This is a genomic window from Paraburkholderia sp. J11-2 (assembly GCF_905220185.1).
GTDB lineage: Bacteria > Pseudomonadota > Gammaproteobacteria > Burkholderiales > Burkholderiaceae > Paraburkholderia.
The window spans coordinates 1-56737 of record NZ_CAJMYY010000023.1 but is presented as its reverse complement, the minus strand read 5'-3'; the positions used below and the strand labels follow the sequence as shown (position 1 = coordinate 56737).

Annotated in this window: 53 protein-coding genes and 1 pseudogene (1 of these 54 cut by a window edge); 15 read left to right on the top strand and 39 right to left on the bottom strand. The window is 64.8% G+C overall.

The window, feature by feature from the left end; genetic code table 11:
* Positions 1-1025 carry the 5' portion of an MFS transporter gene (locus U5A57_RS28560; protein WP_321914992.1) on the bottom strand. The gene continues 331 nt to the left of window position 1, outside the view, so the window shows 1025 of its 1356 coding nt (coding positions 1-1025); it begins with the start codon at positions 1023-1025; its stop codon lies off the left edge, out of view.
* Positions 1026-1448: 423 nt separating this feature from the next.
* Between U5A57_RS28560 and U5A57_RS28555 the strand changes: the two genes are divergently transcribed.
* Together U5A57_RS28555 and U5A57_RS28550 are read left to right on the top strand one after the other, a co-directional pair.
* A complete protein-coding gene (locus U5A57_RS28555) occupies positions 1449-3008 on the top strand; it encodes a methyl-accepting chemotaxis protein (protein ID WP_321914991.1) in 1560 nt (519 codons plus the stop codon).
* Positions 3009-3061: 53 nt separating this feature from the next.
* Complete coding sequence (locus U5A57_RS28550; RefSeq protein WP_321914989.1) at positions 3062-4159, top strand: lactonase family protein; 1098 nt, start codon at positions 3062-3064, stop codon at positions 4157-4159.
* Between the two features lie 25 nt (positions 4160-4184).
* Here the strand turns inward: U5A57_RS28550 and U5A57_RS28545 are convergent, their stop codons facing one another.
* From U5A57_RS28545 to U5A57_RS28530, 4 genes are all read right to left on the bottom strand, one after another.
* Complete coding sequence (locus U5A57_RS28545; RefSeq protein ID WP_321914988.1) at positions 4185-5480, bottom strand: MFS transporter; 1296 nt, start codon at positions 5478-5480, stop codon at positions 4185-4187.
* A 125-nt stretch (positions 5481-5605) separates the two neighbouring features.
* Positions 5606-6820, bottom strand: coding sequence for an MFS transporter (locus tag U5A57_RS28540; RefSeq protein ID WP_321914987.1), 1215 nt, complete (start codon positions 6818-6820; stop codon positions 5606-5608).
* Positions 6817-7608 (bottom strand): DeoR/GlpR family DNA-binding transcription regulator, encoded by a 792-nt coding sequence (locus U5A57_RS28535; RefSeq protein ID WP_321914986.1) that lies wholly within the window; start codon positions 7606-7608, stop codon positions 6817-6819. The genes U5A57_RS28540 and U5A57_RS28535 overlap by 4 nt, the downstream gene beginning before the upstream one ends.
* 129 nt (positions 7609-7737) lie before the next feature.
* Positions 7738-8769: a LacI family DNA-binding transcriptional regulator gene (locus tag U5A57_RS28530; RefSeq protein WP_321914985.1), complete on the bottom strand. Its 1032-nt coding sequence runs from the start codon at positions 8767-8769 to the stop codon at positions 7738-7740.
* Between the two features lie 250 nt (positions 8770-9019).
* Here U5A57_RS28530 and U5A57_RS28525 point away from each other — a divergent pair, with 250 nt between their 5' ends.
* Genes U5A57_RS28525 through U5A57_RS28510 form a run of 4 tightly spaced genes read left to right on the top strand, consistent with a single transcriptional unit; the run spans position 9020 to position 12802 of the window.
* Positions 9020-10078: a fatty acid desaturase gene (locus U5A57_RS28525; RefSeq protein WP_321914984.1), complete on the top strand. Its 1059-nt coding sequence runs from the start codon at positions 9020-9022 to the stop codon at positions 10076-10078.
* 36 nt (positions 10079-10114) lie between these two features.
* Positions 10115-10438 carry a non-heme iron oxygenase ferredoxin subunit gene (locus U5A57_RS28520; RefSeq protein ID WP_321914982.1) on the top strand — a complete coding sequence of 108 codons (324 nt, stop codon included), beginning with the start codon at positions 10115-10117 and terminating at the stop codon, positions 10436-10438.
* A 55-nt stretch (positions 10439-10493) separates the two neighbouring features.
* Positions 10494-11528 (top strand): sugar ABC transporter substrate-binding protein, encoded by a 1035-nt coding sequence (locus tag U5A57_RS28515; protein ID WP_415774671.1) that lies wholly within the window; start codon positions 10494-10496, stop codon positions 11526-11528.
* A 17-nt stretch (positions 11529-11545) separates the two neighbouring features.
* Complete coding sequence (locus U5A57_RS28510) at positions 11546-12802, top strand: NAD(P)/FAD-dependent oxidoreductase (RefSeq protein ID WP_321914980.1); 1257 nt, start codon at positions 11546-11548, stop codon at positions 12800-12802.
* A gap of 91 nt (positions 12803-12893) precedes the next feature.
* On the opposite strand, the gene U5A57_RS28505 is transcribed toward U5A57_RS28510, so the two are convergent.
* From U5A57_RS28505 to U5A57_RS28465, 9 genes are all read right to left on the bottom strand, one after another.
* Entirely contained in the window at positions 12894-14021 is a 1128-nt protein-coding gene (locus U5A57_RS28505; RefSeq protein ID WP_321914979.1) for a patatin-like phospholipase family protein, read from the bottom strand.
* Between the two features lie 163 nt (positions 14022-14184).
* Positions 14185-14925 carry a GGDEF domain-containing protein gene (locus U5A57_RS28500; RefSeq protein WP_321914978.1) on the bottom strand — a complete coding sequence of 247 codons (741 nt, stop codon included), beginning with the start codon at positions 14923-14925 and terminating at the stop codon, positions 14185-14187.
* 22 nt (positions 14926-14947) lie between these two features.
* Positions 14948-15334 (bottom strand): DUF1987 domain-containing protein, encoded by a 387-nt coding sequence (locus U5A57_RS28495; RefSeq protein ID WP_321914977.1) that lies wholly within the window; start codon positions 15332-15334, stop codon positions 14948-14950.
* Positions 15335-15352: 18 nt separating this feature from the next.
* Positions 15353-15916 carry a SiaB family protein kinase gene (locus tag U5A57_RS28490; RefSeq protein WP_321914976.1) on the bottom strand — a complete coding sequence of 188 codons (564 nt, stop codon included), beginning with the start codon at positions 15914-15916 and terminating at the stop codon, positions 15353-15355.
* A 14-nt stretch (positions 15917-15930) separates the two neighbouring features.
* Positions 15931-17046, bottom strand: a complete 1116-nt coding sequence (locus U5A57_RS28485; RefSeq protein ID WP_415774674.1) for a SpoIIE family protein phosphatase — start codon at positions 17044-17046, stop codon at positions 15931-15933.
* 296 nt (positions 17047-17342) lie between these two features.
* Positions 17343-17651 (bottom strand): non-heme iron oxygenase ferredoxin subunit, encoded by a 309-nt coding sequence (locus tag U5A57_RS28480; protein ID WP_321914973.1) that lies wholly within the window; start codon positions 17649-17651, stop codon positions 17343-17345.
* 45 nt (positions 17652-17696) lie between these two features.
* On the bottom strand, positions 17697-18767 hold the full coding sequence (locus tag U5A57_RS28475; RefSeq protein WP_321914972.1) for a fatty acid desaturase family protein: 1071 nt from the start codon (positions 18765-18767) through the stop codon (positions 17697-17699).
* A 143-nt stretch (positions 18768-18910) separates the two neighbouring features.
* A complete protein-coding gene (gene alr / locus U5A57_RS28470; protein ID WP_321914971.1) occupies positions 18911-20032 on the bottom strand; it encodes an alanine racemase in 1122 nt (373 codons plus the stop codon).
* 111 nt (positions 20033-20143) lie between these two features.
* Complete coding sequence (locus U5A57_RS28465; RefSeq protein WP_321914970.1) at positions 20144-21034, bottom strand: LysR family transcriptional regulator; 891 nt, start codon at positions 21032-21034, stop codon at positions 20144-20146.
* 102 nt (positions 21035-21136) lie between these two features.
* On the opposite strand from U5A57_RS28465, the gene U5A57_RS28460 reads away from it, so the two are divergent.
* Positions 21137-21562 carry a VOC family protein gene (locus U5A57_RS28460; RefSeq protein ID WP_233888430.1) on the top strand — a complete coding sequence of 142 codons (426 nt, stop codon included), beginning with the start codon at positions 21137-21139 and terminating at the stop codon, positions 21560-21562.
* A 21-nt stretch (positions 21563-21583) separates the two neighbouring features.
* Here the strand turns inward: U5A57_RS28460 and U5A57_RS28455 are convergent, their stop codons facing one another.
* Both U5A57_RS28455 and U5A57_RS28450 read right to left on the bottom strand, forming a co-directional pair.
* On the bottom strand, positions 21584-22699 hold the full coding sequence (locus U5A57_RS28455; protein ID WP_321914969.1) for a linear amide C-N hydrolase: 1116 nt from the start codon (positions 22697-22699) through the stop codon (positions 21584-21586).
* A gap of 209 nt (positions 22700-22908) precedes the next feature.
* Positions 22909-23214, bottom strand: a complete 306-nt coding sequence (locus U5A57_RS28450; RefSeq protein WP_321914968.1) for a hypothetical protein — start codon at positions 23212-23214, stop codon at positions 22909-22911.
* Between the two features lie 342 nt (positions 23215-23556).
* Between U5A57_RS28450 and U5A57_RS28445 the strand changes: the two genes are divergently transcribed.
* On the top strand, positions 23557-25749 hold the full coding sequence (locus U5A57_RS28445) for a TonB-dependent receptor (protein ID WP_321914967.1): 2193 nt from the start codon (positions 23557-23559) through the stop codon (positions 25747-25749).
* 67 nt (positions 25750-25816) lie between these two features.
* On the opposite strand, the gene U5A57_RS28440 is transcribed toward U5A57_RS28445, so the two are convergent.
* The 10 genes from U5A57_RS28440 to U5A57_RS28395 all read right to left on the bottom strand — a co-directional run bounded on the left by U5A57_RS28440 (position 25817) and on the right by U5A57_RS28395 (position 35003).
* The gene (locus U5A57_RS28440) at positions 25817-26482 is read right to left on the bottom strand and encodes a DUF2278 family protein (RefSeq protein WP_321914966.1); all 666 of its coding nucleotides are present in this window, start codon (positions 26480-26482) and stop codon (positions 25817-25819) included.
* Positions 26483-26638: 156 nt separating this feature from the next.
* Positions 26639-26992: a RidA family protein gene (locus tag U5A57_RS28435; RefSeq protein WP_321914965.1), complete on the bottom strand. Its 354-nt coding sequence runs from the start codon at positions 26990-26992 to the stop codon at positions 26639-26641.
* Between the two features lie 46 nt (positions 26993-27038).
* Positions 27039-28220: an FAD-binding oxidoreductase gene (locus U5A57_RS28430; RefSeq protein ID WP_321914964.1), complete on the bottom strand. Its 1182-nt coding sequence runs from the start codon at positions 28218-28220 to the stop codon at positions 27039-27041.
* Positions 28213-29643: an NAD(P)/FAD-dependent oxidoreductase gene (locus U5A57_RS28425; RefSeq protein WP_321914963.1), complete on the bottom strand. Its 1431-nt coding sequence runs from the start codon at positions 29641-29643 to the stop codon at positions 28213-28215. Before U5A57_RS28425 ends, U5A57_RS28430 begins: the two co-directional genes overlap by 8 nt.
* Positions 29633-30007 (bottom strand): (2Fe-2S)-binding protein, encoded by a 375-nt coding sequence (locus tag U5A57_RS28420; RefSeq protein ID WP_321914962.1) that lies wholly within the window; start codon positions 30005-30007, stop codon positions 29633-29635. The genes U5A57_RS28425 and U5A57_RS28420 overlap by 11 nt, the downstream gene beginning before the upstream one ends.
* Before the next feature lie 7 nt (positions 30008-30014).
* A complete protein-coding gene (locus U5A57_RS28415) occupies positions 30015-31157 on the bottom strand; it encodes an FAD-dependent oxidoreductase (RefSeq protein WP_321914961.1) in 1143 nt (380 codons plus the stop codon).
* Positions 31154-31951 (bottom strand): ABC transporter permease, encoded by a 798-nt coding sequence (locus U5A57_RS28410; RefSeq protein ID WP_321914960.1) that lies wholly within the window; start codon positions 31949-31951, stop codon positions 31154-31156. Before U5A57_RS28410 ends, U5A57_RS28415 begins: the two co-directional genes overlap by 4 nt.
* A gap of 11 nt (positions 31952-31962) precedes the next feature.
* Positions 31963-32835, bottom strand: a complete 873-nt coding sequence (locus U5A57_RS28405; RefSeq protein WP_321914959.1) for an ABC transporter permease — start codon at positions 32833-32835, stop codon at positions 31963-31965.
* Positions 32822-33892 carry an ABC transporter ATP-binding protein gene (locus U5A57_RS28400; protein ID WP_321914957.1) on the bottom strand — a complete coding sequence of 357 codons (1071 nt, stop codon included), beginning with the start codon at positions 33890-33892 and terminating at the stop codon, positions 32822-32824. Before U5A57_RS28400 ends, U5A57_RS28405 begins: the two co-directional genes overlap by 14 nt.
* Before the next feature lie 55 nt (positions 33893-33947).
* Positions 33948-35003: an ABC transporter substrate-binding protein gene (locus tag U5A57_RS28395; RefSeq protein WP_321914956.1), complete on the bottom strand. Its 1056-nt coding sequence runs from the start codon at positions 35001-35003 to the stop codon at positions 33948-33950.
* Between the two features lie 179 nt (positions 35004-35182).
* Here U5A57_RS28395 and U5A57_RS28390 point away from each other — a divergent pair, with 179 nt between their 5' ends.
* Complete coding sequence (locus U5A57_RS28390) at positions 35183-36130, top strand: LysR substrate-binding domain-containing protein (RefSeq protein WP_321914954.1); 948 nt, start codon at positions 35183-35185, stop codon at positions 36128-36130.
* Positions 36131-36139: 9 nt separating this feature from the next.
* Here the strand turns inward: U5A57_RS28390 and U5A57_RS28385 are convergent, their stop codons facing one another.
* On the bottom strand, positions 36140-37069 hold the full coding sequence (locus U5A57_RS28385) for a LysR family transcriptional regulator (protein WP_321914953.1): 930 nt from the start codon (positions 37067-37069) through the stop codon (positions 36140-36142).
* Positions 37070-37196: 127 nt separating this feature from the next.
* Between U5A57_RS28385 and U5A57_RS28380 the strand changes: the two genes are divergently transcribed.
* Genes U5A57_RS28380 through U5A57_RS28370 form a run of 3 tightly spaced genes read left to right on the top strand, consistent with a single transcriptional unit; the run spans position 37197 to position 40803 of the window.
* The gene (locus tag U5A57_RS28380) at positions 37197-38135 is read left to right on the top strand and encodes a hydroxymethylglutaryl-CoA lyase (protein WP_321914952.1); all 939 of its coding nucleotides are present in this window, start codon (positions 37197-37199) and stop codon (positions 38133-38135) included.
* A 16-nt stretch (positions 38136-38151) separates the two neighbouring features.
* A complete protein-coding gene (locus tag U5A57_RS28375; protein ID WP_321914950.1) occupies positions 38152-39303 on the top strand; it encodes a CaiB/BaiF CoA-transferase family protein in 1152 nt (383 codons plus the stop codon).
* Positions 39304-39363: 60 nt separating this feature from the next.
* Positions 39364-40803, top strand: a complete 1440-nt coding sequence (locus tag U5A57_RS28370) for an MFS transporter (protein WP_321914948.1) — start codon at positions 39364-39366, stop codon at positions 40801-40803.
* A gap of 49 nt (positions 40804-40852) precedes the next feature.
* On the opposite strand, the gene U5A57_RS28365 is transcribed toward U5A57_RS28370, so the two are convergent.
* The 9 genes from U5A57_RS28365 to U5A57_RS28325 all read right to left on the bottom strand — a co-directional run bounded on the left by U5A57_RS28365 (position 40853) and on the right by U5A57_RS28325 (position 50663).
* Entirely contained in the window at positions 40853-41191 is a 339-nt protein-coding gene (locus tag U5A57_RS28365; RefSeq protein ID WP_321915090.1) for a DUF2322 family protein, read from the bottom strand.
* Between the two features lie 73 nt (positions 41192-41264).
* On the bottom strand, positions 41265-42647 hold the full coding sequence (locus tag U5A57_RS28360) for an amidase (RefSeq protein ID WP_321914947.1): 1383 nt from the start codon (positions 42645-42647) through the stop codon (positions 41265-41267).
* Between the two features lie 62 nt (positions 42648-42709).
* Entirely contained in the window at positions 42710-43411 is a 702-nt protein-coding gene (locus tag U5A57_RS28355; RefSeq protein ID WP_321914946.1) for a DUF2848 domain-containing protein, read from the bottom strand.
* A 69-nt stretch (positions 43412-43480) separates the two neighbouring features.
* Positions 43481-44788, bottom strand: a complete 1308-nt coding sequence (locus U5A57_RS28350) for an MFS transporter (RefSeq protein WP_415774113.1) — start codon at positions 44786-44788, stop codon at positions 43481-43483.
* A gap of 49 nt (positions 44789-44837) precedes the next feature.
* Entirely contained in the window at positions 44838-45494 is a 657-nt protein-coding gene (locus U5A57_RS28345; RefSeq protein WP_321914944.1) for a DUF4286 family protein, read from the bottom strand.
* A gap of 100 nt (positions 45495-45594) precedes the next feature.
* The gene (locus U5A57_RS28340) at positions 45595-46644 is read right to left on the bottom strand and encodes a LysR family transcriptional regulator (RefSeq protein WP_321914943.1); all 1050 of its coding nucleotides are present in this window, start codon (positions 46642-46644) and stop codon (positions 45595-45597) included.
* Positions 46645-46730: 86 nt separating this feature from the next.
* Positions 46731-48197 carry an MFS transporter gene (locus tag U5A57_RS28335; RefSeq protein ID WP_321915089.1) on the bottom strand — a complete coding sequence of 489 codons (1467 nt, stop codon included), beginning with the start codon at positions 48195-48197 and terminating at the stop codon, positions 46731-46733.
* Positions 48198-48361: 164 nt separating this feature from the next.
* Positions 48362-48898 (bottom strand): hypothetical protein, encoded by a 537-nt coding sequence (locus U5A57_RS28330; RefSeq protein WP_321914942.1) that lies wholly within the window; start codon positions 48896-48898, stop codon positions 48362-48364.
* Between the two features lie 337 nt (positions 48899-49235).
* On the bottom strand, positions 49236-50663 hold the full coding sequence (locus tag U5A57_RS28325; RefSeq protein WP_321914941.1) for a PLP-dependent aminotransferase family protein: 1428 nt from the start codon (positions 50661-50663) through the stop codon (positions 49236-49238).
* Between the two features lie 366 nt (positions 50664-51029).
* On the opposite strand from U5A57_RS28325, the gene U5A57_RS28320 reads away from it, so the two are divergent.
* The 3 genes from U5A57_RS28320 (at position 51030) to U5A57_RS28310 (ending at position 54819) form a co-directional block, all read left to right on the top strand.
* Positions 51030-52361 carry an amino acid permease gene (locus tag U5A57_RS28320; protein ID WP_321915087.1) on the top strand — a complete coding sequence of 444 codons (1332 nt, stop codon included), beginning with the start codon at positions 51030-51032 and terminating at the stop codon, positions 52359-52361.
* Positions 52361-53593 (top strand): FAD-binding oxidoreductase, encoded by a 1233-nt coding sequence (locus U5A57_RS28315; protein ID WP_321914940.1) that lies wholly within the window; start codon positions 52361-52363, stop codon positions 53591-53593. The genes U5A57_RS28320 and U5A57_RS28315 overlap by 1 nt, the downstream gene beginning before the upstream one ends.
* Before the next feature lie 74 nt (positions 53594-53667).
* Positions 53668-54819, top strand: a complete 1152-nt coding sequence (locus U5A57_RS28310) for a branched-chain amino acid ABC transporter substrate-binding protein (RefSeq protein WP_321914939.1) — start codon at positions 53668-53670, stop codon at positions 54817-54819.
* A gap of 378 nt (positions 54820-55197) precedes the next feature.
* On the opposite strand, the gene U5A57_RS28305 is transcribed toward U5A57_RS28310, so the two are convergent.
* The 3 genes and pseudogenes from U5A57_RS28305 to U5A57_RS28295 form a co-directional block, all read right to left on the bottom strand.
* Entirely contained in the window at positions 55198-55647 is a 450-nt protein-coding gene (locus U5A57_RS28305) for a hypothetical protein (protein WP_321914938.1), read from the bottom strand.
* A gap of 101 nt (positions 55648-55748) precedes the next feature.
* Positions 55749-56129, bottom strand: a complete 381-nt coding sequence (locus tag U5A57_RS28300; RefSeq protein ID WP_321914937.1) for a hypothetical protein — start codon at positions 56127-56129, stop codon at positions 55749-55751.
* An 8-nt stretch (positions 56130-56137) separates the two neighbouring features.
* Positions 56138-56737 (bottom strand): annotated as a pseudogene (locus U5A57_RS28295) (hypothetical protein); the annotation flags it as partial.

Genomic DNA, 56737 nt, shown 5'->3' with positions numbered 1-56737 from the left:
CACGAGAGCATCATGCCGCCGACGATCGGCGCCTTGCGCGCCACAGTGAGCGAGCGGCCCGAGCGAATCAAAGCGTCCGACGCCACACCGCCCAGCACGCCGCCGAGGAACCCGCAGATGGCGGGCAGCGAAGCAACGAGCCCCGCCTTCAGGATGGTCATGTGGCGCGCCTGCACGAGGTAGATCGGGAACCACGTGAGGAAAAAGTACGTGAGCACGTTGATGCAGTACTGCGCGAGGTAGATGCCGAGCAGCATGCGATTGCCGAGCAGCTGGCGGATGACCGCCCAGTTCGCGCCCTTGCGTGCCTTGCGTTCCGCGCGCGCCGTGCGTTGATGCCCGTTCACGATGCCGCCGCCCGCCTCGATGTATTCGAGTTCCTGCTGGTTCACGCCCGGATGATCGGCGGGGTTCTTCATGAACCTGATCCACGCAAAGGCCAGCACGAGGCCGCCCACGCCCATCACGATATACACGTGATGCCAGCCGTACGCGTGCGTGAGCCACGCCATGAGCGGCGTGAACACCACGGCCGCGAAATACTGCGCCGAATTGAAGATGGCCGAGGCCGTGCCGCGCTCCTTCGCCGGGAACCAGCTCGCCACCACTTTCGCGTTGGCGGGGAAGGCGGGCGCTTCGGCCGCGCCCATCGCGAAGCGCAGGGCGAAGAGGCCTGCGATGGCGGCGCTCGCGCTGCCGAGCAGGCCAATCGAGCTTTGCAGCAGCGTGAAGAGCGACCACAGGAAGATGCTGCCCGCGTACACGCGGCGCGCGCCGAAGCGGTCGAGCACCCAGCCCGCGGGCACCTGCGCGAGCACATACGCCCAGCTGAACGCCGAGAAGATGTAGCCCATGTGGATGGCGTCGAGACCGAACTCGGCGCGCATGGCCGAACCCGTGACCGAGAGCGTGGCGCGGTCAGCGTAGTTGAGCGTGGTGATGATGAAGATCAGCGAGAGGATCAGGTAGCGCACCCTGGTGCGCCTGGCGACATAGGACTGCGTGGCGGTGCGGCTCAACGACATGTGGATCGACCTCTATCGTGCGCGAGACCCGGGCCGCGCAACGTGAGCGAGGCGGCGGCCTGAATCTGCTGTCTCCTGACGGCGCGCCTCATGCGCGCCGCATCTACTTATGCAGGAACGCGCTGAACTTACGTCAAGCGCGTTCCGGGTGCGGACCTGCTCCGCGGCCTGTTCAGCCAGTTGTCAGCAAGTTGTTTGACATCGTGGCTGGTTGTCAGAGCCAATCGTACATTGCCCAGGAAGCCGAGGCAACCGAACTGTGTGCCTCTTCAGTGGGTCTCAGGGTAAACTCGAATTTCAGGATAAGCGCGTGATGATGGGATGATATGCCCAAGTTGTTGGACAACATGGCGGGCACACCCTCAAGACTCCGGCGTTTGAGCCGTAAAGAAGAACACCATGGAAACCGGGGATTGAAGCAACATGCGCAACACGACGGTACGAGCCAGCCTCCTTGCAGTGCTGGTGATCTTTGGCGTGATGATCCTGATCGGCGGCTTCGCGGGCGTGTTTTCGCTGCGGGAGTCGAACGCCAGCGCCCAGCGCCTGCACGAAATCGCGCGCCAGACCATTCTGGTCAACGACGCCTACAAAGACACCACGCGCACGCGCTCGGCGCTCGTGCGCGGCTATAGCGCGCTCAAGGAACGCAACGACACGGCCACGCGCGACTCCGCGCTGACCAGCGCTGCCAAAAGCTTCGAGCTTTCGGTGAGCGAAACGCAGGCCTTCGCCAACGCCCCGGCGTTCGACGGCATGGACGCGGACCTCAAACGTCAGTTGCTCGACTCCGCCGCACAGCTTTCCAACACGCTCACGCGCGCGACCGACGCGCTGCGCAACGGCGACACAGCGGCCTATGTGGCGGTCAACGACACCGACATCACCGCAGCGGGCGCGGCCTATTCCGTGAACGTGGAGAAGTTCCAGAAGCTCGCCAACGCGCTCGCCGAGGCAACGCTCGAAGACGGCAACGCGCGCTACGCGTGGATCGTGAGTCTCGTGGGCGTCGGTGTGGCGATCGCGCTGGCGCTCGTCGTCGTGACGCATTTCGCGTTGCAGCGCATCGTGTCGCGCCCGCTCGCCGAAGCGGCGGCGGTGCTCGACCGCATCGCGTCGAACGATCTCACGGTGCGCGTGCCCGAAGCGGGCCGCAACGAAATTGGCCTGCTGTTCGCGGCAATGCGCCGGATGCAGGCAGGGCTTTCGCGCACCGTGGCCGGCGTGCGCGACAGTTGCGATGCAATCCACACGGCCGCGCGCGAAATCGCGGCGGGCAACCTCGATCTGTCGAGCCGCACGGAAGAGCAATCCGCCTCGCTCGAAGAAACGGCCGCGAGCATGGAGGAACTCACCTCCACCGTGAAGCAGAACTCCTCGAACGCCTCCGAGGCCAGCACGCTCGCAACGGGCGCGGCCGATCTTGCGCAGCGCGGCGGCGACGTGGTGGGGCGCGCCGTGCAGACCATGCAGGACATCAGCGCCAGCTCGCAGAAGATCGCCGAGATCACCGGCTTGATCGACAGCATCGCGTTCCAGACCAATATTCTCGCGCTCAACGCCGCCGTGGAATCGGCGCGCGCGGGCGAGCAGGGGCGCGGCTTCGCCGTGGTCGCGGGCGAGGTGCGCACGCTCGCGCAACGCAGCGCGGGCGCCGCCCGCGAGATCAAGGAACTGATCGGCGCCTCGATGGAAGACGTGCGCAATGGCAACGCGCTCGTCGCGCAGGCAGGCGAGACGATGAACGAGATCGTGAACTCGGTGCGCAACGTCGCCACCATCATGGCCGAGATCACGACGGCCACCGCCGAGCAGAGCACGGGTATCCAGCAGGTCGGCATGGCGGTGAGCCAGATGGATCAGGTCACGCAGCAAAACGCCGCGCTCGTGGAGCAGGCGGCCGCCGCGGCGAGCGCGCTGGAGCACCAGGCGCAATCGATGAAGGAAGCGGTTTCGGTGTTTCGCGTTGGCGCGCTTGCGTGAAGGCAGGCGAGTGCGAAGCTGATTAATAGAACTAACAAACGGAAAAAGAGTTGATGAAGAAGAACGCAATCTTGCGCGGCGTGGTGGGTGCTGTTTTCGGGCTCGCGGCATCGGTGGCCGTGCACGCGGCTAACTACGTGTACGTGTCGAACGCCGATAGCCAGGACATTTCGGTGTTCCGGCTCGACGCGCAAAGCGGCGCGCTGGCCTCGGTCGAAACCGTGCCGGTGGGCGGCACGGTCATGCCGATGGCGTTCTCGCCCGATCATCATCGCCTGTATGCGGCGCTGCGCTCGAAGCCGTATCGCGTGGTGAGCTTCGCGGTGAATCCGCTCGATGGCCGCCTCGTCGAACTCGGGCGCGCGCCGCTCGCGGAGAGCATGGCCTATGTGTCCACCGACGGCACGGGCCGTTATCTGCTTTCCGCTTCGTACGGCGGCAATCTGCTGGCGGTGAACCGCATCGCCGAAAACGGCGTGGCGGGCGACGTGCTGCAAACCGTGAAGACGGGCCCGATGGCGCACATCATTCGCACCTCGCCGGACAACCGTTATGCGTTCGCCTCGGTGCTCGGCGCAGACGCATGGCTGCGCCTGAAGTTCGACGCCGCGACGGGCGCGCTCACCGAAGACGCGCAGCCCGCCTACTCGCTGCCCAAGGATTCCGGCCCGCGCCACTTCCAGTTTTCGCCGGACCAGCGTTTCGTCTATCTGATCGATGAGCTCGACGGCAAACTGCACGTGCTCGCGTTCAACGCGGCGAACAATACGGTCAAGCCGATCCAGACGATCTCGATCCTGCCCGCTGACTTCTCCGGCGACAAGCCGTGGGGCGCCGACGTGCACCTCACGCCCGACGGCCGCCACCTGTATATCTCGGAGCGCACGTCGAGCACGCTGGGCGCGTATCGCGTGAACAAGGAAACGGGCAAGCTCACGCGCATTGGCACGTATGCCACGGAAAAGCAGCCGCGCGGCTTCAATATCGATCCTTCGGGCCAATACCTCTTTGCCGTGGGCCAGCTCTCGCCCACGCTGAGCGCTTACCGTATCGATGCGAAGAGCGGCGCGCTGCACGAGCTTGGCAAGTACCCGGTGGGCAAGGGCGCGAACTGGGTCGAAGTGGTGGAATTCGACGGTTCGAACGAGTAAGGCATAAGGGGCGGCTTCGGCCGCCTTATTGTTGATGGTTCTCAGTCGCGAAGGTCATTGCCTTCGCTTCGCGCGTGTCTGCATGCGCTGCGTCGAGACCTTCGATCGAGCGCAGCCGCGCGGGCGCGGAGAACGCGATGATCGCGAGTTGCATGGCGAATCCGCACGCCGCGCCCACGAGGCAACTGTTCATGCCAAGCCGCGTGCTCAGGAACGCGCCGAGCAGGGCGCCAAGCGGGCGCGCGCCGAGTGTCGCCGTCATGATGACCGACGAGACGCGCGCGATCAGATCGCGCGGCGTGACGACCTGGCGCAACGCCGTGGTCGAGATGGTCCAGACGATCGGCCCGAAGCCAAAAAGAAAGAAAGCTAGAAACACGGTGGCGCGCGAATGCGTGAGCGCGGTGCTTGCCATGAGCAGCGAGGCAAGCGCGGCGCTCAGCGGGCCGAGCAGAATTTGCCTTCCGAAGACGAGACGCTTTGCGATGAGCTTGTAGAGAAACGCGCCGCCCACCATGCCGAAGCCGTACACGCCAAGCGCAACACCCACGGCCGATGGCGCGAACGCGAGCCGGTGTATCGCGTACCAGGCGAACACGGCGAGCAACAGATACCACGACGTATTGAAGACGAAGGCCGTCGCCACGATCGGCCGCAGATGCGTGCTGCGCGCGATGAACCGCACGCCGTCGAATAACTCGTGTGTGAGCGCGCGTCGCGAACGCGGGCGCGGCGCCTCGGTGGGCAGGCGCACGAGAAACCATGCGCTGGCGAGCGACAGCGCGAACGCCGCGAGAAACGCGAACACGCCCGACGCCCAGCCCGCAAAGATACCGCCCACGGCTGGCCCCGCCGTATAGGCGATGCTGCGCGCGATCTCGAGCCGCCGGTTGGCGGTAAGCAGGTCGCCCGTTTCGACCATGGTTGCGACGAGCGAGGGCGCGCTCACGCTGAACACGACGGTGCCCGTCGCGATGGCGAAGCCCAGTGTGCCGAGCGTGTAGAGCGAAAGCACGCGCGCATGGAACAACGCGAACAGCACGAAAAGGGCGGCGGCGCGCAGCAGTTCGCTTGCGATCATGAGCGGCTTGCGCCGGCTGCGATCGGCAACGAGGCCGGCGGGCAGCGAGAGCAGCAGGAACGGCAGCGTATTGATGGCCTGCAGCGAGGCGCTTTGCTGTGCGGAAGCGCCTAGCGCCACCACGGCGACGATGGGGATGACCGCAATGGCCATCTGCTCGCTGAATTGCGCTGCGAGACTCGCATGCGAAAGATTGACGACGACGTGCTGTGAGGCGGCGTTTTCCGGCGTGCTGCCCATCGTAGATGTCCCGAAGATCGATCCGTTATCGGCTGGATGCGGTGGTTTGAACTTCGGGATCGAGTCTACGTAGGGCGGTTGGCTGGGGATATCCGGATCTTGTGCTGAAATTCGATGCGCGCAGGTCACTCCGCCTCAATGCGGTCCGCGTCACGCGCATTGCTGTTCATCTGCGCATGCGTTGCCGATTCGTCGCGCGACATATCTACATCGCGAACCGCACGGCTGCCCGCAAAGCACACCGCGAGCGTAGCGAGCACCAGCACGCCAAGCGCTAGCTGCAACCCGACGAGCCCCGCGCCAAAGCCGATGATCGGCGGCCCCACGAGAAAGCCCGCGTACCCGGCGGTGGCCGCCATCGAAACACCGGTAACGGGCGGATCGGTGGTGCGCCCGGCGGCGCTGAAAATCACCGGCACCACATTGGCGAGCCCAATGCCGACGCAGATGAACCCCACAACCGCCGTAGCGAGCGCAGGCGCGGCGAGCACAGCCGCGAGTCCCGCAGCCGAGAGCAGGCCGCCCAGCGCGACCACGCGCACCGCGCCGAGGCGCCGCACGAACGCGTCGCCCACCATGCGGCAGGCCGCCATGGCGAACGCGAACGCTGTATAGCCAATGCCCGCGCTATCGGCATGAGCGGGCAAGGCAGAACGCAGGTACACGGCGCTCCAGTCGGCGATAGCGCCCTCGGTCACCATGCAAAGGAACGCCAGCGCGGCGAGCTTCACGACGCTCCCCTGCGGCAGCGCGAAGCCGCTGCCGGACGCAGCCTTGGGGCGCGTGCCCACGTCGCGCAGCGAGAGCAGCGCCGCGCCGACGATCAGCACGGCGATGGGAATAGCGGGCAGCGCGAGACCGCTTAGGACGCCGAAGCCTGCTTTCTGCAGCACCGTGCCCACTGCCGCGCCCGCCAGACCGCCCGCGCTCCACGCAGCATGGAACGACGACATGATCGGCGCGCTCCACACCTTTTCGATAGCGCTGGCGTGGCCGTTCATGGAAACGTCGAGTGCGCCATTGAGCGCGCCGAGCAGCAGCAACGCGGCGCACAGCAGTGGCGCGTTGGGCGCGAGCGCGGGTAGCGGGAACGCGGCGACGAACAGCACGCCGAGCAGGGCGGTCGCGCGGCCGCTGCCGAACTTCGGCGCGAGCCGCCCCGCAAGCGGCATGGCAACGATGGCGCCCAGCGCGAAGGCGAAGAGCGCGACGCCGAGCAGCGAGTCGCCAAGGAACAACTTGTCCTTCACGCGCGGCACCTCGACGGCCCACGCGCCAATGCCGAAGCCGTTCGCCAGAAAGACGGCGGTGGTGGCGTAACGTTCGCGCAGCGGTCTCATCGCGCCACCGTCACGTCGCCGCATGCGGCTTTTAGCTGCTTCAGATGGAGTTTCGGCACATCGGCATCGACGACCAGATAGTCGAGCGAAGCACAGGGCGCGATGACGAACGGCGCCGACGTCATCAGCTTTTCGGTGGTGACCGCCGCCGCGATCTGGCCGCTTGCCGCGACCATGGCGCGCTTCATTTCGGCATCCTCTGCATCGAATGCGGCGACGCCTTCCTGAGGGTCGAGCGCGCATGCGCCGAGAAAGCAGAGATCGGCCTTGATTCTCTGAACTTGCATGAGGGCCGCCGCTCCCAGCGCGCCCGCGGCCTGCGCGCTCACGCGCCCGCCGATCAGGATGACCTCGATGCCCGGGCGCTCGAGCAGGCGCACGCAGGCCTGCGGCGAAGTCGTGATGACCGTGAGGCCGGCATTTTCGGGCAGCGCCGCCGCGATCTCGACGTTGGTCGAGCCTGCGTCGAGCAGAATCACCTGGTTGGGCTTGACGAGCGCGGCGGCGGCGCGCGCAAGGCGCGCCTTGGCCGGCAACTGCTCGCGCATGCGCACGGAGGCGGGCTTGTTGGAGGGTGAGGTGAGCAGCGCCCCGCCGTACACGCGCTTGCAGTGGCCCGCCTCGGCCAGATCGCGCAAATGGCGCCGGATCGTGTGCTCAGAGGTGTCGAGTTGCGCGGCGAGTTCGGCGGCCAGCACGCGGCCCTCGGCGCGCAGTTTTTCGAGGATCAGGCGCTCGCGCTCGTCGGGGAGCAGGCTTTCAATGGCCGCCTGGCGAGTTCGTTGCATAGGGTTCGGCTCCCGTTTGTGTGTCGGCTTGCTCGCTTTTGCCCTTTTGAATCGAGCAAAAACGAGCATAAACTATCGTAAACGGACAAGACGTGCAACAGGCGGCGCAGTGTGCGCGGTGCGGCTGTTTCAGGGGAGCGAATAGCGCGAATACGTTTCGATTGGCACGAGCGCCTGCGCAGGGGGCGTGCCGCCCGCCACCGCCTGGCGCATCTGTTCGACGGCTGTGCGCAGCAGCAAACGCAAATCTTGCGAGAGCAGATAGTCGATCACGTCTGCGCGCAACAGCGGCTCCGTCACGGCGTTCACCTCATGCGTGACATAGAGCGTGCGGCCCGCAAGTCCGCGCTCGCGCAGCGCCGCCGCGAGTCCTTCGTTGCCACCCGCCACGTTGTAGATGCCGTCGAGCGCGCCGTGCATTTCCATGCAGCGCCGCGTGGCCTCGTAGGTCGCCGCGCCCGAGTCGGCGCCCTTGATCACTTCGACGACATTCACGTGGGGAAAGCGCTGGCGCAACAGCGAGCGAAAGCCGATCTCGCGGTCTTCGTGACAGGTGTACGAGAACGTTGCGACCACAACGGCCACGGAAGGCGAGGGCCGCCCTTCCAGGTGGCGGCCAACGAGGAACGCAGCCGACTGGCCCGCGGCGCGGTTGTTCACGCCCACGTAGGTGTGGCGCGCGTCGGCGTCGACGTCGGTGATGAGCGTCACCACGCCAAGGCCGCGCGCCATACATGCGCGCAACGCCGACGTAATGGGCGGCGTGTTCGTGCAGATGATGCCGATGGCGTCCGCCCCTTGCCCGGCTTCACGCACACGCAGCGCGACGTCCTCGTCGCTGGCGCCTACGCAGTTGACCACGTCGAGCGTGACGCCCGCAGCGGCGAACTCGGCTTCGAGGCTCGCTGCCGTGCGCGTGAGCTCTGCGGTGAACGCGTCGCCGGCCTGCAGGAGCAGGCGCACGCGCAGCGCGTCGGGCCCTGCACGCGAGGCCACGGGCAACGCCCGATCGTCACCCGCGCCCAGTTGCCTGAGTGCCGCTTCCACAGCGCTGCGCGTACGCGGGTGCACGCCGGGCCGGTCGTTGAGCGCCCGGTCGATGGTCGCGCGGCTCAGTTGCGTGAGTTCCATCAACTGCTTCAGCGTGGGGCGGCTTTTCATCTGATCTCGGCGGCGGGTGAGCATGACCGCATTTTGCCTCAAAATGAGTCATTAGATGCGATATTTTAATTATATCTCCACGTGGAGAACGTTTTCACGCGCTGGTGTTTTAGGTGAATACCCTTTAGTGCTCAAAATGAGTCATTTTAGCCTTTGACGATGGCTCATTTAGAGCCTGTAATTCGCCTCAGCGATGAGCGAATTCAAAGCGGCTCATCAGCGTTCAACGTCATGCACGGGAGTTCGATTCATGTCCGCACAGCAAGGCTCGCCACAGGTCATCACGATGGACGACTGGTACCGTTGTCCGCTGGACCGCAAGGTGCTCAAGGAGGTCACGCGGCGCAACGACAGGGTTGCCCTGATGTATTTCGGCGGCTTCATGGCGCTCGTGCTCGCCACCGGCGCGCTCGCCTGGTTTTCCTTGGGTACGCTCTGGTGCATTCCGGCCTTGCTGCTTTACGGCACGTTCTACGCGTTCGCCGAGGCGATGGAACACGAGTTGCGTCATCGCACGCCGTTCAGGAGCGAGTGGCTCAACGAGAGTGTGCACTGGGTCATCTGCTTCATGACGTGGCGCGAGCAGATCTATAGCCGCTGGTCGCATGCGCAGCATCACACCTATACGCACCTCACGGCCACGGTGCCCGCCGACGCTGAAATTGCCGTCAAGCGCCCGCCCAATTACCTCAAGCTCGCCACCGATTTCCTGCGTATTTCGCACGGCATCCATCATCTCGGCAACATCGTGTTGCACAGCCTCGGCATCGTCACGAGGAGCGCGAAGGCCGTGGTGCCCGTGGTCGAATATCGGGCGATGCGCCGCAATTCGCGGGTCATGCTCGCGCTCTACGTGGGCGTTGGCGTGTGGGCTTTTGTTGCGCATAGCGGGCTGCCGGTGGTGTTCCTGCTTTTGCCTCGCGCATACGGCGCCTGGTTGCACGAACTGCTGGCCATTACGCAGCACACCGGGCTGCGCGAGAACGAACTCGATCACCGCTTTTCCACCCGCACGCTGCGGCTGAACCCCGTGCTGCAGTTCCTCTACTGGAACATGAACTATCACGTCGAACACCATATGTTCCCCAACGTGCCGTTTCATGCGCTGCCTAAATTGCGCAAGGCGATCGAGGCTGACTTGCCGCCCGCCTATGACGGTGTGTTCGACGCGTGGGCCGAGATCCTGCACGTATTGCGCATGCAGCGCCACGACCCGGACTACATGGTCACGCCACAGGTGCCCGGCAAGACGGCGGGCGTGATGCGCGAGGACGCGGTTTCAAAGGCTTTTGCCGCCGATACGCAATGACGCTCGGTTACCCGCTAACAGATGGTGGAGACGACGATGAACATTCTTCAATGGCACGAAGTGTGCGCGAGCGACGAACTCGAAGAGGAGGACGTGATGGAGTTCGAGCACGAAGGCGAGCTTTACGCGATCTATCACACGCCCACGGGTTATTACGCTTCCGCAGGGGTCTGCACGCACGAAACGGCGCGTCTCTCGCAAGGTCTCGTGTTCGGCGACATCATCGAATGTCCGATGCATATGGGGCGCTTCCATATTCCCTCGGGCGCGGCCAAGGGAGCGCCGGTCTGCGTGAATCTCGCAACACATCCGGTGAAGGTCGAGGGCGGCACGATTTATCTCGGACTCGCCGCAGAATGATTCGGCATACGAATCGATGATTCAGCACGATAACGACGAAACTTAGGAGACAGCCGTGAATGTTCCTTTCCTGAAGGTGTTGCCGCTGGCGGCTACGCTGTTTGCACTCGCGCTGAGCCCTGCGGCGCACGCGGACCCCGTCGCCCATTTCGACTTCATTTCGCACGCGCCCGATTCGGATGCATGGTGGAACACCGTCAAGAACGGCATCAAGCAGGCCGATGAAGACTTCAATGTTCAGACCGACTACCGCAATCCGCCCAATGGCGATATTGCCGATATGGTGCAGCTCGTGAATCAGGCGGCGGCGCGCAATTACGACGGCGTGGTCACGACCATAGCGGATTTCGATCTGCTCAAGGGTGCCGTGTCGCGCCTGAAGTCGAAGAACATTCCCTTTATCACCGCGAATACGGGCACGGAGCAGCAGAGCGCCGAGCTTGGCGCGCTCATGCACGTGGGCCAGCCCGAATATCTCGCAGGCAAGGAAGCGGGGCTGCGCGCGAAAGCAGACGGCGTGAAGACCTTCCTGTGCGTGAACCACTACGCGACGAACCCGCTCTCGTTCGAACGCTGCCGCGGCTTTGCCGACGCGATCGGCGCAAACATGAAAACTTCGGTGCTCGATGCAGGCACGGACCCCACAGGCATAGAATCGAAGGTGAGCGCGTATCTGCGCAACCACCCGAACACGCAGGCCGTGCTCACGCTCGGCCCGACCTCGGCCGACCCGACGATACGCGCGGTGAAGAGTCTCGGCCTTGCGGGCAAGATCTGGTTTGCGACCTTCGATATCGACACGGACGTCGCAAACGGCATCAAGGACGGCACGATCAAGTTCTGCACCGATCAGCAGCCGTATTTGCAGGGTTATATCCCGGTTGCGCTGCTGGCGATCATGCACCAGAACCACAGCAACGACGTGCTGCAAGCGCGCACCGTGCTCGAGCAGAACCCGAAATTCCAGCAGCGCCTGAAGGACTATGGGCTCAAGCCCGTGTATGAGGCGCGCAATATCAGCTCCGGGCCGGGCTTCATCACGCCGCAGAATATCCAGCAGGTGTCTGCGCTCGCGGGGCAGTATCGTTGAGCGTGCAAGGAGTCGAAATGAATGCGGACGATGCCATGGTGGTGATCGGCGGCGGGCAGTGCGGCGCCCGTGCCGTGCAAGTTTTGCGCGAAGGCGGCTGGGAAGGCGCGATTACGCTGATCGCCGATGAAGCCGCACAACCGTACGAGCGGCCGCCGCTTTCGAAGGCGGTGCTGGTGGGCGAGCGCACGCCGGAGCAGGGCGCGATACATCGCGAGACGTTTTATCGCGAGCAGCGCGTCGATCTGCGCAGCGGCTGCGCCGCGCGCGCGATCGACTGCGCCGCGCAGACGGTTACGCTCGCGCATGGCGAAACGCTTTCCTACCATCGCCTGCTGATCGCGACCGGCGCGGAGCCTCGCCGCATGAGCGTGCCCGGCGCAGACCTCGCGGGCGTGCATGTGTTGCGCAATGCCGGGGAGGCGCTCGCAATCGCAGCCGAGCTTGGGTCCGGACGGCGCATTGCGGTGATTGGCGCGGGCTTCATCGGACTTGAAGTCGCGGCCTCGGCCAGACAGCGCGGTTGCGAAGTCACCGTGTTTGAAGCGGCGCCGCGCGCGTTGATGCGCGCGGTGCCCGCGGAGGTGGCGCAGTGCCTCGTGGACCTGCATCGCGAACGAGGCGTGGACGTGCGTTTTGACGTGCAGGTGCGGCGCTTCGAGGGCGAAGGGCGCGTCAATGGCGTCGTGCTCGGCGATGGCACTGTCGTGCCTTGCGACGCAGCCGTGGTCGGCATTGGCGTGGCGCCGCGCGTGGCGCTGGCGCAGGAAGCAGGCCTCGCGATCGACAACGGCATTGCCGTCGATCCCATGCTGAGTACGAGCGACCCGCATATCTACGCAGCGGGCGACGTGTGCTCGTTCGTGCATCCGCTGTACGGGCGTCGCATTCGCCTTGAATGCTGGCGCAACGCAGAAGATCAGGCGCGCGTGGCAGCGCTCAACATGCTCGGCCACGACGAGGCATACAGCGCCGTGCCGTGGTTCTGGTCCGATCAATACGACACGACGATCCAGATTGCAGGCTTGCCCGGGTTCGGCTCGACCCGGGCTGTGCGTGAAACGGGGCCGGCATCGAAGGTCTTTTTCGCGTTCGACGACGCGGGCTGGCTGGTGGGCGCGAGCGGCGTAGGGCAAACGGGAGAAATCGCCCGTGACGTGCGCATTGCGCAGGAACTCATTGCACGCCGTGTGCGGATCGAACCCGAGCGTCTTGCCGACAGCACGACCAAACTCAAATCGCTGCTCGCCGCAGTCGTGCACGGAACGACGTAATCGATCTACTCGGCCGGCGGCTCCACCCGCCGGCTTTTTTCCACTGCGGTCCGAGTGGGGCGATAGGGCCTTCACGGCCTATCGCTTTCTTTTATTCTGCGTCGGCGCTGTAGACGCTTAGGCCTTCTATGGGATCCATCGGCGCCTCCCACGGTCTTGCTTCGATCGCGCGCATGGCGGCTTCGTAGCCAGCGCGCCGGCGCGCGGCAATACCGGCCGGCGTGAAGTCGATGTCCTTCAACTGGTCGTCGCCATCGAGCCGCGGCGCCGCGAGCTTGATGAGCCGCATGGTCGTTTCGCAGCCCCAGGCAGCCAACTGCCGAACGTCGGCGGTGTTGCGCTCGGCTTCGGGCACGCGCTTCGCCAGTTCGCGAATCACATGGCGCAAGCGGTGAATCTGCTGCTGGCGCGCGATATGGCTTTCGGTGCGGCTTGCGTACTGAATGTCTTTCTGCCGCTCCGCAATCTGCCAGATGCTTTCCGGTTCCGGGCCCGCCGGATTCCACACTTGCACCGAGAAAATGACCGAGCTGCTGCGCGGCTTATCGTCGAGCACGACCTCGACCGGCGTGTTCGAATAGATGCCGCCGTCCCAGTACGGCTCGCCGTCGATGCGCACCGCAGGGAACGCGGGCGGCAGCGCGCCCGAACTCATGATGTGTTCGACATTCAGGTGCTGGTCGCGCGAATCGAAATAGTGCATCGCGCCCGTTCGTGCGTTCACCGCGCCGACCGTGAGGCGCGGGTGCCCCGAGTTGAGCCGTTCGAAGTCGACGAGAGAAACGAGCGTGTCGCGCAGCGGTGCGATCTCGTAGTAGGACGCGCGATCGACGCCCAGGCGCGCGAGCGGCCCGAACCACGACGCCGGGTTGGGTTGAAAGAACCCGGCAATGCCGCCGCCGATGATCATCAGTTTTGCAAACGTCCTGTCCCAGCCAGGCCCCAAACCGGGCCACACTGCCATGTCGAGGCGCGTGCGGTCGGTGACGCGTTGCCAGAATTCCTCCAGACGCTCGAAGCGGCGCTCCGGCGCGTTTCCGGCGATCAACGCCGCGCTGATCGCGCCAATGGACGTGCCGATCACCCAGTCCACCTGGATGCCGGCTTTGTGCATCGCCTCATAGACGCCGAGCTGATAGGCGCCCAACGCGCCGCCACCCTGCAACACGAGTACGACTTGCCCGGGCAATGCCAGGCGTGCCGGCTGCTTCGCTGTCATCGATCGCCTCGCTGTTTTGGCGCTGTTCTGCTCTACCGACGCGCGATGTCGTGACCAGCATTCTTCATACGCGTCGCGAGTTTCTCCGCACCATTGTAGTGTGGCGTTAGGAAAAGGCACGCGCTGCGCGGCAACGGCACTAAAGGCACCAGGCCGCCGCGTTTCAACCTGCCGAGGCGATTTGCCCTTCGAATGTCACGCAGTTTCGGCCGCCGCGCTTGGCGGTGTACAGCGCGGAATCCGCGAGTCCGTAAGCGGTGTCGAAATCGGTGCCGGCCGGATTGTCGCTCACGCCGAAACTTGCCGTGATGGGGCGGCACACCGGCGCAGCGAACGCGTGACTCGCAATGGCCGCGCGCATGCGCTCGGCGAGTTGCAGGGCATCGGCTATGTCGAAACCCGGCAGGACGACGGTGAATTCCTCGCCGCCCACGCGGCCGATAATGCCGGTCTCGCCGAGAATGCGCCGCAGGCAGTTCACGATGCCCGAGATCACGCTGTCGCCGGCCGGATGGCCAAAGTCGTCGTTGACCTTCTTGAAGTCGTCGATGTCGAGCAGGATCATCACGGCCCGGTTCGCGCGCAGCGCCTTCACCGTGCGTTCGATCACTGCGCTGCGATTCAATACGCCGGTCAGCGCGTCGTGCGTCGCGCGATATTGCAGTTGCTGCGTGAGCGCCTGCATTTCGCGCTCGGCGCGATCGCTGCGCCCGATCAGGCGGCGCGTTTCGCGCATCAGGCGTTCGTAATGCTGGATCAGTTCGGCTAGCGCTTCGCGATGACTTTGCGCGGGCGAATCCGCGACCTCGGCAATTGCCCGGGCCCGCTCCAGTGCCTCGCTTTCGCTGCGGAACAGGTCGAGATAATGATCCTTCAATGTGTCCCGCAAGGCAGTCGTTTCCACGCGCGTCGTCCTCAAAGCATTCTCAGGTCGCAACCGGGCAATCATTGAACTTGATTGCCGTGAAGTCGGTTTGCAGTTCCTCACCGAATTCGAGGATCGTTTCGTCTTCTTCGTCGCGATACCAGTTCACCTGCACCGCGTTGCCTGCCGCCGCCGCGCGATCCAGCGCATCGAACACGCTGAACAGCATTTTCGTGCTCGAACTGTTGAAGTAGGTGAGCGTCACCTCGACCGTGATCGCGGCGCCTTCGCAACCTTTGAGCCACAGGTTGAGCCGCTCGATGATCGGCGTATAGAACGCGGCCGCGTGCTCGGGATACGACTCGCCCCGCAGTGACAGCACGTTTTCGTCGAAGCGGAAATCGATTTCCGGCGACGTTGCCGTGGCGGCGATAAAAAGGTTATCCATTTTGTACGCGTGCTCTGGTCAGATGATGGTCTTGAGGCAAAACAGTGTGGTGTCCGTATCGTCTTCGCGTGGATGAAACGCGAATTCGAGCGGCGCACTGGCGTCGCGCGCCATCGTCAGAAAACCCAGTCCCGCGCCTTTGCTGTCGGCAGGCGTTTCGGCGCGCAGCGACATCTTGTAGGCCTGCTTGATCTCTTCGATCGACATGTTGCGCAGCGGCTCCAGCTTCTCGCGCAAATCATCCACGGCTGCCGTGGCGATGGGGTTCACGCACACCATGAGGTGGCGCTCGCCTTCCGCGGAAATGCACATCGCGCCTTCGCGAATCGCTCCGCCCTGGCCTCGATCTTCGGAGAGCGCGTCGCACGAGTAGTGCACGATATTGTGCGAAAGCTCGATGAACGACGAAAAGATCCTTCTGCGTGTGGACGTGCTCAGTCCTGCCACTTCCAGTTGCAGCTTCACGACTTCGCTCATCGCCGCGACGATGCTGTGCGAAAAATACCCCTTGTGATAGAAGAGCAAATTGCGCTTCTGTGCGATTTCGAAGAAGCAGCAGTTTTGATCCAGAATTGCAGACATATTGGTGAACTACCTCAGACTCGTGCGAAGAAAAGCGTGACGTCGTCGCGGCGCGCCTGTGAACCTTGCCAATCGGCGAAAGTCTCGAGCAGGCGCGCGCAGATGAAAGAAGAAGCGTGCTCGCGTTCGGCGAGAACCCGGTCGAGCGTCCGGCGTTTTCCGAAGGCGATGTTACGCGGGCCGCCAATCTGGTCGGTCAGGCCATCCGTGGAAACGAACAGCAGGCTGCCGCGCGGCGCGGCAACGGTGTGCTGTGTCCAGGTGTAGTCCGCGAGGCTGTCCACATAGCCCACGCCCATGCGGTCGCCTGCGATGCTTTCGAATTCGGCGGCGTCCGGTCGCAACACATGCAGCGCGACGCGCGCGCCCGCAAAATGCAGCACCTGGCTGGCGGCGTCGAACCAGAAGAAGGCGGCGTCCAGGCCGTCGTTGGACTGCGGTGCGTCGCCTGCGCCGTTGATTTGCCCGAGCAGTCCCTTCACGTTGCGATTGACGGCCGCCAGCAACGCGCAAGGGTTGCGCGGTCCAATCTGTTCGAGCGCCTGCGAAAGCGAAGCCGAAGCGAGCAAGGTCATGAATGCGCCGGGCACGCCGTGGCCCGTGCAATCGGCCACTGCGCCGAACCAGCCGTCGGCGAACGCCGCGAAATGGTAGAAGTCGCCGCCCACGACATCGCGCGGCTCCCAGAGGAGCGCGGCATCGGGCAGCATGGTTCCGAGCGTTTCGCGCGAGGCGCGCAGCATGGCTTGCTGGATCACGCTCGCATACTCGATGCTCTGCATGATCTGACGATTCTTTTCGGCCTGCATTTCCGCCACGACGGAGAGCAGGCGCAAGCCATTGCCCACGCCAACGAAGCGGCCTTCGCGCGTCACGATGAAACCGTCCACGAGCGCCTTTTCGCCGACTTCAACGGTTTTGAACGTGAGCGCTTCGATGCTCATGCCCACATCGACGATCAAGGGCTCCTTGTCCATGAACGCGATGCAGCTCTTCTTGTCGTATAGCTCGCGATGAAACGGCTTGCTCATTTGCGACAGGAAGATATCGCGGTTGATTAGGCCGACAGGGCGATCGTTTTCGATCACCGCGAGACTCGCCATGTCGCGCCTCGAATAGAAAATCTCCATGACGAGAGAGTTCGAATCCGAAGCGTCGATGGCCGGCACTTCCAGAGCCAGTTCTCCGGCGCTGCGCGGGCCCACGGGAAGTCCCGGACGACGAAATTGCGCGAGCGCGGGGTGCATGACCATCCATTCCGATTAATATGGAGAATCAGCACGCTAATGGCTATTTATGTCATTCTCGTTACATGGGACCGAGTAAGCGCTCAAGTTGGCTTGTTTAATACACCATAATGATCGGCGAGTGGCGCGCTAACGTTTGCGCGGCTTTTGTAGCTTGCTTCGCGGAAAGTTTCTCTGCATCACACTTCAATATAAATCCGTCCGCCTTCTACTTTCGCCGGATACGTTGCGAGCTTTTCGCATACCGGTGCGCAAAGCGGTTTGCCGTCGCGCACGTCGAAGCGGCCATTGTGCTTCGGACATTCGATCACATGGCCCATGACGAGGCCGTCGCTCAGGTGGACATGTTCGTGCGTGCAGAGGCCGTCGCTCGCGTAGACCTCGTCTTCCACGCGATAGATGGCAAAGGTGCGTCCGCCGTGGTCGAATCGCATGACGTCTTCGTCTTCGATATCGTCGAGTGCGGCTGCGTCGATCCATTGGGTCATGGGGTGTCTCCGGTCTTTATGGATGGTTGCGCTGGCAACCGGTTGTCAAGCTTCGGCGTGACCCGGAACCGGGCGCGCCACGTGATACGAGGGATCGCGTGTTTGCCGCACGAGCGCGGGAATGATTTCCGCGTAGGCGGCCAGGCTGCTGGGGTAGGGCGGCGGCATATCCATTTTCACGACTTCGTGCAGGCGCGGCAGCGCGTGAAAAGGAATCATCGGAAACATGTGATGCTCGACGTGATAATTCATGTTCCAGTACAGAAAGCGGAACACGGGATTCATCATCACCGTGCGGCAATTGCGCCGGTGGTCGAGCACGTTCTCGGGCATGCCCGCGTGCTGCGTGAGGCCGAAGTAGAGATAGAGCCACGCGCCGTAGAGGCTCGGCAGGCCGATATACAGCAGTGGCAGGATCGTGCGAAAGCCGATGCACGCGCCAATCACGATCGCGTACACGAGCAGGCTCAGGCGCGCTTCGCGAATGGCCTTGGGCCATTCTGAGGCGGGCACGAAGCTTTGTTCTTCCGCGCCCAGGCGTGCGCAAGCGGCGCGGATCATGCGCGGCAGTTCACGCGATACGTGCTTGAGCGCGAAGATGTTCAGCGCGAGCGAAAGCCAGTCGGTGGGGCGTGGCGCGGCGATCTCGGGATCGCGGCCCACGACGAGCGTGTCGGTGTGATGGCGCGCGTGGCTCCATCGCCAGATCGTCGCGCAGCGAAACACCTGGAATGACGCGATCTGATAGAGCACGTCGTTCATCCAGCGCGTTTTGAAGGCGGTGCCGTGACCCGACTCGTGCCAGCGCGAATCGGCCGGGCTGCAATAGAGCGTGCCGTACAGCAGGAACGCGGGCAGGGCCCACCATGAATGCGCGTGCCAGAGGAAACCGGCGAGCACGCCGCTCGCGACGATGGCCGCGTACCAGATCGCGGTGTCGCGGATGGCGCGTGCGTCGCTGCGCTGCATCAGCTGCTTCATCACGGGGCGCGGCACGGCGCACCGGTACCAGTCCGCGTTGACGAGGCCCGCTGCGCGCGCGCGTTCGCCTGCGCCGCCTATGAGGCGGTAGTCCGCGTGATGCGGCGCGTAGGCTTGAGTCTCCTGGTCGGCCACGAGCGTCTCCTTGATGTGTTGGCCACGCGCGGCGTGCGATGCGCTGCGCGTGTCAACACAAAAATAGGTGACGCAAGGCCGGGGCTCAACCGGAAGTTTGACGAAATTTCGTCAGGAGGCTTTCAGCGCGGTCAGACTCGCGCTCAGGCAGCTACGTGCTCGCCTTGTGCCCGTGCGGTGCTGGGGGTCTGCGCGCCATCGGTCACGATCACCGGCACGCGCCGCGCGATCGCGCACATCAGCTCATAGCCGATCGTGCCCGACGCCTCGGCCACTTCGTCCACGCGCACCTGATCGCCCCACAGCTCGACGCTCGAACCGATGCCCGCCTGCGGGCACGGCGTGAGATCGACGGTGAGCATGTCCATCGACACGCGGCCCACTACGCGCGTGCGCACGCCGTCCACGGCGATCGGCGTGCCGGTGTGCGCGTGGCGCGGATAGCCGTCCGCATAGCCGCACGCCACGACGCCAATGCGCATGGGCCGGTCGACCGCGAAGGTGCGGCCATAGCCGATGGTTTCCTGCGGCGCGAGCGTTTGCACGCCGATGATGCGGCTCGTGAGCGTCATGGCCGAGCGCAGGCCGAAGCCTTCCACGTGCCGCGCCACGCCCGTGGGCGACGCGCCATACAGGATCGTGCCCGGGCGCACCCAGTCGCGGTGCGCGCGCGGGTGCCAGAGCACGCCTGCCGAATTCGACACCGACTGCTCGCCGGGAATGTCGCGCACGACAGCGTCGAACGTGTCGAGCTGCCAGTCGACCTGGCCGTCGTCGGCGTTCGCGAAGTGCGTCATGAGGCTAATTGCACCGATCGACGGGATGGCGCGCGCGCGCTCCCACGCCGCCCGATACGCATGCGGGCGAAAGCCCAGGCGGTTCATGCCCGAGTTCATCTTCAGCTGAATGTCGATGGGGCGCTGCGGCTTTGCCGCCGCGAGCAGATCGAGTTGTTCGTCGCAATGCACGGCCACGGTGAGCCGGTGTGCGACGGCTAGCTCCACGTCGGCGGGCTCGAACACGCCTTCGAGCAGCAGCAGCGGTTTGGTCCAGCCCAGTTCGCGCACGCGCACCGCTTCATCGAGGTCGAGCAGCGCGATGCCGTCGGCGCCCGCGAGCGCCGGATAGATCCGCTCGATGCCGTGCCCGTACGCATTGGCCTTGATGACGGCGAAGGCGCGCGAGCCGGCAGCGAGCTGCTTCGCAAGCTGCAGGTTGTGGCGGATGGCGTCGGGGTGAATGCGGGCGGCGATGGGGCGCGGCATAGGCGTTCCTGTGGGTTGGACGGCACGGTCTAGTGATTTGTGCAATCGTATTGATTTTCGTCCAGTTATTTTTAATGTATTTTTCGCCTAATTTGGTTTAATCGACTGTGTTCATGGCTCCGCGTCCGTCTGCTGTTCCTGGGCGCGGGATTCGAGCAGCTGGATCAGCAGACGCGCAGGCTCGCTGAGCGTGCCCGGCGCGCGATGCACGAGGCCGACATCGCGGTGGAACGTGTGCTGCCCGAGATCGATCGCGCGCACTTTGGCGGGCCAGCGCCGCCATGCCGATGTCTGCGGCACCAGCGCAACGCCCACGCCGTTCGCAACGAGCCCGACGATGGCCTCGAGTTCGTCGAGTTCGCTCAGGTCCTGCACGGTGTAGTGCATGCGACGCAGGAAGCGGTCCACCTGACGTCCGCCGAAAGACGCGCGGTCGTAGCGGATGAAGGGTTGCGTAGCCAGCAGTTCGGCCCAGTCATGGCCTTTCACGTGGCGCGGCACGATGAGCCGGAACGGCTCGCGCGCGAGCGTGGTCCAGCGCAAATCGCTTTGCAGTGCGAAGGGTGGCCGGATGATGGCCGCCATGTCGATTTCGCCTGCATCCACGAGATTGTGCAGCTCCATCGAAACGCCCGGAATCACACGCGTGCGGCAGCCGGCACAACGGCGGTGGAATTCGGCCAGCGCCTCGGGCACGAGCGCACGCTGCACGGAAGCGATCGCGCCGAGCGTGACGCGCCCGGTCGCCGCGGGGCCGGCCGCGCTCGAACTCAGGCTTTCATAGAGCCGGATGACCTCCTGCGCCTGGGCAAGAATGTGCTGGCCCATTGCGTTCAGGCGCGCCGCGCGCCCCTCGCGGTCGAACAGCGCGAAGCCCAGCTCCGCCTCGAGGCGCTGGATTTGCGCGCTCACGGCGGCCTGGGTCAAGCCGATCTTTTGTCCCGCGGCGGCGAACGTGCCTTCTCTCGCCACGGCAACGAGGGTTCTGAGTTCGCGTATCATTCATCAATAATATTTGTGGATCAGAAAATTATATATTGATTTTGTTTTTGCTTCGGTCTGTCTACCATGACAGGATTGCCTTCGAAGACAGTGGAGACACGCATGTCCCTTTCCCCCTTTCACCTCGCCATTCCCGTTTATGACCTTGCAGCCGCGCGCGACTTCTACGGCCGCGTATTCGGTCTTGCGGAGGGGCGCTCCAGCGCGCAATGGGTCGACTTCGACTTCTTCGGCCATCAGCTCGTGATTCACGAGCATCCGAAAACGGCCTCGCAGGATCATGCGCACACGAACCCCGTGGACGGCCACGACGTGCCCGTGCCGCATTTCGGCGTGGTGCTGAGCTGGGGCGACTGGGAGGCGCTGGCCGAGCGCCTCAAGACGTTCGGCGTGAAGTTCGTGATCGAACCTTACGTGCGCTTCAAGGGGCAGGTGGGCGAGCAGGCCACGATGTTCTTGCTCGACCCGTGCGGCAACGCGCTCGAATTCAAGGCGTTCAAGGATATCGGCCAGCTGTTCGCGAAATGAGCGTGGCTGCGCGCGCAGTGATCACTGCGCGGACGCGGGCATGAACTTGAACGAAGGCGTCGCGACGAATTTGCCGGACACCTCGCCTGAATACACCTGGCCGGAATCGATGGTGAGCTTCATCACCGGCGCGCCGGGTTTGAGGTCGAGCTTGCTCAGCGAGATCCAGAAGGTGTCGGGGCGTGTGGCGGAATCGAAGTAATAAACGCGGTTCGTCTGGTCCGCCACGGTGCGCCAGATCGTCGACGAAAGATTCGGCATGTTGGGCGTGGTGATGCCGAGCGGCACGCTCACGGAGCGCATGAGGCTCATCACGCTCGCCACGGCCTGATAAGCGGGGTTTTGCTGCGGCACACCGGCCATATAGGCAGGGTCGGGCTTCTTGGGAATCGCATCGAGCAGAAATGAGGTGCGTACGAAGCGGTCGGCTGCGCGATTCGTGCCGGGCAGAAAGGCGAGGCCGCCTACGCCTTTCCAGTACGTGTCGAGCGCGAGTTGTTCGGGGTAGATCGGCGAGTTCGTCATGACCTTGTACGCCTTGTCGTGCATGATCACGAGCTTGCCGTCGATATATTCGAGAATGGCCGAGTCGCCTTGCGAATCCGAAAGCGAGAGGTGGATCGAGATCGGCTTGCCGTCGGGAAGCGGTGGCGCAATGATCTGGAACGGCTCGCGGCCTAACGCGTCCACGGCCTCTCGAACCGTGGCGAAATTGTCGAGCACGTATTGCGCCCACAGGCTGATGGCAAGCGGCGGGTGCCCCGAGTCGGGCTTGCCGTAATCGGTTTCCGCGAGATAGAGCGCATTGGCCACGAGGCCGCGCTCATTCATGCCGTCCACACTGCCGATGTCGTATCCCGACACCACCACGCTGCCATATTTCGAGCGCCAGTGCGGCGAGCGCGGGCCCGCGTTGCCGTCGCGTTCGATGCCTGCCGGAAAGACCCAAAGGTTCGAGCGCATGTCTTCGGACCAGTCCATCGAACGCCCGGTGATGACGAGACCGCTATCGCCCACATAGAGCGCGCGCGTGCAGGCTTGCGCGGGATCGATGACGAACGGAGCAGCCAGCAGGGCGAGCGAAGCGGCAAGCACGCAGGCTTTCAGGCGCAAATGCGAACGAAGCGGACGGGACATGATGGCGTTCCAGTTGCAGGACGCGCCGATCATGTCACGGAACTCGCGGTGGCCGGTTCGAACGTGGCCAGGGCGCAAGCACACCATCGGGTCTGCTATGCGGCGCGCATTGTGTGCGGGGCGCAGCGCCGCTAGTTCATTCCAGTGGCCGCCATTAATAATCAGGATCGCTGACTATTGCGCGTAGATCGCCGCACATCGCGTGAACGCTAGGGCTGCTGCCAGTGGAAACGATCGCCGCGCAGGGGGGCGCCTTGATCGTCGAGCTGTTCGTCGCCGGCCGGCAGCGCTTCGAAATATGACTTGCCTTCTTTCTGCGGCCCCGTGTGCAACGCGGCGCGCGAAATGCCTGGCGGGATAGACGAGGGCGAGGCGGGCGGCCAATACAGCGTGGCAGGCGCCGCACTCTGGGGAGAGGGGAGAACCGTGTTTTCGTTTGCCGAGGCGAGGCCCATGGCCCATGCGGCCGGGACCGAAGCCAGAACGATCAGCACGGGGAACGTAGCGTGTTTCATACGCGGCCACCACGTGAATGGACTGACTGGGCCTGTATTTTATGTCGCGACTTAGCGTATTTCCAGGCGCGGGCATCACGCAGAGCAGCGAGGCGGCCGCGCCCTCGGGTGGCTTGTCCAATCCAGAAAACTCGAGGCGATTATTTCGCCAAACAGACATGATCGGCCTTGTCCGCGTCCGTTTTGAGCAGTATCTCGAAGGAATACGTCAAAACTGACAAATGCCATACGGGTTCTAGGAAAAGTCGTAAGGGTTTGTTAATATCGCCGGCCAGTGATAAATGAGAATGCTTCTCATTGAAGTATCCGCGAGCACTGGCGAGACGACCCTTCCAAAACGACATGAACAACCGAGAACACGCGCGGCGCGCTCGACGCACGCAGCCCCGGCCCCTGCGGCCGTTGCATTTTGCGGCCTGGCTCACTTTTGCGGCAGCTCAGGCCGCCGTTGCCCAGACAGCGACTCCGGCCGCCGCTGCGCAGGACGGCGCCGCGGCCACCACCAGCACGGACCAGGCGCTGCCCGCAGTGAAGGTGAGCGCGAGCCAGGCTGCCGACTCGCCGCTGCACCTGAATACGCCGGTGTCGAGCGGCGCGCTCGGCACGCGCTCGCAGCTCGACACGCCGTTCTCGACCACCGTCGTGACGGGCGAGAACCTCGCCGAGCGCCAGGTCTACAAGCTCGGCGACGTGTTCGCCGGCGACGCCTCGGTCAGCAACAACAGCAACGCCTATAACGCGTGGGCCACCTACATCACCGTTCGCGGCCTGCCCATCGACTGGCAAAACGGTTATCGCATCGACGGCAATCCGTTCATCTCGTACGGCATCACCATGCCTTACGAGCAACTGGAGCGCGTGGAGTTGCTCAAGGGCCTGGGCGGCTTCATGTACGGGTTTGCGCAGCCGGGCGGTCTCGTCAACTACGTGACGAAGCGGCCGGACAAGGACCCGGTCACGAGCCTCGACGTGGGCTATCGCATGGACGGCGTGCTGAGCACGCACGTGGACCTGAGCCGCCGCTTCGGCCCGGACGACATGTTCGGCGCGCGCCTGAACTACACGAAGGAAGCGGGCAAGACCTATAACGCGGGCGATATCAACCGCAACTCGGTTTCGCTCGCGCTCGACGGCCAGCTCACGCGCGACCTGCAGGTCTGGTTCAACGCGCTTTACCAGACCGTTCGTTCGAGCGGCCAAACGCCCGCGATCTACACGGGCAGCTACACGGCCTCGAGCCTGCCGGCGGTGATCAGCGGCGGCACGAACTTGCTTGGTGGCACCGACCAGCACATCAACACGAACCTGCAGCTCTACACGGCGGGCGTGCGCTACCAGATCACGCCCGACTGGTCGTTCACCACCTCGGGCAGCTACAGCAAGTCGGCGCGCGATCGCAACGAGAGCACGCTCACGCTGCTCAACCAGGAAGGCGACTACACCGACGCGCGCTGGAACGGCGACGAAGGCCATCAGGACATCTACTGGCAGGGCATGTTCGAGGGCAAGGTGAAGACCGGGCCGTTCACGCATCAACTCGTGATTGGCGGTTCGTACCAGCATCAGACCAACAACTACGCGTCGAACTCGATCTACACGGTGCTCGGCGACGGTAATCTGTATCAGCCCAATCCGTGGCGCTACTATTCGGGCTCCGGGCTCGAAACGTATCGCGCGAGCGATATCACGCAGGCTTCGGCGTTCGTGAGCGACACCATGCAGATCACGAGCCGCTGGTCTGTGCTCGCGGGCCTGCGGTACACGAACTATAGTCAGAACAACTACGCAACCACGGGCGAAAAGACCTCCCAGTACAGCCAGAACGGCGTACTCACGCCGACTTTCGCGCTCATGTACAAGCTCGAGCCGAATACGACGCTGTACGCGAGCTACGTCGAGGCGCTGGAGCAGGGCGCGATCGTCGACAGCATTTATGCGAATGGCGGCGCGATGCTGCGTCCGCTGCGCTCGCGTCAGTATGAGATCGGCGTCAAGAGCGAGCACGAGCGCTGGAGCGCGACGGCGGCGCTGTTCCGCATCGAGCGCGGCGCGGCGTACGCGAACAGCGACAACGTCTATGTGCAGGACGGCAATTCGATCTTCGAAGGGATCGAGGCGGCGGGCAGCGTGCGGCTTGGCCGCAGCTGGCAGGTGGCCGGCAGCGTCACGCTGCTCGATACGTGGTACGCGAAGGGCCAGTCGTACAACGGCAATCGCGTAGCCGGTGCGCCGACGTTCGTGGCCGCGGGCCGCGTGACTTACGACGTGCCTTATGTGCAAGGCCTGCAACTGGCGGCGGATGCGAAGTTCACGGGCAGCACGCAGGTGCGTCCGGCAAACAATCTGGAAACCGGCGGCTACATGCTCGTGAACGTGGGCGCGAACTACTTCACCCGCATTGGCGGCCACGACGTGACGCTGCGAGCCGCGATCGACAACATCACGAATCGCCGCTACTGGATGTTCCAGTACTCCGATTACATCGCGCCGGGCGACCCGCGCACGGTCAGCCTCAACGCGAGGATCGACTTCTAGGCGGTCGATCGTCTAACGAGCGGGCGCATGCCGGGGAGCCGGGATGCGCCCGTTTGCCGTTGAGCGCCTACGAAATCGGCTCTGAATTCGGCATCGGGTTGCCGAGATCGTCGGTCGGCACGTATTGCTGATCGAACGCCGCAACATACAAGGCCCATTCGGGGTCGCCGAGATCCACGAGCAGCGCGCCGTCCTGCCAGATGTCATTGTGGTCGTTCGCGTCGTTGCCCGCCGTGTGGATGAACTCGCCCTTCGAGCCCTGGTTCATGTGGACGTCGTGAATGCCGTCGCCTTCGCTGTAGAAGCGGCCGAACACGTACACGTCGAGCGAAGATTGTTGCGCCCGCAACAGAAGACGCTTCAGCGAAGCGACCGGTTCGACCTGGTCGGAGCCATCCATCACGTCGCTGTCGCGCCACGCGCCCGTATTGGCGAGAAAGTCGCTGCGCTCGAAGTCGATGGCGGGCAGCGCTTCGGTGCCCGTGAGATCGGTCTTGCCTTCGGCCGCGCCTTCGAGCGTGGTGAGCACGTTGTGATTGAAGTCGAATACGAGTTTGTACTTGAGCAGGTCGTCGGCATCGGTGGTGCCCACGTTGACGGCGATGTCCCAGCGCGCGCCGTCGACCGTCACACCGAAGTGCAGGTGGTATTGAACTTCGTGAGGCCGCCGCGTGGGCTTCAACTGCGGCGCGGAAACCATCTTCGCCTTGACGTAGCCGTAAGGAAGGGCCATCGCGCGCTCCTCTGAGTTCGGGTGGGTTCGCCATTGTGCCGCGCGAACGTGAACTTGCGCTGACAGTGGGCGCGTGAGAAGCGCCTTCGCTTTACGGATTGGCAATCGTGGCTGTCGGCGCGCTTTCATGCCAGCGCCGGCAGCCCGATCCCGCGCTTAACCCAGCGCCACCACCGCGATCTCCACGAGCAATTGCGGCGACGCCAATTGCGACTGCACGGTAGCCCGCGTGGGCGCGCAACCTGCGGGCACCCAGGCGTCCCACACTTCGTTCATGCCCGCGAAGTCGCGCGCGATATCCGCAAGCCACACTTGCGCGGAGACGAGCCGCGTCTTGTCGATACCGGCTTTGGCGAGAAAGCCGTCGATCTTCGCGAGCACCGCGGCGGTCTGGACTTTCACGTCCGGCGACGGATCGGCTGACGTCTGCCCACCCACGAACACGAGCCCGGCGGCCTTCACGACGCGGCTCATGCGCTGATTGGTCTCGATACGAACGATATCGTTCATGTGTCTGCAAGCTCCTTCGCCATCTTGGCGATACAGGGTGAGAGAATCAATGCGCAGCAACGCCGGCCATTGGCGCGTGCGCCGCGGCACGCTCGAAGCGGTCGATCGCGAACGCATCGAGCGAAAGCGAAGGCTCACCGTCGAGCACGAGTTCGGAAACGAGCCGCCCGCAAGCGGGCCCGAGTTGAAAGCCGCTGCCGCAATAGCCGAACGAGTAGTAGAGGTTCGAGGCGCGCCGGCTTGCCGATATGACGGGCAGCGAGTCGGCCGTGAACGCTTCCACACCGGCCCATGCGCGGTTCACGCCGAGATGGCGCAGATGCGGAAACAGATCGACTACAGTCTGTGCGCTTTTCACGAGCCGCATGAAATCGACTTCGCCGTGGCGCCCAGGCAAATCCGCGATGCCGATCAGCTTGCCGCCAATCACCACCGTGCCGTTGTCGAACTGCTTGAACGAAAGCGGGCGGCCCGTCGCGCCGAGCGTCGCGCGGCAGAACGGCGCCACGCGATGCGTGACCATCAGCATGAGCCCTTCGGGGTGAACAGGCACGCTCTCGCCAGCCTGGCGCGCCAGTTCGCCCGACCACGCGCCCGCCGTGACGAGCAGCTTGCGCGCGGCGAAGGTGCCGCGCGGCGTTTGGGCGATCCAGCGCTCGCCGCGCGGCTCGATGCGCGTGACCGGCGTGCCTTCAAAAAAGCGCGCGCCATGCTTTTGCGCGGCGAGGCGAAACGCCGTGGTGGTGCGAAAGGGCAGCGCGTAGCCGTCGCGCTCGACCCAGATGCCGCCCGTCACGTGCCTGGCCAACGCCGGTTCGAGTTCGAGCACCGTCTCACGGTCGATCAGCTTTTCGTGCGTGAAGCCGTGCGATTCGAGCAAGGCGACGCGTTCGCGGCATTCGTCCAGTTCGGCCTCGGTTTCGGCAATCTTCAGTTGTCCGGAGGGAACGAAGCCGCCGTCGTCGCCGATGGTTTCGGGCAGCGCGTGCCAGATTTCGCGCGACATGAGCGCGAGCGGAATCTCGGGAAGCGGGCGTCCGAGCGTGCGCACGCCACCGGCGTTGACGCCCGACGAATGGCGGCCCACGTAGTCGGCTTCGAGCACGGTCACGCTCACGCCGCGCCGCGCCATGTGAAAGGCGCTGCTCGAACCGTGCAGGCCGCCGCCGATCACGAGCACGTCCGCTTCCTGTACGGCGCTCGCAGAGAGAGTTCGGGCGTCATTCACCGGCGAGTTCTCCGAGCGTGAGCGGCTTGATGGGCGGACGGATGCGGTAGTAGCCGACCTCGGCTGGCGGCACGTTGCGCGCATCGGCGATCACTTCGGTCACGGTGAGTCCGCACATGCGGCCCTGGCACGGCCCCATGCCGCAGCGGCCGAATGACTTCGCCTGGTTCGGGCCGACGCAGCCGAGGCCGACGAATCCGCGCAGCTCGCCCGCCGTCACTTCCTCGCAGCGGCAGACGATGGTGCTGTCGGCGGGAATACGGTTCGCGTCGCGCGGGCGGTAAAGGCTGTCGAGGAAAGGACGGATGCGCATCACGCGCTCCAGTTCCGCGCGATGCGGGGCGGCCTCGCGGTCGCGCGCGGCCAGGTCGATGGTGCCCAGTTGCGCCGCAGCGGCGAGCGCCGCGAGCGTGCCTTGTTGCGCGGCAGCCTGCGCGCCGCCGATGCCCGCGCCGTCGCCGGCCACGAAGATGCCGGGCACGTCGAGTTCGCCCCATGCGTCCGTTTGCGGCTTGAAGCAAAGCTGTCCGTTGTCCCAGCGATGTGTGGCGCGCAGCGCCTGCGTGAACTGCGTATTGGGCACCACGCCCTGGTGCAGCAGGATCACATCGGCCTCGATACGTTGCGCACGGCCTTGCGACGTGAACGTGAGCGCGGCTGCGCGCTGCACGCCGTCGCTGTCCTGGCGGCCTTCGACGGCAAGGTCGTCGGCGGCTTCGAAAATCGGCACCTTGGCCTCGCGCAGCGTGCGGATCAACTGCAGGCCTTTGCTCAAGAACGGCCACGAGCGCAGCGCGGCCAGCAGGTGGCGTTTCGCACGCCAGCGGTCTTCGTGGCGCGTGGTGTCGACGAGCGCGCGAATCGGCACGCCCGCCCGCACGTATTGCCAGCCGAGCAGATAGAGCAGCGGCCCGCAGCCCGCGAGCACGGGTGGCGAGGCGGGCACTTCGCCCGCGCTTTTCAGCAGGATTTGCGCCGCGCCCGCCGTGAGTACGCCGGGCAGCGTCCAGCCGGGAATGGGAAAGGGCCGCTCCAGCGCGCCGCTCGCGAGAATCACGCGCTTGGCCTGCAAGCTGCCCACCTTGCCGTCCTTGAGGTAGTGAACCGCATGCTCGCGCGTGACCTGCCACACGGACGCATGCGCTACGTGGCGCGCGCCTGAGCGTGAGAACGCCTGGGCGATGGCGTCGCCCGCCGCGTAGTCGGGGCCGAGTATCTCCTTGCGGCGCGCGTCGGCGCGGCCTATCGCGCGGTAGATCTGGCCGCCTACGGCGTCCTGCTCGTCGATCAGGACCACTGAGAGTCCGGCGCGCGCCGAACGCGTCGCCGCGCTCATGCCTGCGGGACCGGCGCCGACCACGACGACATCGATGGCTTCTGCGTGGAAATCGGCTTTGGCGTCGCCTTGATAATCACCGGGCATGAGCGTTCTCCTCGAGCGTGTCGGCATTCGTGGCCGCTCCGGGCGGCAGGTCGCGCGCGCCTTCCTGCGAGCGGATATGCATGCCCCCGTGCACGGGCACCATGCAGCTCTGGCGGCTCGGCACGCCGTCTATTTCCACGAGACATTCGAAGCACGCGCCCATCATGCAGAATGGTGCGCGTGGCGCTCCCGAAACGGGCGTCGCGCGAAACCGCGATATGCCCGCGGCGAGCAACGCAGCGGCGACGGAGCGATCGCCAGGCACGGAGAGCGGTTGGCCGTTGAACCAGATATCGACGCGCTTTTCGGCGTCGGTGAGCGTCTTGAACAGCGGCGCGGGCGCTTGGGTAGAGTGGGCTGTCATGGCAGGGTCAGTGAGCAAGGATCGGTTCGGCAGCCGCATCGGTTGCGAAGCGGTTTGCGGAGAAGGCGGGGAGTTCGGCGGGCATTGGCGCGCCCAGAATCCACGGGGCAATACGCAGCGCGTGCGCCGCAGCGAGCGTCACGCCGCTATGGCAAGTGACGACGAAGGCCCCCGGATGCGCCTCCGACTGGTCGTAGATCGGAAAGCCATCGGGGCTGTACACGCGCAGCGCGGCCCACATGCGCACGAGCCGCACATGGGCCAGCATGGGAAACGCGCGCACGCCGCGCGCCGCAATCTGGCGCAGGATCGGCGTAGTGGTGAAGTCGTTGAAGCCGGCCTCTTCCATCGAGTCGCCGAACTGCACCGTGCCTTCGTCGGTCTGCCGCACGTTGATGGTCGGGTAGCGCAGAAACGGTTCGACGCGCTCGCTCACGAGCACCTGGCCGCGATTGGGCGCAACGGGCGCATTCAGGCCCACGTGCGGCGCGAGCGTGCGATTGCCGAGCCCCGCTGCGAGCACGACGCGCGCCGCGTGGTACACGCCGCGCCGGCCCTGCACGCTGAAGCCGCTGGTTCCGGCTACAACGCGCTCGGCGCGCTCGCCGGAGACGAGCCGCACGCCGCGCCGTTGCATCGCGACATGCAATGCACGCAGCAGCTTGAGCGGGTTGACGTGACCATCCATCGGCGTATAGCTAGCGCCCGCGACCTCGGGGCCGATGCCCGGAAGCCGCTCGCGCAGCTCTCGGTTATTTAGCAGTTCGAACGGATAATCACCGATCTCGGCCTGCAAGGTGGAGAGCCGTTTATGGCGTTCGGCGAGTTCTTCGTCCGAGAAGCAGATATGAAAGCCGCCGGGCTGTCGCAGCGCGACGTCCACGCGCGCTTCGTCGGCGAGGCTTTGCGCGAGCAGTGGCCAGCGCTGCGCCGAACTGCGCGACCAGCGCGCGTACGGCGAAAGGCCGTAACCTTTGCCCTGAATCCAGACGAGGCCGAAATTGCCGCGCGAGGCGCGAAAGCCGCCGTCGTCCTCGTCGAGCACGGTCACGCGCGCGCCTTCACGAGCGAGGCCGTAGGCCACGGCGGAGCCGACGAGGCCGCCGCCGATCACGAGCACGTCGGGGCTCGTGGAGGAGTGTTGTGTCATCGGGCTTCTCCGATCAGGATGCGGTCCAGCCCGACCATGCGGTCGAGCAGCAGCATCAGCAGGATCGTGCCGACGATCAGCACCGCCGACACCGAAGTGACGAGCGGATCGATCGTTTGCGCGATCTGGTTGTACATGGCGACGGGCAGTGTGGTGGTGCCGGGCGTCGCGACGAAAATCGTCATGGTCAGTTCATCGAAGCTCTGGATGAACGACAGCACCCAGCCGCCCGCTACGCCCGTGCGGATCATCGGCAGCACGACGCGGCGGAACGCCGTGAAGCGACTCGCTCCGCACGAAAGGGCGGCACGCTCGGCGTCGCGATCGAGGCCGACCGCCGAAGAAAGCGCGAGGCGCAGCGCATACGGCAGCACGATCACCACGTGCGCGGCGACGAGTGCCCAGAAGGAACCGTTCAGGTTGAGCAGTGAAAGAAAGCGCAGGAACGCAATGCCGAGCACCACGGCGGGGATCATCATCGGCGAGAGGAAGAAGCTCACCAGCGCGCCGCGGCCTGCAAAGCGGTAGCGCGCGATGGCGAGCGCGGCGGGCACCGCGAGCGCCACGCCGATGGTGGCCGCCGCGAACGCGAGGCGCACCGAAAGCCAGAACGCGGCGACAATGTCGCCGTTCTGCAGGATCGCGCGAAACCAGCGCAGCGAGGCACCGTCGAACGGCATCGAGATATAGCCCTTGTCCGTGAAGGCCACGAGCAGCACCACGACGATCGGCGCGAGCATGAAGGCGAGAAAGAGCGCGTTGAACGCGAGCCCGAGGAATCCGTTGCGTTTCATGTCGAGCCCCGTTAGTCGAAGATGTGCTTGAAGCGGCGCTCGGCGAGACGGCTGCAGCCCATCACGATTGCCACGTTGGCGATCAGCAGCAGCACGGCAATGCTCGCGCCCAGTGGCCAGTTCAGCGTACCGAGGAACTCGTCGTAAGCAGCCGTGGCGACGACCTTCAGCCGCCGCCCGCCGATCAGCGCAGGCGTAGCGAACGCGGAGGCCGAGAGCGCGAACACGATGATCGAACCCGAGAGCACGCCCGGCATGATCTGCGGCAGGATCACGCGGCGGAACACGCGCAGCGGCGAGGCGCCGAGCGAGCGGCCGGCCCATTCCACCTGCGGATCGAGCTTTTGCAGCGTCGCCCAGACCGACATCACCATGAACGGCACGAGCACGTGCGTGAGCGCGATGATCGTGCCGGTCATGGTGAAGACGAGGCGAATGGGCTCGTCGGTGATGTGCAGCGCCTGGAGTGCGTTGTTGAGCACGCCGTTATTGCCCAGCAGGATTTGCCAGCCGAGCGTGCGCACGACCACGGAAATCAACAGCGGGCCGAGCACGATCAACAGACAAACGGATTGCCATGGACGCCGCATGCGCGCGAGCACCAGCGTTTCCGGCACGCCGAGCACGATGGAAAGCAGTGTGACGGCGAACGCCAGGCCCGCAGTGCGCAGGAAGATTTCACCGTAGTACGGATCGCTCAGGACCTCCAGGTAATTCGTAACGGTCCAGCCGCGTTGCACGCCCGCAAGATCGCTGAACACATGAAACGAGAGCACGAAGGTGAGCAGCAGCGGCACCAGCAGCAGCGCGAGAAACAGCAGCAGCGCGGGCGCGGAGAGCAGCCAAGGCGCGGCGCCCGCGCGCGAGTCGTCAAGCGTTGCCATGGGCGCCCTCCCGCGTGAGCACGCGCAGATCGTCGTCGGTCCACGCGAGTCCGACTTCGTGGCCCTCATCGGGCGGCGGCGCACCGTGATTGGGTTGCGCGATATGCAGCTTGCCAAGCTCGGTCTCGACGGCGAGCAGCCACTGATTGCCGACGAACACGCGCGTGCTCACGCGGCCTGTGAGGCGCGCGTCGCCATTGGCGAGACGCACTTTTTCGGGGCGGATATAGACGTTCACGGCGCCCGCGACCTCGCGGCCTTCGTGGGGCACGTGCAGCATCGTGCCGCCTACCTCGACCTCGGCGCAGCGCAGGTTGCGGCGCAGGACTTCGCCTTCCAGCGTATTGGTGCGGCCAAGGAAGGTCGAAGCGAACGGCGTGGCCGGGCGCTCGTACGCGTCGAACGGTGTGCTCAACTGCGCGATCGTGCCGCGATGCATGACCGCAATGCGGTCGCTCATCGTCATCGCTTCCACCTGGTCGTGGGTCACGAGAATAGTCGTGATGCCAAGGCGCTTCTGGATCGCGCGCAACTCGATATGCATCTCTTCTCGCAGCTTGGCGTCGAGATTCGACATTGGCTCGTCGAGCAGCAGCAGTTCGGGCTGCATGGCCAGTGCGCGAGCAATCGCCACACGTTGGCGCTGGCCGCCCGAAAGCTCTTTCGGGTAGCGCGCGTCGAGCCCGCGCAGGCGCACGAGGTCCAGCGCCTCGGCAATGCGCTCGGCGCGTTGCGCGCGCTTCATCTTCTGCATCTCCAGACCGAAGCCCACGTTGCCGGCCACAGTCATGTGCGGAAAGAGCGCATAGCTTTGAAACACCACGCCGATGCCGCGTTTTTCGGGCCGCTCGTGCGTGATGTCGCGGCCGTCTAGCGTGATGCGGCCCGTGCTCGGCGTGACGAAGCCCGCGATCATCTGCAGTGTCGTCGTCTTGCCGCAGCCCGAGGGACCGAGCAGCGAGAGAAACTCGCCGCGCGCGACCGTGAGGTCGAGCTGCTCGATCGCCGTGAAGTCGCCATAGCGCTTCGAGATGCCTTGCAGGGTGAGGAAGCTCATGAGCGTGGGTCCTCGCTGATCACGTGCGGTGGGTGCGGGGCAGGGAGCGCGCGCATCAGCGCTCGACCGAACGGTTCCAGCGCTCGGTCCACTCGGTGCGATGCTCGTTGATGGTGCTCCAGTCCATGGCCGTGAGCTTCGAGATCTGGTCAGGACCATAGGGCACGCGCGCGGCCACTTCCGACGTGAGCTTGACGGTCTTGTTGACGGGGCCAAGGCCGATGTCCGCTGCCTGCTGCGCCTGCACTTCCGGGCTCAGCAGGAACTGGATGAACTGTTGCGAGAGCTGCGGCTGCGCGTTCTGCGCAATGGAGCACGCAGCCACCTGCAGCGCCACGCCGCCTTCCTTCGGGTAGATGAACTTGAGCGGGAAGCCCGTGTTTTGCAGCGCCACCGCGCGGCCGCTGCCGTAGGGGGCGATGATCACGTCGCCCGACTGCATGAGGCCGTCCATTTCGCCGGGCGTGGGCGCCCACGAAAGCACATTGGGCGCGACCTGTTTCGTCATCGCCTTGAAGCCGGGGTCGATGTCCTTTTCGCCGCCGCCGTTCAGGCGCGCGAGCATGACGAGCGTGTGCAGGCCGTAGGTGTTGGTGATCGGCGGCACGCCGAGCTTGCCTTTCACGCGCGCGTCTTCGAGCGACTTCCACGAGTCCGGCGCGGGCAGGCCGAGCTTTTTGAACGCCTGTTCGTTATAGCCGATGCCGGTCGCCACCATCCCCACGCCCACGGCGGTCGGGCCAATGTGTGCGAGCGGGTAGAGGTCCTTCATGACGGGCGCGTCGTCGAGCTTGCCGCACAGGCCGAGTTGCATCGCCTGGTACATCGGGCCGTCGTCCATCACGGCGACGTTGATCTGCTCGTGGCCCTTTTGCGCCTGGAGTTTCGCGAGCGTGTCGCTCGAATTGCCCGCCACATAGACAATCTTGACGTCATGCGCCTTTTCGAACGCCGGGATGATCTTCTGACGATAAAGCTGCTCGTTGGAGCCGCCGACGTTGGCGACGTACAGCGTGGTTTCGGCCTGGGCTAGCGAGGCCGCCGCGAGCGCGAGGGCGGCGAGCGCGGTTTTAGGCAGGAAGGTTGAACGACGGCGCATCGCGGCTTTCATGACGACGATCTCCATTCGATTGTGGGGAGCGGCGAACCGGACAGTGCGCCGATGCATCGCAGTCTGTGCCGGGCTGGCCATATCGTCCAATACGAATAAAATGCCAACCTATACGGTAATGATATGGACCAGGGTTAGGCCCTGGCGTGTGAATCAGGGTTAAGCCCAGGAGATCTGCCTTGAATCTGAAGCACGTCGAGGCGTTTCGCGCGGTGATGGTGTCGGGTTCGATGACGGCCGCCGCGAAAGCGCTTTACACCTCGCAGCCCAACGTGAGCCGCCTGATCGGGCAACTGGAGCGCGAGACCGGGCTCACGCTGTTTCAGCGCGTGGGCATCCGCCTCATTCCCACGAGCGAGGGCAACGCGTTTTTTCGCGAAGTCGAGCGGGCGTATGTGGGCCTGCAAGGACTCAGCAATGCCGCCGCGCAAATCCGCAATCTCGGCAGCGGACGCCTGCGTATCGCCGCGATGCCTTCTGCGGGGCTCACGCTCGTGCCGCACGCCATCGACAAGTTTCGCCGCCTGTTTCCGGGCGTGACGGTCTCGCTGCACGTGAACACCTCGGGCACGGTGAACCACTGGACCGGTTCGCAGTTTTGCGATCTGGGTGTGGCCGTGTACATCAGCGAGGCGTCGAATTGCGAGGTGGAATTGCTCTCGAAGGTCGCGGCCGTTTGCGTGATGCCGGCTTCACATTCGCTCGCGAAAAAGGCCATGATCCGGCCCGCCGATCTGGAGGGCGAGTCGTTCATCTCGCTGTGTCACGGCGACGGCACGCGCACGCAAATGGACGAAATATTCCAGCGTGCCGGGGTCGAGCGCGTCCTTGCCATCGAGGCGCAGTACACGGCAATTTGCTGCGAGATGGTCCGCTGCGGCATGGGCGTGACGCTCGCGCATCCCATCGTCGCGCGCGATTTCGCAGGGCCGGACATTGCCATCCGGCCGTTCTCGCCGGCGGTGATGTTCCCCACGTACCTGCTATTTCCGCCGAACCGGCCGCGCGAGCGTCTGGTGGCGGAGTTCGTCGAAGTACTGCGCGCGCATCACGATGGGTTGATTGCGCAGATGAAAGCGCCCGAGCGCGCGAGCGGGCGCAAGCGCACGAAGAAAGAGGCGGCTTGAGGCGGGCGCTCAGGCCGTGCGCTTCGCACCGCGTTTCTTCTGAGCCGCCCGCTCCACGAGATGCTCGACCATGCGCTGCGCCGCGGGCTGCAGCGTGTCGAACGCGCGAAAGCAGACGATGAAACGCCGCCGCGCCCAGGCATCGGTCAAGGCAATGGTGTGCACGTCCATGATGCGCCGGTAGGTGTGGCTCACCTCCTCGGGCACGACGCTGATGCCGAGATTGGCGGCCACTACGCGAAACGCCGCGTCGAGTGTCGACACCACCGCGCGATAGGCGACCGTGCGCCCGCTGCGCGCCGCCGACTGCCGCAGCATCGTATGCACGGCGGTGGAGGGCGGCAGGCCCACGTGCTCGTAATCGAGCGTCTCCTCGAAGGCGATGGTGCGGCGTTTCGCAAGCGGGTGCTCGGGATGCACGGCGAGCACGAGGCGGTCTTCACGCCAGGGGCGCGATTGCAGGCCCCCGAGTTCGACGTTGTCCCAGCACACGCCTAGCGAGGCCGCGCCGTCGCGCACACGTTGCACGAGTTCGTGCGACGTGCGCTCCTCCACGTTCACGCGAATGTTCTTGTACGCGGGCAGGCGCATGAACGACGCGAGGTCGTCGAGCAGCGCTTCGGCGATTGCGGAGGCCGAGGCGCACACGCTTACGCTGCCCGAGAGGCCGCTGCCGAGCGCGGCGACGTCGCTGGCCGCGCGCTCGAGCGTGAAGATCACGCTGCGCGCATGTTCGAGCAGCGCGAGGCCCGCCGCGGTGGGCTGCACGCCGCGGCGCGAGCGCGTGAGCAGCGGCACGCCGAATTCGCTTTCGAGCTGGGCAATGCGCTTGCTGATGGCGGAGGGCTCGATATGCTCCTCGCGCGCCGCACGTCCCATGTTGCCGTGCTCGCACACGCTCACGAGAAGGCGCAGGGTCTTGAGGTCGATGTCGTGCACGGTGTCTCCTTACGGCATTTTGTGTGTTTCCAGATTGGAATCTTAAAGCTTCCAAAATACCGCTTTATGTATTCTGCGGAATGCCTAAAGTTAGCACATCGCTGGAGACAAAAACGGAGACACCTTCATGCCCCCATTACCACGGCGCGGCGTAATACGCGAGGTCGGCCTGCGCGACGGCCTGCAGAGCATCCAGACCGTGCTGCCTACCGAGCACAAGATCGCGTGGATACGCGCGGCATACGAAGCCGGTCAGCGCGAGATCGAAGTGGGCTCGTTCGTGCCCGCGCGCCTCTTGCCGCAACTCGCCGATACGGCGGAACTCGTCGCTTACGCGAAAACGCTGCCGGACCTCTTCGTCTCGGTGCTCGTGCCGAACTTGAAGGGCGCCGAGCGAGCGCTGGAAGCGCAAGCGGACCTCATGCTCGTGCCGCTTTCTGCGAGCGAAGCGCATAGCCTTGCGAACCTGCGCAAAACGCCCGGTGAAGTGGTGGCCGAGGTGGCGCGCATGCGCGCCGCGCGCGACGCCAGCGGCGCGAAGACGCTGATCGAAGGCGGCATCGGCACGGCCTTCGGCTGCACGCTGCAAGGGCGTGTCGAGCCTGCCGAGGTGCTGCGCTGCATGCAGGCGCTGCTCGACGCGGGCGCGGACCGCGTGAGCCTCGCCGACACCGTGGGCTACGCCAACCCCGCCGCCGTGCGAGCACTCTTCGAGGCCGCGCGCGAAATCGCGGGCGAGCGTTTGTGCTGCGCGCATTTTCACGACACGCGCGGCCTCGCGCTCGCCAACGTCTATGCCGCGCTGCAGGCGGGCGTGACGCGCTTCGACGCCACGCTTGGCGGCATCGGCGGCTGCCCGCATGCGCCGGGCGCAAGCGGCAACGCGTCGAGCGAAGACCTCGCGTTCATGCTCGCGGACATGGGCATCGAAACGGGCATCGACATCGAACGGTTGCTCGCGCTGCGCGCGCGCGTGGCCGCGTGGCTGGAGGGCGAAACGCTGCACGGCACGCTCTGGCGCGCCGGCCTGCCGAAGACTTTTGGCGCAACCGCGCATCACGCCTGATTGATTGGAATTCCTTATGAATACGCAAAACCGGTTGCCACTCGAAGGCGTGCGTGTCGTCGAATTCACGCACATGGTCATGGGCCCCACCTGCGGGATGATCCTCGCGGACCTCGGCGCCGAAGTCATCAAGATCGAACCGCCAGGCGGCGACAAGACGCGCAACCTGCCGGGCCTCGGCATCGGCTTTTTCCGCTCGTTCAACCGCAACAAGAAGAGTGTGGTGCTCGACATCAACACCGAAGCGGGGCGCTCGGCGGCCGTGGAGTTGATCGGCGAGTGCGACGTGATGCTCGAAAACTTCCGGCCCGGCCTCATGGAAAAGCTCGGCCTGGATTACGCGACGCTCTCGCAGCGTTACCCGCGCCTCATCTATGTCTCGCACAAGGGCTTCTTGCCGGGCCCCTATGAAAAGCGTCTCGCGCTGGACGAAGTCGTGCAGATGATGGGCGGCCTCTCCTATATGACCGGGCCCGCGGGGCGGCCGCTGCGCGCGGGCACCTCGGTGAACGACATCATGGGTGGCATGTTCGGCGCGATTGGCGTGCTGGCCGCGCTGCGCGAGCGCGACACCACCGGCCGTGGCCAGGAGGTGCAAAGCGCGTTGTTCGAGAACTGTGTGTTCCTGAGCGCGCAGCACATGCAGCAATACGCCATGACGCACGAAGCGCCGCCGCCCATGCCGTCGCGCGTGTCGGCCTGGAGCGTGTACGACGTGTTCACGCTCGCTGAGGGCGAGCAGCTTTTCATCGGCGCGGTAAGCGACAAGCAGTTCGTGACGTTGTGCGACGTAATCGGCTGCCCGCAGCTTGCCGACGAGCCTCGCTTCGCGAACAACGCCCTGCGCGTGGCCGTGCGGCCTGAACTGCTCGAACGCCTGGGCGCAGTGTTGGCCACGCAGCAGGTCGCCGAACTCATGCCGCGCCTCGAAGCGGCAGGCATTCCCTACGCGCCGATCGTGCGCCCCGATCAGTTGCTCGACGATCCGCACCTCAAGGCGAGCGGCGGACTCGTGCCGATGCAGACCGACGACGGCGGCACGACCGAAGTCGTGCTGCTGCCGCTCATGATGGGCGGCCGCCGTCCCGGCGTGCGTCAGCCGCTCGCGAAGGTGGGCGAGCACACCGAGGAGGTGCTGGCAGGACTGAAGTCACGCGCGGCGACCTGAGCAAGCAGGCCCGGCATTCACAAGAAAGACGCCCAGCGAGGCGTCGTCACGGAGACAAGCATGCAACGAATCCTCGGGGCGGACGATCCGCTCGACGCCGTCACGGCCCAACCCGTGGGCAATCGCGCGGCGGCCGCGCTTTCCGCCAGGCTCGACCGCCTGCCCGCCACGCGCCAGCTCTGGATGCTTGTGATGCTGATATCGCTAGGCGGCTTCTTCGAGGTCTACGATCTCATCTTCACAGGGTATATCGCACCGGGCATGGCCAAAAGCGGCATGCTGCAAACCACCACGCACGCGTTTTTCGGCTTCAACGGCATAGGCGCGTTCGTGGCCGCGACGTTTGCGGGTCTTTTCGTCGGCACGTTCTGTTTCGGCTGGCTACCGGATAAATTCGGACGACGAAGCGTATTCACATTTTCGCTGCTGTGGTATTCGGCGGGCTCGGTGGCGATGGCATTCCAGCATACGTCGCAGGGGCTGATCCTGTGGCGCTTCATCACGGGCATCGGCGTGGGCATCGAGATCGTCACCATCGACAGCTACGTCACGGAGATGGTCCCGCAGCAAATGCGCGGGCGTGCGATGGCCTTGAATCAGGCGATCATGTTCTCAGCCGCGCCCATTTCAGCGCTGCTTTCGTGGTGGCTCGTGCCGCTGGCGCCGTTCGGTCTGGATGGCTGGCGCTGGGTCGTGCTTGCCGGTTCGCTCGGTGCGGCGATTGTGTGGTTCGTGCGCCGCGCCGTGCCGGAAAGTCCGCGCTGGCTCGTCACGCACGGTCAAACGGAGGCGGCCGAACGCGTGATCGCGCAGATGGAGCAGCGCGCCGTGCGCGAGAGCGGCCAGGCGTTGCCCGAGCCTTCTCCCACGCTCGTGCTGCCCGCGCATCGGCGCACTTCGCTCGCGGAGCTGTGGAAACCGCCGTACCGCGCGCGCCTCATCATGCTGATCGCGTTCAATCTGTGCCAGGCGGTGGGCTATTACGGATTCGCCAACTGGGTGCCCACGCTCCTGATCGGGCAAGGCGTGACCGTCACGAAGAGCCTGCTGTATGCGGTCGTGATCGCCATTGCGCTGCCGTGCGGGCCGTTGCTCGCGATGCTCGTGGCCGATCGCATCGAGCGCAAGTGGCTCATCGTCGGCTCGGCTTTCGCGGTGGTCGTGTTCGGGTTGCTGTTCGCGCAGGCACGCGGGCCGCTTGCGCTCATTTCGCTCGGTGTCCTGATCAGTCTGGCGGGGCAAACCATTTCCGTGTGCTATCACGCGTACCAGGCCGAGCTTTTTCCCACTGCCGTGCGTTGCAGCGCCAATGGCATCGTTTATTCCGCAAGCCGCGTGGGCGCCATGATGTCGGGTTTTATCATCGCCGCGTTGCTGCGCGATTTTGGCGTGAGCGGTGTGTTCGCCGGCATCACCGTGTGCATGCTCGCGGTGATGATTTCCATCGGCGGATTTGGGCCGCGCACGAATGGCGTGCGGCTCGAAGAGCTTTCGGCGTGAGGCAGAAGGGGATGAGGCGTGCCGGCCGGCACGCCTCGTAAGGCAACGCTCAGGCTGCGGCGATCACGTCGATGCGCAGCGCCGGGCCGCCCGCTGCGATTTCCAGCAGACGATCGACGTTCGGGTGCGCGCCCGGACGGTTGCGCGCGTCGGCGGTGTGCTCGGCGAACACGGCGAGGCCATGCTCGGCGGCGTTGGCGTCGAGCGTGCCGAAGGCTTCGCGCAGGTAGTGGTAGACCGCGAGCGAGCCCTGCTTGCCGGGCTTGTTCTCGATGCTCGCGGCGACAACGCCCTGAGCGTCCACGAGATCGATGCGCTCGATGCCGTCGATGCCCGGCAGCAGTGCGAGATTGTCCTTGAAGACGGCGCCCGGTTGAATTGCCTGAATCACTGAAAACACTCCGTTGGTTCGATAGATGGCGTATGCGGAGCCGTATCTTAGCCGATCGGAGTGAGACGCATCAGGCCCCGTTCACGCTCCGCAGCACGCTTTCGATCGCGGCGGCCACGCTCAGCACGTGCGCGTCGCTGTCGGCGAGTCCCGCCACGCTCAAGCCCACGGGCGCCTCGCCGCGCGGCGCGCACGGCAGCGACACGGCGCAGCCATCGAGGAAGTTCACCAACGAAGGATTGCGCAGCACGAGCGCGTTCGTGGCCGCGAAGTGCGCCGGGTCGGCTTCGAGCGCCGCGATTGTCGGCGGCACGATGGGCACGGTCGGCATGAGGAAGGCGTCGAAACCCGCGAGCGCGGCGCGCGCCTGTGCGATTGCGGCGGCGCGCGCGGCAAGCAGGTCGAGGTAGTCGGCGGCGCTCGCCGTTTCGCCCAGACGGATGCGCGCGAGCACGCGTGGGTCGTAGCGCTGCGCGTGTGCAGGCAGACGGCTGCGGTGCGTGGCAAAGGCCTCGATCGGCGAGAAGCCGAAGCGGTTGATGGCGGGCAGCGTCTCCAGCAGCGGCAGGGTCAGCGGCGTGATCTGCATGCCCGCACGCGAGAGGCGCGTGAGCGTGGCTTCCCACGTGCGCGCGACATGCGCGTCCATGCCTTCGGTCACGTAGTTCGCAAGGACCGCAAGGCGCAGGCCCTTGGGCTCGGCGGTGCGTACGTCCGCGGCGTTTGCGTCCGTTGCCAGGCCCGCGAGCACACGGTCCACCAGCGCGCAGCACGCCACGCTCGGGGCGATGGCGCCGATTGAGTCGAGCGTGGTCGAAAGCGGGAACACGCCGGCCGTCGGCACGCGCCGGGCCGTGGGCTTGAAGCCGGTGAGGCCGCAGAACGCGGCGGGAATGCGCAACGAGCCGCCCGTGTCGCTGCCAAGTCCGGCCGCGGCCATGCCACCCGCCACCGAGGCCGCCGCGCCCGACGACGAGCCGCCCGCCACGCGTGCCCCGTCGCCGTCACGCCACGGCGAGCGCGGCGTGCCGCGCCACGGGTTGAGGCCGAGCCCAGAGAACGCGAATTCGCTCATGTTGGTGCGCCCGAGCGGGACGGCCCCGGCGCGGCGCAGACGCGCCACGGCGGGCGCGTCGAAGGTGGCGGGTGGGGCGTCGTCGAGCACGCGCGAACCCGCGCGCGTGGGCTCGCCCGCCACGTCGAACAGGTCCTTGATGGAGACCGGCAGGCCCGCGAGCGGTGAAAGCCGCACGCCCGCGCGGCGCAGCGCGTCCTGGGCGTCGGCCTCGCGCCGCGTGCGTTCGGCGTCGAGGGCGATGAACGCGTGGCCGCCGTTGCCGCCTTCGGCGGCAATGCGCTCCAGCGCGGTTTCCACGAGCGCGCGGCTCGTCGTGCGGGCCGCGTCGAGATCGGCGGCGAGTTGGGAGAGGCGCGTGGCAGGAATGAATGACATGGGTTTCGTTGCGCGTGTACGAGGAAAAGGATGAGTGCTCAGACCACCGCTCAGGCGACCGCTTATGCCACAACCGGCAGCGCGCGAACCGCGTAACGCGCGCGCAGGCTGCGTTCGAGCACCGGGTCGTGCAGTTCCAGCTCGAACGCGTCGCCCGACTCCATCGCCGCCATCTCGCCGTTCACGGCGAGCGTGCCGCTGTACATCGCGCTGCCGGGCGGCAACGCGCCCGTTTCCGTATAGCGGCGCCACAGGTCGGCGGGCGGCAGCAGGCCGTCCACGGCGCCGCTCTGGTAGGCGCGCGTTTCGCCGGTCGCGGCAACGAGCGTGGCGCGCATCGTCAGGCGGTCCCAGTGGCCCGCCACGTCTTCGTAGCGCCACGCCTCGCGGCCCAGCGGCTTCGGGCACACCTGCTTGGATACCGCCACGCTGTAGGCCTCCGCTTTGCGGTCGGTGTGATCGGAGCCGATCGTCACGAGCGTGCCGAGCGGGCTCGCCACGAGCACGCACTCGATCTCGCCGCTCGTGTGCGTGCCGAGCACGTCCACGGTTTCGGCCTGGTTCAGTTGCTCCGCACCCACGCGGTAGAAGAGCGGCGTGCTCGAAGGCGGCGCCACGCCGAGCGCGGCGAGTTCGTCGATGTGATGCTGGATCGCGTGAGCGTCGCGGCCGGCCCAGCCGGCGATCACCAGCGTGTCGATATCGATCGAAAGCGGCGTGGCTGCGCCGCCGGCCGGAAGGACGGTGAAGGAAAGCGTGGTCATGATGGCAGTTCGAAAGGGGGAGGACGCACCCGGCGCACTGGCTGCGCGCGCCGGGAGGAAAAGCGGAGATCAGTCCTGCAGCGGGCGATGCGCGGTTTCGCGGGCGGCGATCAGCGCGATGCCGGTGACGATGAGCGCGCCGCTCACATAGAGCGAGACGGCTGCCGTGCTGTGCCAGGTGCGAAACAGCGCGACGATGATGAGCGGTGCGAAGCCGCCGCCGAGAATCCCGGCGAGCGTATAGGCGAGCGAGGAGCCGGCATAACGCACGCGGGTCGGGAACTGCTCGGTGACGAAGGCGGCTTGCGGGCCGTACATCACCGCGTGAATCACGAGGCCGATCATCACGGCGAGCACGATCAGCGCGGGCTGCGAGGTGTTCATCAGCATGAAGAAGCCGAATGCCCAGACCATGGCCGCGATCACGCCGCCGAGGTACACGGGACGCCGCCCGAAACGGTCGGAGAGCGCGCCGAAGAACGGCACGGCAAGGGCGTTGCAGGCGGTGCCCGCGAGCACGGCGGTGAGCGCGAGGGAGCGCGAGAGGTTGAGCACCGTGGTCACATAGGTGAGCGTGAACACGACGAGCAGCGCGTACAGCACGTCGGAGCCGATACGCGCGCCGCCCGCCACGATGAGGCGCCGCCAGTGCTGCGAGAACACTTCGAGCACGGGCACTTCCGCGGTGGCGTGCGCTTCGTTCAGCTTTTCGAATTGCGGCGTTTCGCCAACGCTGCTGCGCACCCAGATGCCGAACAGCACGAGCAGCAGGCTCGCGAGGAACGGCACGCGCCAGCCCCACGAGAGGAACGCATCGGACGACACGGAAATCGTGATGAACGCGATGAAGCCCGTGCCGAGCAGCGTGCCGAACGAGGGCCCGACTTGTGCCCACGAAGCGTTCAGGCCGCGCTTTTTCTGGTCGCCGTGCTCAACCGCGAGCAGCACCGCGCCCGCCCATTCGCCGCCTAGCGCGATGCCCTGCACGAAGCGCAGCGCGACGAGCAGCATGGGGCTCAGGATGCCGGCCGTGGCGTAGGTGGGCAGCACGCCCATCAGCGCGGTGGTGATGCCCATGAGCACGAGCGTGAGCATGAGCACGGCGCGCCGGCCCATGCGGTCGCCGAGATTGCCGAAGATGAAGCCGCCGAGCGGCCGCGACACGTAGCCCACGGCATAGGTCGAGAACGCGAGCAGCGTGCCCGCGAGCGGGTCGACCGAAGGGAAGAACAGATGATTGAAGACCAGCGCGGCAAGCGTGTTGTAGACGGTGAAGTCATACCATTCGAGCGACGTGCCGATCATGCTGGCGCTCGCAAGGCGGCCGCGTCCGGTGCGGGTGCGGCCGATCGCCGGGGCTTGAGCGAGAGAGTTCATCGGATTCTCCATAGTCGTTGGGCGTGAAGCGCCTGGGGCTACTGCTGTGTCACGCCGCGAGGCGCCAGAGCATGTCGAAGCTGCGCACCGTCTCGCGCGCCACGCCCGCGGCTTGCGCGAGCTGTTCGGCGGCGGCGCGCGCTGCAGCGTTCGAACTGCCTTCCACGAACACGACCGCGTCTTCTTGCACGGCGCGCGCCGTGCCCGCAGCGCCGCCGGTCGCAAGCGGCGAGGAAAGCGTGCCCTCGGTGCGGAACACGCGCACCGCGTGAACGCCGGGCGCGTGCGTGGCGGCGTCGGCCGCATCGCGCCAGGTTGCGGCGGCGAGCGCTTGCGGCGCGGCCACGAAGATCGCGACGTGCGCGCCTTCGCCTTCACCCGCTTCGAATGCAAGCTCGCCCACGCGGCGCTGCGTATCGTTCATGCGCGCGAAGTTGCGCAGCGACCAGTCGGTCTGCACGGTGAAGGCCTGGCGGTAGGCGTCGCTGCGGAACACATCGAGCGATTCCGTCACGTAGAGCGCGAGATAGCGGCGCGCGTGGCCGTCGTTGGCGAGGAAGCGGCGCGCATGGCGAAAGCCGCGAATGCCGACGCGTTCCTGCATGTGCTCGCGATCGTACCAGGCGTTGAAGTCGGCTTCGGCGTGCGGGTCGGTGTCGGTCCAGATGCAAAGCTGGCCGGGCTGGGCGTTCTGTGTCGTGCTCATCGGTTCTTCCTGCGCATACGTTGTATCGGATAGACGCAGTTTGGCGAGCACGGGCCGCTTCGGTCCAACAAGAAAAAAAATACGCAGTGAACAGGTTTTTTTATCGCTTGTTTTTGTCACTGGCGGCGCGGGCCGGTTTTGCCGGGCGCTGGCGCGCGGTTTTCGCCGCGGGTTTGGCAACCCCTGCCGCGCGGGCCGGGGCTTTCGGGCGGCGCGTGGTGCTGGCGGATACAGCCGGCGTTGCGCCATCCAGCTCCGGCCCCAAAGCGAGCACGAACGCTTGCGCCTGTTCGGCCGCGAGTTCGGCGATACGCGCGGGCAGCGGCTGGCTCTGCAGACGGTAGCTCGCCACGAGCGGCAGCGGCACGAAGCCGCTTTCCACGTCGAGCACTTCGAGCGCGCCTTCGCGCAGCTCGCGCTGGATGATGGCGGGCGGCAGCACCGCCACGCCGAAGCCGTCTGCCACGAGGCGGATCATCGCCGCCACGGAACTAATGCAGTTGATGCGCACCGGGCGCTCGACCGCGCGTGCGAACTCGCGTTCGAGCGCGATATGCGGTCCCGAATTGCGCGAGAAGCTGAGGATGGGAAATTCGGCGAGCCGCGCAAGATCGACGCGTTGGCCCGAAAGCCCGAGCGTGGGGCTGGCCACCCAGCGCATGGGGAACTCGCACAGCGGCACGTCGGCGAATTCGCGGTCGCCCAGCGCGTGCGTTTGCAGGATCAGATCGACGGCGTCGGCGCGCAGCAATTGTGTGAGGTGAATCGTGGTGTCGCTCGTGACCTCGATCTCCAGATGTGGAAAGCGCTCGCGCACGCGCGCCATCACCGCGGGAAACCAGCTATGCACGATCGACTCGACCACGCCGATGCGAATGAGGCCGCCGCCGCCGCTCGCGTCCTCGACTTCGCGGCGCATCTCCTCGCCGAGATTCACGATGCGCTCGGCGTACGCGAGCATCTTGCGGCCCGCGGGCGTGAGCGTGGCCGAGCGCGAATTGCGGTCGAACAGGCGCACCTCGAAGCTCTCCTCCAGCGCCGCGATACGGCTCGACACCGCCGCCTGCGTGGTGTGGAGCTTTTCCGCGGTGAGGCGGAAATTTTGCAGGCGCGCTAGCCAGATAAATGTTTCGAGAAACCGGATATTCATGATTCGAAGGAGGGCGGACGGCGAGGACGCATGATAGCGCGCCGTATTTCCGTTGCCGGCCGAATCGGTGCCAACGGTTGATCGACTCACTCCTCTCCCACCGCCGAAAGCGGCGCGGCCACATGCTCGAGCGACTTGCGCTCCGCGTCCACGCCCCAGACCGCAGCGACGAGCGCAGCGCCGAGCATGAGTGCCGATCCCACCACGTAGCCCGTGAACACTTCGCTGCGCTGATGCGTATCGATCAGTCGTCCGAAGAATGCCGGGCCGATGATGCCGCCCAACGCCGTGCCGAACGCATAGAACACGGCGATCGCAAGGGCCCGAATCTCCAGCGGAAACGATTCGCTCACGGTGAGATAGGCGGAACTGGCGGCGGCCGAGGCGAAAAAGAAAATCACCATCCACGCGACGGTTTGCATCGTCGCCGTGAGCATGCCCTGCTCGAAGAGCCACCCGCTCACCGTGAGCAGCACGCCCGAGAGCGCATAGGTCGCGGCGATCATCGTGCGCCGTCCGATCACGTCGAACAAACGCCCCAGCACGAGCGGACCGAGGAAGTTGCCGAGCGCGAACGGCAGCAGATAGAGGCCCACGTCGCCGCCCGGCACGTGATAGAACTCCGTGAGCACGAGCGCGTAAGTAAAGAAAATGGCGTTGTAGAAGAAGGCCTGGGCCGTCATGAGCGAAAGACCCACCAGCGCGCGGCGGCGGTGCCGCACGAAGATGGCGTGGAACACCGCGCGTAGCGGCGTGTGACTGCGCGCATGCAAACGCAGCGGGGCGTCGGGTGGATCTTTCAGCGTATGGCCCGCGTCGCGAAAGCGCGTTTCGATGGTCTTCACGATCCGCTTTGCTTCGTCGTGCTCGCCATGCGTGAGGAGCCAGCGCGGGCTTTCGGGAATCCAGCGGCGCATGGGCAAGATGATGAGCGCGAGCACCGCGCCAATCAAGAAACACACGCGCCAGCCCCAGTCGGCGGGCAGCAGGTGCGGGTCGAGCAGCACGAGCGAGCCCGCCGCGCCAATGGCCGCGCCGACCCAGAACGTGCCATTGATGCTGAGGTCGGTCCAGCCGCGCACGCGCGCGGGCGTGAACTCCTGAATCGTCGAATTGATGGCCGCGTACTCGCCGCCGATGCCCGCGCCCGTGATGGCGCGAAAAGCCACGAAGCTCGCGAAGCTCCACGAGAACGCAGTCGCGGCGGTGGCGAGCAGATACACCGCGAGCGTGATGAAGAAGAGTTTGCGGCGCCCCAGCCGGTCCGTGAGCCAGCCGAAGCCGAGCGCGCCGCACACCGCGCCCGCGATATACGCGCTGCCCGCGAGTCCCACCTGCGCGTTGTCCAGATGCAGCACCGGGCTCGTTTTTAGCGCACTCGCTACGGCGCCGGCCAGCGTGACTTCGAGACCGTCGAGCAGCCAGGTGACGCCCAGCGCCACGACGATGAGCACGTGAAAGCGCCCCCACGGCAAGCGGTCGAGGCGCGCGGGCAGCGTGGTTTCGATGATGGCGGGTTTATCGGTCGTCCCGGTCGTATCTGGAGGATTCATCGGGCAAGGCGAGGTTCGGCACGCGATGCCTTGGAGCATGCGCCGTTCCTGAAATATGCACGTTGAGCCTATTATTGATGCGATTAACGATTCATCCGGCGCTGGGATGATTACGCCGTTTTAAGCACTCTTCCCAATTCGCCGGATCAATTCAATACGCGCGTTCAGAAGCCGCGCCGAACCGTAACCGTTGCGCCCGTGCTATGCGAATGAAGAATGGCGACGCGCGCGGTGGCGGAAAACACCCACTCGTCCATGGTCAGCGAGAGCCTGCGTTGAGGTTGCGCGCCAATGTTCAGCGTGCCGTCGGGCACTTGAAGAATTGAAATCTGGGGCGCCGTAGAAGGGCCCATCTGCAGATAATCGGAACTCGGCCGCGCAGCTTGCTGCACGCCGTCACTGCTCCCGGGCGCGGACTTTACGAAGTCGTAATGGTATTTCTCCGGTACCACCGGCGCGCTATAAAAACCTTCGACTTGCGCGTAAAACGGCTTGGGCTGATTCGCCTGGTATTCCATTTCGTACCGGTGCAGATACGCCTGGGGTTCCGGTGGCAGTGCTGGAATCACTTCCATAGGCATTGACGGGATATTGGCGACCGTCATGGTTTCGGGAGCGTTCAAGCCGGTGCTCTGAGCGAACGCATAACCGCTCAGCATAAAAAAGGCTGCACCGACAATCTTTTCGTTCAGGCACGTCATGAGCATGCCTCCAATGACGAACTCGAAACATCAAAACTGCCGAACGTTCCTGCTCAACTGACCGCCATTGCATCGACTGCACCCATGCATTCTAGTACCTGAATGGCTTCATGCCAGCCGAATGTGCGCGAACGCCCCGCAGATGGATGTGAAGTCCACCAGCTAGCAGATGGCGTGCAATGTCGTTGCCTAACATCGCAGACGATATGACCGATTCAGGCGGCAGCAAGACCACCCGCAGCGGCAGAAATTGCGGATGGTCGTGCGGATAATCGACGGGCTCACGCCAGAGGCGAGCCCACCGGCGCTAGCGCATTGGGGGAAATACGAGTGCGGGTTAGATCGTGCCGAAGAGCGCGCGCGGCCGGTCCTGCAGCGTGCGCGCGAGGACCTTCAGTGCGCGCGCGAGTTGCTCCCGCGAGGTTGCACACGCGAGGTTGATACGTACGCCGTGCTCGAGCGTCGAGCGGTCCACGGCGAACGCCGAGGCGGGCATGGTGTTCACGCCGCGCGCCAGCGCGTTGGCGGCGAAGTCGTCGGAACGCCACGGGGCCGGCACGCGCAACCAGACGAACATGCACGCCGGGTCGCTATTGAGCAGGTCGCGCGGCAAGATTTCGAGCGCGAGCGCTTGCCGTGCCTGCAGCTCCGCACGCTGCGCTTCGAGTATGAGGTGCGCGGTGCCGTCCTCGATCCAGCGCGTCGTGATGAGCGTGGTGAGCGGCGCGGGCATCCAGGCCGTCGTGCGCACGGCCTCGGCAGCGAGCGCCGCGCCATGCGGCGGCGTGTGCAGATAGCCAATGCGCAGCCCGGGTGCGAGCACCTTCGACGTAGAGGCCACGTGGAAGGTCAGCTCCGGGCACAGGCTCGCGATGGTCGGCAGGCGCTTGCGCAGCAACGGCCCGTACACGTCGTCCTCGATGATCGCCACATGGTGCCGGCGCGCGATCTCCACGAGCGCGAGGCGACGCTCGAGGCTCATCGTCACCACGCTCGGGTTCTGCAGGTTAGGCACGGTGAAGATCGCCTTCACCGGCATGCGGCGGCAGGCCTCTTCGAGCTGATCGGGCAGGAGGCCTTCGGCATCGCTTGGGATACCGACTAGTTCGAACTGGAATACGGGTGCGAGCGCTTTCAGGCCGTAATAGGTCAGCTTGTCGGAGAGGATCACGCCTTCGTGTCCCATCAGGCTGCTCAAGACCGCGTAGAGGCCGTGCTGCGCGCCGCTCGTCACGACGAGATTATCGGGCGAGGGCGTGAAGCCAGGCGCGGCGATCCATTGCGCGCCCGCCGCGCGCGCCCATTCCGCGCCCTGGGGCGGCTGATATTCCTGAGTTTCCGCAAAGCGCGGGTCGCGCGAGATCTGCGCCATCGTGCGGGCGAGTTGCGTGAGGAATTCGCCAGTCGCCGGGCGGTTGACGGTGAGGTCGACCACGCCGCTCGCTTCGGCGCCGTTCGCCTCCGCGCTTCGCTGCGCCGCGGCGCCAACGGCCGGCATGGCGCCGCCGGTGACGATCGAGCCGCGCCGCTTGCTCGCAACGATCAGCCCGCGCGCCTGCAACTCCTTGTAGGCGCGCGAAACAGTGGAAACGTTGATGCCCAGCTCCACGGCCAGATCGCGCTGCGGCGGCAAGCGACTGCCTGGCGGGTACTGACCGCTGCGCACCTGCTCCTCGAGATTGCGGGAGACCTCCAGATACGTGGCTTGACGACCTTTTGTCTGGATATTCTCATCCGTTTTTGTCTGGTAATCGTCGGCTTTCATGCAAGTAGTAACTCCATACAAAACTCGATCGTCTGCCACATCACCGCGCTGCACTGAGGCACATCACCCGCGCCCCTGCTGCATCTTTAACCCAAAAACACAAGATATGGCAAGTGTTTGGCTGCGCGTGCCCTGAAGCGTTAGATCACTCGCCAGGGAAATTCCTGGTCTCCACACAAAGTCTTTTTAATTGCACACAAAAAATTATTGTGTGAGTATGAATCCAAGATTTTGTTCGGCCAGCAGCTCGGCGCAACACGCACTGTATTACAGGAGGACAGTCTCGTGGCATCCCGGCAATCCACACCCGCTTCAGGCGCAACATCCACACCCCTCGGCCATTCGCTGCGCAAGCGGCACGTCACGATGATTTCGCTCGGCGGCATCATCGGCGCGGGGCTGTTCGTCGGCAGCAGCGCCACCATCAACGCGATGGGGCCCGCTGCCTGCCTGAGCTACCTGCTGGCGGGCATCGTCGTGCTGTTCGTCATGCGCATGCTCGGCGAGATGGCGCTCGCGCATCCGGGCGTCGGCTCGTTCACGGAATTCACGCGCATTGGTCTTGGCGACTGGGCCGGTTTCACGAACGGCTGGCTGTACTGGTACTTCTGGGTGATCGTGGTGGCCGTGGAAGCGGTGGCGGGCGCGGGCATCCTGCAGCGCTGGATTCCCGCGCCAGTGTGGGTGATCGGGCTCGTGCTGCTCTCGTTCATGACGGTCGTGAACCTGCTCTCGGTGAAATCATATGGAGAATTCGAGTACTGGTTCGCGTCGATCAAGGTCGCGGCCATCATCGTATTCATCGTGGTGGGCGCGAGCTATCTGTTCGGGTTCAGCTCGTGGCACCAGACCGTGAACAATCTGAGCGGCGACCACGGCTTCATGCCGTTCGGCGCGATGTCGATCTTCGCGGGCGTGCCCACCGTGATCTTCGCTGTGGGCGGCGCGGAGATCGCGACCATTGCCGCGGCCGAATCCGACGACCCGGGCCGCAACGTCGCCTCGATGACCCGGTCGGTCATCCTGCGCGTGATCACGTTCTATGTCGGCTCGCTTTTCGTGATTGCGTGCATCGTGCCGTGGGCGAGCATCAAGGTGGGTTACTCGCCGTTCGTGGCCGCGCTCGAAACCATGCATATTCCGGGCGCTGCGGACATCATGAATGCAATCGTTCTGGTGGCGGTGCTCTCGGCGCTGAACTCCGGGCTCTATGTGTCCTCGCGCATTGTGTTCCGGCTTGCCGAACGCCGCGACGCGCCGCGCGCGCTGCTCACGCTCTCGAAGAGCCGCGTGCCGCGTCTGGCCGTGCTCGCGAGCAGCGTTGTCGGCTACGTGGCCATCGTGGCGGCGATCGTTTCGCCGCAGGGCGTGTTCCTCTATCTCGTCAGCGCATCGGGCGCGGTGATGCTGTTCGTGTATCTCTCCATCGCCGTCTCGCAGATCGTGATTCGCCGGCGCCTCGAGGCAACCGAGCCCGAACGGCTCACGTTCAAGATGTGGCTCTTTCCGTGGCTTTCGTGGGCCGTGGTGGCGGCCATTGCCGGTGTGCTCTGCGCGATGGGCTTCGATCACGCGCTTTCGGGGCAGCTCATGGCGAGCCTCGCGAGCGTGGCGGTGGTGTCGGCGGCCTACATGCTGACGCGCAAACGGACTCACGTGGAAGCTTTCCGTGAGCCCGCAACCAACTGGAAGAAGTAATGGCGCAAGTGGCTGTCATTGGCGCGGGGTTCGTGGGGCTGTCGTGCGCTTACTGGCTCATGCGCGACGGGCACAGCGTGACGCTGTACGACGCGCAAGGGCCGGGCGAGGGTGCCTCATATGGCAACGCGGGCACGTTCGCGAACTACGCGTGCATTCCCGTGAACAACCCCGACGTGTTTCGCAACATCCCGCGCTTTCTGTTTTCGTCTACGAGCCCGCTGCGCATTCGCTGGGGCGACGTGCCAACGCTCACGCCGTGGCTCGCACGCTTTCTGCTGAGCGCCACGCCGCGCCGCTACGCGGGCAGTGTGAATGCGCTCGCGCAACTGCTCTCGCGCGCGTTCGACGGCTACCGGGAAATGCTTGCCGTCGACACGCTCGCGGCCTTCGTGCGCGAACGCGAATGCCTCTACCTGTATTCGAGCGCGGCGTCGTTCGAGGCCGCGCAGCCGGCGCTCGAGCTGCGGCGCTCGCTAGGCGTGGCGTTCGACACGCTCGCGCGCAGCGAAATCGCGCAACTGGAGCCGGGTCTCGCGCCGCTCTTCGCGCAAGGCACGCTCTTCAAGGGCAGCTGGTTTTTGAGCGATCCACGCGGCTTTCTTCAGGCCTTGCATGCGATGTTGTCGCTGCGCGGGCTCGTGCACCGGCGCGTGGCGGTCGAGACGCTGGCGCCTGCGGCGAACGCGGTGAAGCTGATCGATTCGGCGGGCGAGACGCATGACGCCGAACACGCCATTGTGTGCGCCGGCGCGTTTTCGGGGCGTCTCGCGCGCCAATGCGGCGACGCGCTGCCGCTAGGTGTGGAGCGCGGCTATCACGTGCGCTTTCCTGGCACCGCTAACCGAATTTCGCGGCCGTGCGGCTGGGCCGAACGCGGTTTCTACATGACGCCGATGGACGGCGGCATTCGCGCAGCGGGCACGGTCGAGCTGGCGGCCAACGGCGCGGGTAAGAACGCGGACCTGCTGCGGCTTTTGACGCGCTCCGCGCAGGAGGCGCTGCCCGGATTGCCGGAGCCGGACAGCGACTGGCTTGGCTTCAGGCCGAGCCTGCCCGACGCGCTGCCCGTGGTGGGCGCGTCGAGCCGCTCGCCGCGCGTGATCTACGCGTTCGGGCATCAGCATCTGGGCGTGACGCTCGGCGGCGTGACGGGCAGCGTGGTTGCCGATCTCGTTGCGCAACGCGCGCCTCCCCTCGATCTCACGCCTTATAGTCCGCGCCGTTTTTAACCGTATTTGCAGGTACTTTCCAGCCATAACCAGGTAACACCCACCGCAACAATCTCCCTGTGAGGATGAGCATCATGAACCGCCGCACTCTCGTACTAACGATGGCCCTCGGGCTGATGGGCTTGCACGGCCCCGCGCAGGCGGCCGACCCCGAGGTGGTGAAGATCGGCTTCGCAGGTCCGCTCACGGGCCCGGTCGCGCGCGTTGGCAAGGACTTGCAGTACGGCGCGCAGCTCGCTATCGACGAGGAGAACGCCAAACACCCCGTGATTGCGGGCAAACCGGTGAAGTACGTGCTCGACGTGCAGGACGACCAGGCCGACCCGCACGTGGCCGTGCAGGTGGCGCAAAAGCTCGTGGACGACGGCGTGGTCGGCGTGATCGGCCACTACAACTCGGGTTGCAGCATTCCCGCTTCAGCCGTTTATCACAACGCGAACGTCGCCATGATCACGCCGGGCTCCACCAACCCGGCGCTGACCCAGCAGGGCTATGCGAACGTGTTTCGCACCATGGGCAACGACGGCATAGGGGGCGTGATTGCGGGCAAGTTCGCGGTGGAGCAGTTGAAGGCGAAGCGGATCGGCATCATCGACGATCGCACGGCCTTCGGCCAGGGGCTCGCCGACGCGTTCGAGAAGGGCGCGAAGGAGGCGAACGGCAATATCGTCGACCGCGAATTCACCAACGACAAAGCCGTGGACTTCCGCGCCATTCTCACGTCGCTGAAGCAGAAGAACGTCGACGTGATCTTCTTTGGCGGCCTCGATGAACAAGGCGCGATGCTTGCCAAGCAGATGCGCACGCTCGGCATGCCGGCGCGGCTCTTCGGTGCGGGCGCGTTGAAGAGCAATGCCTTCCTGCAGATCGCGGGCCCGGCTGGCGAAGGCACGCAGGATCTCGAACCGGGACCGGCGCTCGACAAGCTGCCTTCCGCGCAGGCTTTCGCAAAGCGCTACAAGGCACGATTCAATCAGGATGTCGAACTGTATGCGCCGTTCGCCTATGACGCCGCGCTCGCCATGATCAAGGCGATTCGCGACGCCGACTCGCTCGACCGCGCGAAGATCGTCGCGAGCTTCCCGAAGGTAACGGTGGTGGGCGTGACGGGCAATATTGCGTTCGATCCGCACGGCGACCTCATCAAGCCGCCTTATACGCTCTTCGAGGTGCAGCAGGGGCAGTGGAAGAGCTTGAGGACGCTTGGGGGGAATAACGGGGTGTAACTGATGCCCAGTTCTACGGCCAGATTGGGCTGCGGCGGGAAGCGCACGATTGCGTGCTCGACAGACGGGAAGAGTGCATGCTGGCCAAATTGCCGGTGAAATCATTACCGGATTTTGACGGGGATAAACGCGATCAACGCGACTTCGCGTATGGGTCGGCGCTATGGTCTTCTGAGGCGCTGCAAACGTGGCGCGGTGGATGGGCCGCGTGCTCAAAATCCGACGAGCGGCGCTTCAGCCGACAGTAATGGTGGCTGCGAATTGAAACCTGCCAAGTCGTAGTTCGCATGAGCCGGTCATGCAGCCGCCAGTGCCGGCGGCTGTTCGACGAACGATCCGCAGGCATGATACGGGGAGATCTGTTGCGCGACGAGATTCTCAATCATCGGCTTGAGTGACCTTGATATAAGGCTTCAAACCAGGGTTGGATAAAGCGAGAAGATTGAGCGTTGCGCCACCAAATCGCCACGCGAATTCGTCGTCCAACGTGTCGCTGTAGTTCGCCACCGGTACTTCGAGCGGAAAGAGGCGCGCAGTCGCCGAAAGCACTTTCTCCTCCTCAAGCGTGTACGAAACGAGTGCCTGTTTCTCTTCAAACCACATTACAACAACGCACCGCTTTACAGGATGATTAGCGATCAATACCCTCTGCACTGTTGATGCTGCATCATTTCCATTCGAATCCTCACTATAGTCGAACGGCTGTGCGTCGCCGAGCTGTGTCGAGTCGGCGCCTGAATTCGCACTGAACAAGTCATTGCCAAACGTATCACCTTTGTTGATTCCCGTATCGCCGGCGTCCGAATCACTATTACCGCCGCCGAGCAACGTGCCTGTTGCCTACTCGACGACCCTTAACGCGTTGCTGCACGCGGACCATTGCAATTGCTCCCAGCGGAAAACGCTCGCGCGAGTTGGATTTTTTCCTTTCACTCTGCACCCTCCAGAACCTGCATCGAATCGAACTCGACAGCGATTGCAAAGCCAGCGGTGGGATGTAGATAGACAATATGCTGCGCTGCCCTTTTGCCCGGCAATGAGCGCTTCAACAGATTCCGTGCAAGTGATTCAACTTCCGTGTTTGGCTGTGCCCTCTCCAACGACAGCACGATATTGACGGTCCCACCATTCTCAATTCCCAAACGAGTCATGCCTTGAAAGGTGACCGTAGCTGTTCGCGTACCTAGCTTGAGACTCAGAATCAATGTATCGGGGCAACTGATGTCTAATTGATTTTGTAGCGCGATGCGAAAAATGTACCAATCATGAAAGTAGTCATACGCGTGGAGCGTTGCATCAATATCTGTCACAGCTTGCCTCACCAAGGAAGAATTGAAACGGGCCAACCCTGATCACGTGCATTTCCTTCCCAGTTATGCGCATGCGGATTAGGCTGGCCGTGATGCACATCAAAGTCTATATCAACGCTTGCGTTGCCGTTGGAATCAAACATGCGCCATTGTTTCTTCATACCAGGACCGCTTTCGATCCAGGAGTTCGGATCACCGGTCATATCTGGAATGCCCGCCAGGTCGAATGCATCACCCTCGGTGGAAGCAGGCAAATAGGTAAACGACTGCGCATCCCCAAGTGGCGTTGAGCCTTCCGGGGTCGCGTCATCATCGTCCGAAACATCGTCACTGCCTCCGGGCAACGCACCTGCCATCGTTTCCATGAGCCCCAAAAGTCCTGCGCCTCCATCTCCTTCGCTGGCACTCGCGGCACTGCGCACAACTTGTGTCAGTCCCGTTGAGGCTTTGGCTACCTGCGAGGGCACATCGAATGCCGTAGACAGGACCGATCCTGCTCCAGTCGTTTTTTCCTCCTGTGCGGCCTTGAACGCGACCCATTCATCCCATGTCAATGGACGGTTCGCGTTTCCCCCACCGGCTGCACTTGCCGACTGCCAGAACTGCGT

Bases quoted from the DNA above. Each gene is read 5' to 3' on its own strand.
- U5A57_RS28555 (WP_321914991.1), top strand. From the start codon at position 1,449: ATGCGCAACACGACGGTACGAGCCAGCCTCCTTGCAGTGCTGGTGATC.
- U5A57_RS28550 (WP_321914989.1), top strand. From the start codon at position 3,062: ATGAAGAAGAACGCAATCTTGCGCGGCGTGGTGGGTGCTGTTTTCGGG.
- U5A57_RS28545 (WP_321914988.1), bottom strand. From the start codon at position 5,480: ATGGGCAGCACGCCGGAAAACGCCGCCTCACAGCACGTCGTCGTCAAT.
- U5A57_RS28540 (WP_321914987.1), bottom strand. From the start codon at position 6,820: ATGAGACCGCTGCGCGAACGTTACGCCACCACCGCCGTCTTTCTGGCG.
- U5A57_RS28535 (WP_321914986.1), bottom strand. From the start codon at position 7,608: ATGCAACGAACTCGCCAGGCGGCCATTGAAAGCCTGCTCCCCGACGAG.
- U5A57_RS28530 (WP_321914985.1), bottom strand. From the start codon at position 8,769: ATGAAAAGCCGCCCCACGCTGAAGCAGTTGATGGAACTCACGCAACTG.
- U5A57_RS28525 (WP_321914984.1), top strand. From the start codon at position 9,020: ATGTCCGCACAGCAAGGCTCGCCACAGGTCATCACGATGGACGACTGG.
- U5A57_RS28520 (WP_321914982.1), top strand. From the start codon at position 10,115: ATGAACATTCTTCAATGGCACGAAGTGTGCGCGAGCGACGAACTCGAA.
- U5A57_RS28510 (WP_321914980.1), top strand. From the start codon at position 11,546: ATGAATGCGGACGATGCCATGGTGGTGATCGGCGGCGGGCAGTGCGGC.
- U5A57_RS28505 (WP_321914979.1), bottom strand. From the start codon at position 14,021: ATGACAGCGAAGCAGCCGGCACGCCTGGCATTGCCCGGGCAAGTCGTA.
- U5A57_RS28495 (WP_321914977.1), bottom strand. From the start codon at position 15,334: ATGGATAACCTTTTTATCGCCGCCACGGCAACGTCGCCGGAAATCGAT.
- U5A57_RS28490 (WP_321914976.1), bottom strand. From the start codon at position 15,916: ATGTCTGCAATTCTGGATCAAAACTGCTGCTTCTTCGAAATCGCACAG.
- U5A57_RS28485 (WP_415774674.1), bottom strand. From the start codon at position 17,046: ATGGAGATTTTCTATTCGAGGCGCGACATGGCGAGTCTCGCGGTGATC.
- U5A57_RS28480 (WP_321914973.1), bottom strand. From the start codon at position 17,651: ATGACCCAATGGATCGACGCAGCCGCACTCGACGATATCGAAGACGAA.
- alr (WP_321914971.1), bottom strand. From the start codon at position 20,032: ATGCCGCGCCCCATCGCCGCCCGCATTCACCCCGACGCCATCCGCCAC.
- U5A57_RS28465 (WP_321914970.1), bottom strand. From the start codon at position 21,034: ATGATACGCGAACTCAGAACCCTCGTTGCCGTGGCGAGAGAAGGCACG.
- U5A57_RS28460 (WP_233888430.1), top strand. From the start codon at position 21,137: ATGTCCCTTTCCCCCTTTCACCTCGCCATTCCCGTTTATGACCTTGCA.
- U5A57_RS28455 (WP_321914969.1), bottom strand. From the start codon at position 22,699: ATGTCCCGTCCGCTTCGTTCGCATTTGCGCCTGAAAGCCTGCGTGCTT.
- U5A57_RS28450 (WP_321914968.1), bottom strand. From the start codon at position 23,214: ATGAAACACGCTACGTTCCCCGTGCTGATCGTTCTGGCTTCGGTCCCG.
- U5A57_RS28445 (WP_321914967.1), top strand. From the start codon at position 23,557: ATGAACAACCGAGAACACGCGCGGCGCGCTCGACGCACGCAGCCCCGG.
- U5A57_RS28440 (WP_321914966.1), bottom strand. From the start codon at position 26,482: ATGGCCCTTCCTTACGGCTACGTCAAGGCGAAGATGGTTTCCGCGCCG.
- U5A57_RS28435 (WP_321914965.1), bottom strand. From the start codon at position 26,992: ATGAACGATATCGTTCGTATCGAGACCAATCAGCGCATGAGCCGCGTC.
- U5A57_RS28425 (WP_321914963.1), bottom strand. From the start codon at position 29,643: ATGCCCGGTGATTATCAAGGCGACGCCAAAGCCGATTTCCACGCAGAA.
- U5A57_RS28420 (WP_321914962.1), bottom strand. From the start codon at position 30,007: ATGACAGCCCACTCTACCCAAGCGCCCGCGCCGCTGTTCAAGACGCTC.
- U5A57_RS28415 (WP_321914961.1), bottom strand. From the start codon at position 31,157: ATGACACAACACTCCTCCACGAGCCCCGACGTGCTCGTGATCGGCGGC.
- U5A57_RS28410 (WP_321914960.1), bottom strand. From the start codon at position 31,951: ATGAAACGCAACGGATTCCTCGGGCTCGCGTTCAACGCGCTCTTTCTC.
- U5A57_RS28405 (WP_321914959.1), bottom strand. From the start codon at position 32,835: ATGGCAACGCTTGACGACTCGCGCGCGGGCGCCGCGCCTTGGCTGCTC.
- U5A57_RS28400 (WP_321914957.1), bottom strand. From the start codon at position 33,892: ATGAGCTTCCTCACCCTGCAAGGCATCTCGAAGCGCTATGGCGACTTC.
- U5A57_RS28395 (WP_321914956.1), bottom strand. From the start codon at position 35,003: ATGAAAGCCGCGATGCGCCGTCGTTCAACCTTCCTGCCTAAAACCGCG.
- U5A57_RS28380 (WP_321914952.1), top strand. From the start codon at position 37,197: ATGCCCCCATTACCACGGCGCGGCGTAATACGCGAGGTCGGCCTGCGC.
- U5A57_RS28375 (WP_321914950.1), top strand. From the start codon at position 38,152: ATGAATACGCAAAACCGGTTGCCACTCGAAGGCGTGCGTGTCGTCGAA.
- U5A57_RS28370 (WP_321914948.1), top strand. From the start codon at position 39,364: ATGCAACGAATCCTCGGGGCGGACGATCCGCTCGACGCCGTCACGGCC.
- U5A57_RS28360 (WP_321914947.1), bottom strand. From the start codon at position 42,647: ATGTCATTCATTCCTGCCACGCGCCTCTCCCAACTCGCCGCCGATCTC.
- U5A57_RS28355 (WP_321914946.1), bottom strand. From the start codon at position 43,411: ATGACCACGCTTTCCTTCACCGTCCTTCCGGCCGGCGGCGCAGCCACG.
- U5A57_RS28350 (WP_415774113.1), bottom strand. From the start codon at position 44,788: ATGAACTCTCTCGCTCAAGCCCCGGCGATCGGCCGCACCCGCACCGGA.
- U5A57_RS28345 (WP_321914944.1), bottom strand. From the start codon at position 45,494: ATGAGCACGACACAGAACGCCCAGCCCGGCCAGCTTTGCATCTGGACC.
- U5A57_RS28340 (WP_321914943.1), bottom strand. From the start codon at position 46,644: ATGAATATCCGGTTTCTCGAAACATTTATCTGGCTAGCGCGCCTGCAA.
- U5A57_RS28335 (WP_321915089.1), bottom strand. From the start codon at position 48,197: ATGAATCCTCCAGATACGACCGGGACGACCGATAAACCCGCCATCATC.
- U5A57_RS28330 (WP_321914942.1), bottom strand. From the start codon at position 48,898: ATGACGTGCCTGAACGAAAAGATTGTCGGTGCAGCCTTTTTTATGCTG.
- U5A57_RS28325 (WP_321914941.1), bottom strand. From the start codon at position 50,663: ATGAAAGCCGACGATTACCAGACAAAAACGGATGAGAATATCCAGACA.
- U5A57_RS28320 (WP_321915087.1), top strand. From the start codon at position 51,030: ATGATTTCGCTCGGCGGCATCATCGGCGCGGGGCTGTTCGTCGGCAGC.
- U5A57_RS28315 (WP_321914940.1), top strand. From the start codon at position 52,361: ATGGCGCAAGTGGCTGTCATTGGCGCGGGGTTCGTGGGGCTGTCGTGC.
- U5A57_RS28310 (WP_321914939.1), top strand. From the start codon at position 53,668: ATGAACCGCCGCACTCTCGTACTAACGATGGCCCTCGGGCTGATGGGC.